The organism is Noviherbaspirillum malthae (assembly GCF_015352985.1).
Lineage (GTDB): Bacteria > Pseudomonadota > Gammaproteobacteria > Burkholderiales > Burkholderiaceae_D > Noviherbaspirillum > Noviherbaspirillum malthae.
In genome coordinates this window covers 1-55,521 of sequence record NZ_JACYXF010000006.1, presented here as the reverse complement: position 1 = coordinate 55,521, position 55,521 = coordinate 1, and the positions used below count along the sequence as shown (strand labels likewise).

The window sequence follows — 55,521 nt, the reverse complement described above, 5'->3', positions numbered from 1 at the left end:
GGCCTTATGACGGTCCGATCGGCATTCTGGAAAACGACGGCGAGCTGCAGCAGGTGCATGTGATCGAGCGCTGGGCCTATCTCGGCAGCCTGTCGGAATACCAGCCTGTGCTGCGGCTTCCGCGCAGCATCCAGCTTGATATGGATACCTTCAAGATTCTTGCGGCACGGCTTGCCGCAGGCCTTCTGACGCCTGTCGGTCTCGAGGTCACGGGGAATGCCCGCGGAAGCCGGAGCTGCACTTTCCGGTTTCATGAAGAGGCGGCCTGACGTTCAGGAATGCTTCGGTACCTTGTTTGTATTCGGCACCGAAGCCCGCTCCGCTTGCCTTTGCGATGGCTTGTTCACGTTGCGCTGAAGCTGCGCCGTCATGCGTGTTCTGGCGGCATCGGCGATGCCGTAGTGATTCAAGGGGTCGACAGCACCCCTTGAGGTTTTCATGTCCGTCGTCATTTTCTGCCTCCGCGGAACCGTATGAGCAGTCTACCCCGATTCCGCCATGAGGCGAAGTGCTGCGTTCAGGCAAGCTGCGCATTGCCCCTGACTCGATCAAGGTATTCCGTCATCCAGTAGAGGATGGCCAGCACGGGAAACGCAATGCCGGTCAACAAGGCGGCATGCCATCCAAAATCCGCATACACCCATGCGCCAAGCGCCGAGCCGAGCGCGCCGCCTGCAAAGAAGAGCGCAAAGTAAATGCCGTTGAGACGGCTGCGCACCTCGGGGCCGAGAACGAAGATGGCACGTTGTCCGAGAACGAGATTCGCTGCAACACCCATGTCGAGCACGATCGATGCAATCACCAGCGCTCCGAGTGCAATGTTGCGGGACTCCGGCACGATCAGCGGCAGCAGGAAGCCCACCACGCCAAGGCTGAGTGCGCCGGCCGTTGCCTGCAGGGTAAGTCCCTTGTCCGCCAGGCGCCCCGCAATCGGGGAAGCCACGGCGCCTGCCATGCCGACCAGCGCAAATATCGCGATGCCGGTCTGCGACAGCCTGAATGCCGGCCCGGCCAGCATCAGCGGCGCGACCGTCCAGAACAGGCTGAAGGCGCCGAACATGCCGACATGGTAGGCGCCCCGGCGGCGCAATACCGGCGTGGTCTTCCACAGCGTCCACAGCGACGCAATGAGCTTGCCGTAGGACATTGGCGATGACGGCACCCGCTGCGGCAGCAGGCGGCGCAGCACCAGCGCGAGAATTGCCATCAGGACCGCGGCGCCGCCGAACACGAAATGCCAGCTGCCATGGTCCGCAATCAGGCTCGCAGCGGGACGGGCAAGCATGATGCCGAGCAACAGGCCGCTGACGACCTTGCCGACCGTCTGCCCGCGTGTGGCCTCATTCGACAGGTGTGCGGCGAATGGCACAAGTATCTGCGCCGCAACTGATCCGAGACCGATGGCGAAAGCCGCCGGAAGGAACATCCAGGCATGCGTGCTCATTGCGGCAGCCGCCAGGGCGGCGGCGGTCGACAGCAGCGAAATGACGATCAGGCGGCGATTCTCCATCAGGTCGCCCAGCGGCACGACGAAAAGCAGGCCGATGGTGTAACCCGCCTGGGTCAGGGTGACGATCAGCCCGGCGGCCTGCGCCGACAAGCCTGTCGCTTCGCTGATCGGCCCCACGAGCGTCTGCGCATAATAGAGATTGGCGACGATCAATCCCGCGGCGACGGCCAGCAGCGCGACCATGCCCGCCGTGATGTCGGCGGATGCTTTCACATTATTGTTCATGATAGATTTCCAATCGTTTCAGAAAAGGTATGCGGCCTAGTGTAGAGAAAGGAAGGCAAAAGATAATCAGCCTGAAAGCGCGCTACACTTTTCGTTTTTCATGAACAATCGAAGGGAAGGCCATGGATAAATTGCGGGCGATGCAGACATTTGTGCGCATCGTGGAAGCCAACAGCTTTTCCAAGGCGGCGGAAACCCTCGGCCTGCCGCGGGCCTCGCTGACGACCATCATCCAGCAGCTGGAAGACTTCCTGGGGAAGCAGCTGCTGCAGCGAACGACGCGGCGCCTGTCCCTGACTGCGGAGGGTGCGGAATACCATGAAAAATGCCTGGAGATACTGGCGGCGGTCGACGCCGCCGAATTGCCGTTTCGCGAGGCCGGCGCCGGCACGCCGCGCGGCACGCTGCGGGTGGACTTGCCGGGCGCGCTGGGAAGAAACGTCGTCGTGCCCCGATTGGCGGATTTTCGCCGGCGCTACCCCGATATCAAGCTGGTGCTGAGCTTTTCGGACCGCCTGGTCGATATTACGCAGGAAGGCGTCGATTGCGTGCTGCGCGTGGGGCAGCTGCAGAATTCGTCCATGATCGGACGTGAAATCGGCAGCATGCGCTTCCTTACCTGTGCAGCGCCGTCCTACCTGGAGCGTCACGGCATGCCGCAGGACTTGGCTGATCTGAAAAGCCATCGCGGCATCATCCACTTTTCGGGGCGTACCGGACGTCCTTTCGAATGGGACTTCCTGAAGGATGGCGCCAATACCCGGATTCAGATCGACGGCGACGTCGCGGTCAATGATGCCGACGCCTATGTGTCCTGCGCCCTGCAAGGCCTGGGTCTGGTCCAGGCTGCGCGCTATCAGGTGGAGCAGTACATCGAACACGGACAGCTAGTTCCGGTATTGCCGGAGTATTCTCCGGCACCCATGCCGATTTCACTGGTGTATCCAAAAGGCAGACTGGCAACGCCGAAGCTTGGTGTGTTCGCCGGCTGGATAAGAACGCTCTTCGACGGCATTCCCAGCCTGAGCCGATGACACGGCGGCCTATCAGGCCGCGGCAAGCCTCAGTAGGCGTGCGGCCTGCGGAATTCCCGAACCGCATCCGGATCATGGCTCAGTCCCAGGCCCGGTCCGTCGGACAAGCTGACGATACCTTCAACCGGATTCAGGGACGGAGGCAGCAGCAGTTCGCGCAAGAGATTGGGATTCGAGTCGACCTCGACATAATCGCCTTCTCCGAAGGCGGCGCGCAGATGCATCGATGCCACCAGGCCCACGCCGCCTCCGAGCCAGTGCGGACAAAACATCTTTCCGGCGTCGATTGCCCGCCGCCCCACTTCCAGGCATCCGGTGAACCCGCCCCATTTTCCGAGATCGGGCTGGATGACAGACAGCGCACCGGATGCAATGGCATCCGAGAACACCTCGGTGCCGCGCAGATTCTCGCCGGCCGCCAGCGGCAGGGAAATTGACTTTGCCAATTGCCGCCACACCGGCAGCGGATAGTCGGCGGCGATCGGTTCTTCCAGCCAGGCCGGTTTGAACTCGGCGAGCCGGGCACTCATCGACTGCGCCTCTTCCGGCGTCCATGCCTGGTTGGCATCGATCATCAACGTCGTGCCGTCGCCGAAGTGTTCGCGCAAGGCACGCAGGTTGCGCAGGTCGCGCTCCGCGCCGAAGCCGACCTTCAGCTTGAACGCCCGGTATCCTTCCTCATGCTTGGCGGCGGCCAGCGTTTCGGGACCGGTCGGGCTGAGTCCCGAGGCATAGGTGCGGACCCGAGGTCCGCCTCCGAACAGGCGCCAGAGCGGCTGCCCGATACGTTTGCCGGCCAGGTCCCACAAGGCGATATCGGTACCGGCGATGGCCTGCGCAAGCGGACCCGGCTCGCCGCACTGGATGGCGAGAATGCGCAATCGCCGGCTCAGCTCTTCGAATGCCTCGGCAGGATGGGCCCACTCCCGCTGCTGCAGGATGGGGGCGACGCATGACTCCAGCAGGCGCGCCCGGTGCTCGGCGCCGACGCTCGGAAAATTGCACCAGATCTCGCCCCAGCCTTCCACGCCGTCCGAATCGATGATGCGCACCAGCACCGCAGGGCGGTCGTGCATGATGCCGAACGAGGTTTGCACCGGCTCGTCGATGGGAACCCGCAGCACGATGGCTTCGACCTTCGCCACGCGGAGCGGTGGAAGTTCGGAAAGTGTATGCATCTCAGTAGTGTTCCCGTTCTTTATGCTATGTATGTTCGGCCGGCATCGGTCTGCCAAGGGTTTGCCTGATTCCGGATTTCTGCGCCTGCAGAACAATGTCGGCGCCCTTCTCGCCGATCATGATCGACGCGGCATTGGTATTGGCCGAAATCATTTCAGGCATGACGGAGGCGTCGATGACTCTTAATCGCTCGATGCCGCGGACACGCAGCGAGGGGTCGACCACCGCCCGCGCGTCGCTGCCCATGCGGCAGGTGCCGACCGGATGGAAAACCGTGCCGCCTGCAGTGCGCGCGAATTCCATGAGGCCTTCCCGGCTGGTCCGCTTTGCGCCGGGCAGCATCTCTTCCGCCACGAGGCCGCGGAACGCCGGCTGGCTGTAGATGTCGCGCAGCATCTGGATGCCGGCGGCAAGCGTATTGCGGTCGAGTTCATCCTGCAGGTAATTCGTCTCGATGCGCGGCGGCGCCAGCGGGTCGGCGGAACGGATCTGCAAGCGCCCTCTGGACAGCGGCCGGCACTGGCATGCCGAGGCAGTGAACCCCGGGTAGTCGTGCAATGGCGTTCCCGGCTTGTCCACCGACAGCGGCATCACGTTGAACTGCATGTCGGCACGGCCGTCCCGCGCGAACTCGGTCCTGACGAATCCGCCGACCTGCCCGGCTCCCACGGTCAGCGGTCCGGATTGCCTGAACAGCCATTCCATGCCCATCGATGCCAGGCGAAACGGATTCCTCACATCGTTATTGAGTGACATCTTTTTCCTCAGCCTGACGATGGTGCGCGCCTGATAATGGTCCTTCAGGTTTTCTCCGACATCCGGCGCATCGACCACGACATCGATGCCATGCTGGCGCAGCAACGTGGCCGGGCCGATTCCGGAAAGCTGGAGTAACTGCGGCGACTGTATGGCGCCCGCACTGAGGATGACTTCCTGCGCCGCAGTGCGGCGTATCGTTCCCTTGTGGGACCATTCGACGCCGGTCGCAACGGTCCCTTCGAACAGCACCCGCAGCGTGTGCGCCTCGGTGATCACCGTGAGGTTCGGGCGCTGCCGTACCGGCTTGAGGAAAGCGGCCGCCGAACTGGAGCGCCAGCCGTTCTTCAAGGTCAGCTGGTAAGCCCCCACGCCGAACTCGGTCGCGCCGTTGAAGTCGAGATTGAACGGCAGGCCGGTCTGCTGCGCGGCTTCCAGCCAGGCTCGGCAATAGGGATGGTCGTTGCGCAGGTCGGACACCCCCAGCTCGCCGCCGCCGCCGTGGTATTCGCTTTCGCCGCCGGCATAGCCTTCCGAGCGCTTGAAGAAGGGAAGCACCGAGCGGTAATCCCATCCGGCGGCGCCCAGGCGGGCCCAATCGTCATAGTCCTGGTGCTGGCCGCGGATATAGATCAGGCCATTGATCGAACTCGATCCGCCGATGATCCGTCCGCGTGGCCAGATGATGTTGCGATTGCCGCTGCCCTCGCACGGCTCGGTATCGAAGAGCCGCGAGAACCGTTCATCGTAGATGGTCCGGAAATAGCCGACAGGCAGGTGCAGCCAGAAATTGGTGTTTTCCTTTCCGGCTTCCAGCAGCAGCACCCTCACGTTCGGATCCGCGGACAAACGGTTGGCGAGCACGCAACCGGCGGAGCCCGCTCCGACGATGATGTAGTCGTAGGAGCGCTCTTTTCCGGCTGAGGCGGTGTTCATGATTTGACGACGTCGAGATACACCTTGGGATCGAAATACTGCGATGCCGGCATGGCATTGGGGATCTTGGCGAAATCGGTGAAGAAGTCAGTGACCTGCTGCAGCCACTTCGTGACGGTGCCGTCGGTGTACATCTTCGACCATTCCGCGGAGGTGAACATTTTCTGGGCGCGCAGCTGTTCCTTCAGATCGTCCAGCGGCACTTCCTTGTAGTAGTTCTTCTGCAGGGTGTCGATGGCCTGGTCTGGATTCTTGATCATCGCATCGTTGGCTTGCGCCCACACCCGCACGATCTTGGCGAGGACGTCCTTGTTCTTGTCGTAGTAGTCGTTGCGCGCCGCCCATCCGCCAACGATCGCGGTCTTCGGATAATAGGCCGAGGCATCGGTCAGCATCTTGGCCGTCGGCACCCGGTTGCGCACCTGGATGTTGAACGGCACCCACAGCGCGACCGCCGGCACGGCTTTGGAAATGAAGGCCGTCACCGCATCCGGCATGCGCTGGTTGACCATTTCCACGGCCTTGGGATCGACGCCGTTGGCCCGCAGCGCATTGTCGAGAAACACATGCGCGGTAGTGCCGGTGGTCGTTGAAATCTTCTTGCCCGACAGGTCGGATATCTTGTTGATGCCCATGTCGGGATGCACCCACAGCTGCGCCGTCGCGAACTCGATATCGTTGATCAGGAAGACCTTGCCCTGCCCGCGCGCCGGAAAGTTGGAGAGCACGGCGCCCGTCGACAGCACGTCGATGCTGCCGCCGCTCATTGCCTGGAACAGTTCCAGGCCGGTCTGGAAGCGGATGAACTCAGGCTCCAGTCCTTCCTTCTTCCACAGTCCCATCGACTCGGCGAGCCAGATCTGGCCGTCCACGGCCAGGGTATGCAGATAGCCGATCTTGATCTTGGTGGTTTGGGCGTGCGCCAGCTGCGGCTGGACTGCGGTCAGCGCGGCGGCGGATGCGAGTTGCAGAAAGGTGCGGCGTTCCATGGTCTTCTCCTGTTGTCGAGGTGGTCAGGCTGCTTTGGCCTGGGCTTGCTGTGCTTCGTATTCACGCATGACCGACTCATGGATGCGCGCACGAATATGGTTGAATTCCGGCGTCTCCTGAAGCGAACGGTGACGCGGATAAGGAAAGGGAATGTCGACAACCTCCCGGATGCGCGACGGGCGTGCCGAAATCACCAGCACCTTGTTGGACAGGTAGACGGCCTCCTCGACCGAATGCGTGATCAGCAGCACCGTCTTGCCTTCGGCATGCAGCACCTCCAGCAGCAGGTCGTGCATGGCGCTGCGGGTCTGCGCATCGAGCGCGCCGAAAGGCTCGTCCATCAGCACGAACTCGGGATGCACCGCATAGGTCCTGGCCAGCGCCAGGCGCTGGCGCATGCCGCCGGACAGGGTTTTCGGATGGGCATGCCGAAAATCGGCAAGGCCCATCAGCTTCAAATAACGCTCGACGGTGTCGCGCTTTTCGCCGGCGCTCAGTTTGCTGTTGCGGCTCAGGTTCAGGCCGAATGCGATGTTCTGTTCCACCGTCAGCCATGGAAAGACGCCATATTCCTGGAACATCACTCCCCGGTCCGGCCCCGGACCTGTGATCGGCTGGCCGTCGAGGGTAACGCGGCCGGAGGTCGGCTCGATGAAGCCGGCCGCCATGTTCAGCAACGTGGTCTTGCCGCAGCCGGAAGGACCGACCAGCGAAATGAAGTCACCCTGATTGATGCTGAAGGACATGTCGTGCACCACGTCCAGGGTACCGTCCGAAGTCGGGTACTGCATCGAGACGTTGGCAAAGCGGATTCGTTCCTGTTTCTGTTCCATTCGGGAGCCCTTGTTATCCACGACAAGCAATCATGTCAAAGTGATTCGACCGTGGCCGACCTGCTCCCTCCCCTTCAAGGGGAGGGCTGGGGTGGGGATGGGTTTATACATGCTGCACAAAACCCATCCTCTACCTAGTTCTCCACCTTGTCCTGCCAGGACACGAGCCGCTTCGACAGCTTGCGCAGGATCAGGTCCATCGCCAGCGCGAGCGTGCCGATGCAGATGATGCCGAGGTAGATCGTTCCCAGGTCGAAGAACGACGAGGCGTTCTGTATCATCGCTCCCAGCCCCTGCTGCGCCGCCACCAGTTCCGAGGCAACCAGCGTTGCCCAAGCCACGCCCAGCGCCACCCGCAACGCAGTCAGCATGTGGGGCACGGTCATCGGCAGCATCACCTTCAGGAAAATTTCCATGTCGGTCGCCCCGAGCGTCTTGGCGACCCGGATATAGACCGGGCTGATCTGGGTCATGCCCTCGTACATGACAATGACCGCAGCGAAGAACGACGCGTAGAACAGGATGGCGATCTTCGCCACCTCGCCGATTCCCAGGTAGACGATCACCAGCGGAATCAATGCGATCGGCGGCAGCGCGCGGAAGAAATTGATCAGCGGGTCGACGAAGCGCCGTACCGGCTTGTACCAGCCGATCAGGAAGCCGACCGGGACCGCCAGCAGCATGCCGAGCAGCAGACCGAACACCACTCGCTTGACGGAGGCGTAAATATTGACCAGCAGGTCGCCCTCGGTGACCGAGCGCCAGAACACTTCAAAGACGGCTCCCGGCGACGGCAGCAACGTCGGATTGATCAGTCCGGTGGCGCGTATCATGAACCAGAATCCGATCAGGCAGACGAAGGGCACCGCGGCCCAACTGAGATCAGTGAAATAGCTCCTGCGATTGCTTCCCTTTGCCATGCTTGTCTCCGAAATTTGAACGCTTAGTCCCGGCTGCGAGTTTTCTTCCGCACTGTTTTTTTCTGCGGAAACAGGTCGGTCTCGATTTCGATCATCTGCGCCGGATACTGGATGCGTGCGTAATAGATCAGCATCCCGTCCTGGTCCAGCAACCCCCTGCAGACATCGGCGACCGGATCGCCGATGCCGATGTTGAGGTGGCCCGCCGTTTCCTCGTCTGAAATCGTCACCCGCATGATCTGCTTGCCTGCGGTGATCTCGACGTCTTCCATTGATGCAAGCGCAGGAATCACCGTCGCGCTGCTGAAACCTTCCGGGTCTCGCTTGTAAATGCTTTTCTCAAGATAGATATCAATCAGGCAATAGGGCACGTCCTTGTGGTAGTGCACGCGTCGCATCCGGTGATAGGACTTGGCCAGCTTTCCGAATTCGAATGCCGGGCCGATCACATGCTCTTCCGGGTCCAGATGCAGGAGCCGGATCTTGAGATCCGCCACGGTGGACACCAGCTCCTCGAAGTTGTTGGGCAGCTTGAACCAGCGCTCTTCCGACAAATCCTTGACCACAAAGGTACCCAAGCCTCGCGTGCGGCGAATGATGCCCTGCTCCTCCAGCCGGTCCAGCGACGCCCTCAGGGTGATGCGCGATACCTTGTACTCCTCCTCCAGCTCATCCAGCGTGGGAATCTGTTCCCCTACCCGCCACTGCTGGTTCTGGATCTTCTTCCGCATGAGGGCTGCGACCTGCAGGTATAGCGGCATGCGGCTGTTGCCAAAAACTGACTGTATTTTATGCATAAAGTCATATTAATAAGCACTTTGGAGAAAGACAAGGCAATCCTGTAATTTCCGATATTCAATTCCGTCGTTTGAGCAGGCAGTGTAGTGAGCTTGAAGGAGCGCGGCTACGAAGTTATTTGCATAAAGTTATAACAAGCCAACGGCATGCAACGACATTAAAACGAAACGCATGCCGACATACCAGTAAAAGCGCAGCGGCAGGCATTGCATAAATCGCAATACCCCCGTGCAGGACCTAATGCCTTGCCGTGTAGGAGCTCTGCCGCCGAGCAGGGCAATTTCCTTCAATACCTGACGTTCGGCTCTCACTATCATCTGCCGCATATCGCCTCCGACAGGAAAGAAAGGAAAAGCAGATGAACATGATCCTCTCCATGGCGGCTTTTGCCCTGGCCGCATCGATTTCACCCGGGCCCGTCAACATTGTGGCGCTCGGCAGCGGCGCCCGCTACGGCTTCGCCGCCAGCATGCGCCATGTCACCGGAGCGACCTGCGGGTTTTCCCTGCTGCTGCTGCTGATCGGACTTGGCCTGCATGAACTGCTCGTACATTCGCCATGGCTGACAGACGCGCTGCGGTGGGCCGGCGCCGCTTTCCTGCTGTACATGGCATGGCGCCTCGCTTCGGATTCCGGCCAACTGGACTCAGGGCCAGCCTCGAAAATGCCTTCGCTCTCGCAAGGCGCCGTCATGCAATGGCTCAACCCCAAGGCGTGGCTTGCAGCCGTGGCAGGAATGGGCACCTATGCGGCTGACGGAGGTTTCGGAGCGGTATGGCTGTTCACCGGCGTGTACTTCATCATCTGCTATCTCTCCATTGCAAGCTGGGCGTGGGCGGGCAGCTTTCTGCAGCATTATCTGCAAGCACCCCATCGGATCCGGTGGCTCAACCGAGCAATGGCCGCGATGATCGTCGCAAGCGTCGTCTACCTGGCCGCAGCTTAGAGCCGAGAGCTAAGGCCGGCTCTGGTATTGCCCAGGCGTTGCGGCGGTCAGGCGCTTGAAGATGCGCTGGAAATGCGCCTGATCCGCAAAGCCGGCTTCGAGCGCGGCTTGCGCAATGGGCACGCCTTCCCTGAGCCTGGCCTTGCCGAACTGAATGCGGCGGTTCGTCTGGTATTCATGCGGCGCGACACCGTAACGCTTCTTGAAGGCGCGGATGAGATAGGACGCCGACAGATCGGCCACGGCACATAATTCTTCCAGCCTCAGCGATTGCGAAAAATGCGCGTCGATATGCCTGGCTGCGCGCTCCGCCTTTGAAACGGATTCCATGCCGGCCGGCGCGCACGGCGTCAGTTCGCCATCCAGCAATCCGGCGAACTCGATGATGCCGACTTCCCGTATCAGCCGGTCGCTGTCGGCATCGGTCAGCTGCGAGAACAGCGACACGCCGGCATCGGCGAGATGAGGCGCATGCAGCGCCGCCCTCGCGTACGGGCGAAACGCGACGTCATCGCTGCCGCGCAGGTCGGCCTGTACGCGTCCCATCCATTCGGCATCGATATAGAACATGATGAAGGACCAGCCGGCATCATCGAGCGGATTGCAGACGTGGACGTCGCCCGGATTCATGACGACGAGCATTCCCTGTCCGACCTCTTCGCTGTGCGCGCCATTGACATAGCTGCTTCGTCCGCCCGTGATGATGCCGACGGAGAACGTGTCATGCCAGTGCCGCGCATAGCTCGCTTCCGCCCCATCGCGCATCATGCGCGCCTCGATGAAGGGCATGTCCGGGTCGCGCCAGAAAATCTGCCGCGGACCATGCTTGCTATTCTTGTCTTGCCGGGTCATGGCGCTGATTTTACTCCGTGGCCGAACGGCACGGTAGCGGACTGAATAGTCAGGGCAGCCGCCGGCCGTTCCTTCTCCCTGCGACGGCAGTCTCATTGGTTGCGGAAGCGGCATGGCGGCCGCGTACTCATTGACGACCGGTCGAGGAAGCCGCTTCGCTTTCGTACAGCCCGCGCAAATAGGCCCAGGGAAAAATGCCGCGCCTGTGGCCGTCACTGAACACCAGCTGCACCGCATAGGTGCCTACCGGATGAATTTCGGTGACACGCAGGTCGGCGGGAACGGGGTCTTGCTCATTTCCGTGCCTGCCTCGCAGACTCTTGCACTGAGCGCACTCGCAATGCGCACGCAAAAAGGCGTTGCTGAAGCGGCGCAGCAGACCGTCGGGCCAGCGGATGCGCATCTCGCCGCCCTCGTTGACGATGCTTTCGGGCAGAAGCTCAGTGCTCATGCTCGGCGTTCACGAAGTTTGTTCCGCAATCCGGATCTGCTCGATCGCGATGCGAGCCGCCTTGCGCACTTCCGGATCGGAGTCGTGCTGCGATCTTTCCAGCGCCGGCAATGCATCCACGGAGCGGATCTCGCCAAGCGCCAGCGCACTTTCCTTGCGCAGGTTGCCGATTTCATGGTCGAGCAGCGTCACCAGCGCTGGCACCGCTTCGACACTGCGCAGGCGGCCCAAGCTTCGGGCAGCGCGCAGGCGTACCTGCCAGTAAGCATCATCAAGCACCGCGATCAAGCGCTCGCCCGCCTGCTCCAGCTTGAGCTTGCCCAGCGTGGTCGCCGCTTCCTCCCTGACCTGCCAGGCCTGGTCCGCCAGCGCGCCGAGCAATGCCGGCAGCACCGCATCGTCGAGGGCCAGGCCGAGCGCGCCGACCGCCGCGCGACGCACCTCGGCATCGGCATCTGCGGTCGCGAGCTTGACCAGCGCCGGCAAGGCGGCCGGATTCTTCAGGTATCCGAGCACTGCGATCGCCTCGCGCCGCACCAGCGCTTCCTCATGACCAATCGCCGCCAGCGCCGGCACGAAGCTTTGCGCCACGCGCAGTTCACGCAGCGCGCGCAGCACGGCCACGCGCACGAAGGCATCGGGATGCTCGGCGGCCGGCAGCAGAAGGCGAGCCGATGCGCTGTTCTTGAGTTGACTCAGGCTGTGGGCCGCCGCTTCCCGCACCGCCGCGTCCTCGTCGCCCAGCAGTTCCACGAGTCCTGCCACACTCTCATCGCTTTCGAAGCCTTCCAGTGCGCGCGCCGCTTCCACGCGCACCGCAGCGGCTTCATCATGCAGGGCCGCGATGAACAGCGGCGCATGCTCGTCGCCGGCGAAGTCGTTGAGCTCCATGACGGCGATGCGCCGCACTTCGGCATCATCGGATTGCAGGCGCTGCCGGATGTCCTGCAGTTCCGGATCGTCGTTGTCTATCAGGTTCACGGATTTTCCTTATATGGCGAATTGAAGGCTGTGTGCGGGTTGTGCGATGGGCTTTCCGAGCGGAGTCAGGCGCTCCAGGGGTATGACATTGCCATGCGGGTGCAGGAGCGCCAGGCAGTGCCGCTTGAGCCGGGTGAACTCATCCGAGGTCACCAGGGCGGCGTCGCGCGGCCGCGGAAAATCGAGCTTCAGTTCCTCGATGATGCGGCCCGGACGCGGGCTCATCACCAGGATGCGGTCGGCGAGAAACAGTGCCTCGTCGATGTCATGGGTGATGAACAGGATACTGGTGCGGATGCGGCTCCAGACATCGAGCAGCAGTTCCTGCATCTTCAGGCGGGTCTGCGCATCCAGTGCGCTGAAGGGTTCGTCCATCAGCATCACGCGCGGTCGGTTGATCAGCACCCGGGCGATTTCCACTCGCTGCTGCATGCCTCCCGACAGCTGCGCCGGATAGCTTTGCTCGAAGCCCTCCAGACCTACCAGCTTGAGCAACTCGTGCGCCTGTTCACGGCGCTGCGCCTTGCCGATGCCCTTCATCTTTAGACCGAAGGCGACGTTGTCGATCACCCGCTTCCAGGGGAACAGCGTGTGCTGCTGGAAGACCAGCCCGCGATCGGGGTCGGGACCGGCAATCGGCTGTCCGTCGATGCTGATCTTCCCTTCGCTCGGCTGCAGATGACCGGCCAGCGCGCCGAGCAGCGTCGATTTCCCGCAGCCGGAAGGCCCGAGTATGCAAACGAATTCGCCTGGCGCCATCGAGATGGAAACATCCTGCAGCGCTTCGAAGGCTTGCGCACCCTTGCCAAGCCGGATATGAAGATGCTCGATGTCGATGCGGCCCGGCAAAACCGGACTGGCCTGCTCAGGCAAGCACAGATTGAAAGCGGCGGTAGCGCTAGCGCTCATCTCATTTCCTTTCAGGCAGATACCAGGGCATCAGCGCATCACCCGCCTTCTTGAGCAGAGCGCTGCTGCCCATGCCGAAGACACCGATGAACAGCATGCCGACCACGATGTCCGGGTAGTTCTGTATGGTGTAGGACGCCCAGGTGTAATAGCCAATGCCGAACTGGCCGGAAATCATTTCCGCGGTGACCAGGCAGAACCAGGCGGTGCCCATGCCGATGGCAAGGCCGGTGACGATGCCGGGCGCGGCTGCAGGCAGGATCACCTCGGTGAACACCGCGCGGCGTCCGCCGCCGAGGCTGCGGGCCGACGCGATCAGCCGCCGGTCCACCGCTTCGACGCCATGAATGGTGTTGAGCAGGATAGGGAACAGCGCGCCGATGAAGGTGATGTAGATCATCGACATTTCCGACGAGGGAAACATCAGGATCGCCAGCGGTATCCAGGCAACGGCGGGAATGGGACGCAGCATCTCCAGCGGAGGCAGCAGCATGTCCGCGCACCAGCGCGAGCGTCCGATCGCAAGACCCAGGGCGATGCCGACCAGCGCCGCGGCGAAGAAGCCTGCGAACACGCGGGTCAGGCTGGCCGCCAGATGAGAGGCGAGCTTCGGCGATTCGATCAGCAAGCGCGCCGCCTCCACGACATCAGTAGGCGAAGGCAAGTTGCGAAAGGTGATCACACCGAGGTCGACATGCGCCGACGACACCCATTGCCAGAGCGCGATGCAGGCGGCAAGCGATGCGGCACGCAGCAGCAGGCGGCTGCCCGCTTGCCAAGGAAGCTGAAACTTCTGTCCGAGCGTAATGCTGTTCATGGGCATGGCTCCATCAATTCCGGAATGTCAGCTCGCAACGCTGGCCTTGGCGCCGTTGAAGTCGAGCACCTTGCCGCCGTTCTTTTTTGCCCAGGCTTCGGCGCTGTCCTTGAGCAGGAAAACGCTGAACTCGCCCTTGCCGTGGCTGACGAACCAGGCATCGTCGGCAAACAATTTCAGCCCGCTCTCGCGGTCGTGGCCGTAGATGACTCGAATCTTCCTGCCCGCCTTCTCCAGCTTCACGAGATCGGCCAACGCCGATTCCGGCGTGGCGTAATGGCGCACCAGCGGCTCGCCCTGCACCCAGATCTGGGCCACGCGCTTCGCGTCTGTGATCGGTTTCCCGCTGACCGCATCCTTGGCGGTGACCGGCAGCTTCGCATAGTTCTTCAGGTGCGCTTCATAGTCGAGCCCTGCCTGCTTGTAGGCGCCGCGGATGTACTGGTCGTTGATGAAGGCATTGACGTCGATATCGCTGTCGGTGCGCTTGAGCAGGCGCAGGGTCTCGATCGAAGTCTTCACCGCCTGCCGGTACTCGGGCTTCCAGGTGAAGTCGCGCGTCTGCAGGCCGAGGGGACCGTGGAACAGATAATTGACTTCCGCTTCGATGCCCGTGACCTTGGCGATCAGCTCGCTGTATTTCTCAGGTTCGGCGGCAATCAGGCGGTCGGCCTCGATGGCGGCACGCAGAAAGGCGGTGACGATTTCAGGATACTTCTTCGCGTAGTCGGCGTCGACCAGGCTGCCGTGCATGGTGGGCGCATTGGCCTGCGAGCCGTCAAAGATCTTGCGCGCGAAGCCGCGGTGCGGGAACAGTTCGGCGAAGGGAACGAAGTCCGCATGCGCGTCAATCTTTCCGCTCTGCAGCGCCGAGCCGGCGACTTCGGGCGACTGGGTCGTGATGTTGACATCCTTCTCCGGGTCCCAGCCCTGCGCCTTCACCGCGCGCAGCAGCATGCCGTGCGCGGTCGATGCGAACGGCACCGAAATGGTCTTGCCCTTGAGTTCCGCCAGCGACTGCACGGCCGATGACTTGGGTACCACGATGCCGTTGCCGCTGCCGACGGTGCTGCCGGAGAGCACCGTAATGAACTGGCTCTGCCTGCCGGCTTTCTGGAAAGCCGCGCCGTTGAAGGAACCGGGAAAATCCGCCATCGAACCGATGTCGAGCTTGCCGGCCACCATTTCATTGGTCAGCGGCGCGCCGGATGTGAAGTTCTTCCACTGGATGTCGTATTGCGCATCCTTGTACTTGCCGTCGCGCGGCAGGTATTTCTCCAGCAGTTTCAGTTCGCGAATGAGCAGGCCGCCGGTGGCGCAGTTGATGGTGGTGTCCTGCGTGCCGATGGCGATGCGGATGGTTTCCGCCGACGCACTTGCGGACAGGGAAGAGAGGGAGGCCAGAGCGACGGTGAGGCTCAGGCGTGTCAGGCTATTGTTCAGGGTCATGATGGGCTCGCAGTGGGTTGGGCGAATCTCGTTATTGATGTCCGAATACGGTGTACGGATGCTCAGCGCAGCAGATAGGGAATGTCGACATGCACGGCGCCGGTCGGACAGTCCTTCTCGCAAGGCATGCAGTACCAGCATTCGTCGAACTTCATGTAGGCCTTGCCCTTGATCATGTCGATGGCGAGCACGTCGAGCGGGCAGACATCGACGCAGACGGTGCAGCCCTTGTGGGCGATGCATTTGTCTTCGTCGACGGTGACGGGGACGTTGGTGATGTGAGTGGTGACCGGCATGCTGGCTCCTTATGCTTCGGTTGCTTCGATGGTGGTAGCTGTTGGGTTCTCGGCAGGGCTTGCACCCTGCCTGTCCTTGCTGATGCGCAGTTTCTGGTAGGCGGATTTTTCCTCTTCGCCGAGACTGACGATGTACGGCTCCACCGGCCGCTTGAAGCAGCGCATCCCGTCCTGCTCCTTCTTCAGCTGCACATGCACGAACCAGTCGCGGTCGTTGCGCTCGGGATGATCGACGCGGTAGTGGTACAGGCCCCAGCGGCTCTCGGTGCGGTAGAGCGATGCCCTCGCCGCCATCTCGGCGCAGTCGCGGATCGCATGCACTTCCATGGCGCGCATCAGTTCATGCGGATTGCGTGCCGACAGGCGGTTCAGGTCTTCGGCTATGGCCTCGAAGCGGCTCAGGCCGATTTCCATCTTGCGCGTGACCTTGGGCGGCTGCAGGTAATCGTTGACCATGCGGCGCAGCTTGTATTCCACCTGATTCGGCGGCAGGCCGTCCTCGTTCGCCAGCGGCGCCCAGACGCGCGAGCGTTCGCGTTCGACCTGGTGCTCGTCGACGTCGGCCAGCAGCTGTTCCGCGCAGTAGCGGGCGGCGCTCTCGCCGGCCAGCCTGCCGTAGACGAAGGCGCCGAGCATGTAGTTGTGCGGCACGCAGGCCAGGTCACCGGCCGCATACAGGCCCGCCACCGTGGTTTCCGCATGTTCGTTGACCCAGACGCCGGACGCGGAATGGCCGCTGCACAGGCCGATCTCGGAGATGTGCATTTCCACCATCTGCTTGCGATAGTCGGTGCCGCGTCCCGCATGGAACCGGCCGCGGCTGGGTCTTTCATTGGTGTGCAGGATGGTCTCGATGGTGCTGATGGTTTCCTCGGCGAGATGATCGAGCTTGAGGAACACCGGCCCGTCGCCGCTCTGCAGTTCGCGGTAGAACTCCATCATCATCTGCCCGCTCCAGTAGTCGCATTCGATGAAGCGCTCGCCCTTGTTGTTGGTGGTGTAGCCGCCAAAGGGTCCGGTCACGTAGGCGCAGGCCGGGCCGTTGTAATCCTTGATCAGCGGATTGATCTGGAAGCATTCGATGCCCGAAAGCTCCGCGCCGGCGTGATAGGCCATGCTGTAGCCGTCGCCGGCATTGGTCGGGTTTTCGTAGGTGCCGAACAGGTAGCCCGACGCAGGCAGGCCGAGGCGGCCGGCAGCGCCGGTGGACAGGATCACCGTCTTGGCCCGCACCACGTGGAAGTCGCCGCTGCGGCAGTCGAAGGCCATCGCGCCGGCGATGCGGCCGTCGTCGGCAGTCAGCAGCCGGGTCGCCACCAGGCGGTTGGTGATCTCGACGCGCAGGCGCTTCAGGCGACGGTACAGGACCTTCTTGATGTCATGGCCTTCAGGCATCGGCAGCACGTAGGTGCCCATGTGATGCACCTTGCGCATCGCATAGTCGCCGGTTTCGTCCTTTTCGAACTTCACGCCCCAGCGGTCGAGTTCCTCGATCATCGCATAGCTGTTCTGCGCGTAGGCCATCACGGTCTTCTGGTTGACGATGCCGTCGTTGGCCGTGGTGATTTCCTTCACATACTGCTCCGGCGTCGCAAAGCCCGGCACGATCGCGTTGTTGAGGCCGTCCATGCCCATGGAGATGGCGCCGCTGCGCTTGACGTTGGCCTTTTCCAGCAGCAGCACGCGCAGCTGCGGATTCGCCTCCTTGGCCTTGGCTGCGGCCATCGGTCCTGCGGTGCCGCCGCCGATCACGAGCACGTCAACGGTTTGGATATGCGTTTGCATGGGCTGTCCTCAATCCTGATAAAGAGATTCTCTGAATGTGTTCAATCGGTGCGGCCGCGCGCCACCCGCAGCTGGTACTGGAAGGCATCGCCCCGGAAGTAGAGGAATTCGAAATCCAGCGGCTTGCCCTCGGCGGTGTGCGTCAGCCGCTGCAGCTTGAGCAGGGCGGTGCCTTCCATCACCTGGAGCGCCAGCGCCAGCACTTCGTCGGCAACGAGCGCGCCGATCTGCAGGTCGGCATGGCCGAGAGGAATGGCGTAGTCATGCTCGAGGATGAGAAAGATGTCGCGGTTGGCAAGATCTTCGCCGGCCAGCCGGGTACCGAGCTCCTCAGGCAGATAGGTGATTTCCAGCGAGACCGGCTCGCGGTCGAGATAACGGATGCGCTTGATCTCGATCACCGGGGCGTTTTCGGCCAGGCCGAGCTGCTGCGCCACCAGTGCCGATGCCGGAATCGGCTTGAAGCTGATGACTTTGTTGCGAATGGTGTAGCCCTGCCGCGACATGGCCTCGGAGAAGCCCTCCAGCCTTGCCAGCGGCTGCGAGGCCTTGGGCCGGGAAACGAAGCTGCCCTTGCCTGCCACCTTGATGATCAGGCCTTCCTTCTGCAGATCCGAGAGTGCCTGCCGCACGGTGATGCGGCTGACGCCGAACTGCGCGCTCAGTTCGCTCTCGGCAGGCAGCTGCGCATCGGGAAGATAGGTGCCGTCGCGCATGCGTTCGCGCAAGGTTTCGCGTACCTGCGAATAAAGGGAGGGCGACGGGTCCCTGACAAGGGGTGCTTTCATCGTGCTGGTTTCGTTCCGACCTGTCATGACAGGTCATGATCAGTAACGAAACCGAGTGTAATGATGCGGTCCTGCCGCAGGAACGAATCAATTCATGCTTGCATATTCGGGGAGCGTGAATACTTTTATAAGCATTCTGAATATGAGGCGTATCCGGAAGCAGCAAGTCTCCTGCCATTCCGTACGCCGAAAGACACAGCCGGACTGCAGGCGCATCCCACGCCGCCGATTGTGCTCGGTTCGTGAACAGTGAATCCAGAAAATGACGGTTTATCTATATCCGGTCACTGGCTATAGTTCACTCACCGCGTCACTTGCAAAACGAAAGTAACAAGCCGGATCCTCCGGCCGACCTGCAAGCCGCGCTTCACTTAACGTTTCAGGAGAATGAACATGAATGCCAAATCGCTGATCACCGCCCTGCTTCTCACCGTTTCCGCCACAGGCGCCTTCGCACAGGAATTCGTGCAGCCGGATGCCGGATTCGTTTCCACGAAGACCCGTGCCGAAGTCCTGCAGGAACTGGCCGAGGCCAATGCCGCCGGTACATCCTCGGTTGCCATGAAGGACAGCGACTACCCGGTAACCGCGGCAAGCCCTGCGGCAACCGCACAGGCCAAGACCCGCGCAGAAGTTCTTGCCGAGCTCAAGGAGTACAACCGCGAAAATCCGCGCGGCTACCTGTACAGCTATTATTTCGGCCATTAATCGCGGCCGTTGACCGGAATGCGCGAGCATAAGCCGCCGCCGCGGGTGCCAGACATGGCAAGCCCTGCTGCGGCGCCTCGGTCCCATCCCGCTTCGCTTTTACCGCATCCATTCCACTGCCTCTTCGCAGGCAATATCGCCGCCTCCCATTGCGCAAGCCGTACAGCCGGAACAAGAAGCGCCCTTTCGGTGTCTGCATAGAGTTGCCGATTGCGCAACAGGTTCAAGGTGCAGACCCGGTCAGGATTCCACGTCGTTCGGTAAGGAAATGACAAGACCGGTAAAATGCCGGCCTGTAGATATATCAGAGACAGATGACGATCGCCATAACTTGCGTAGCTTGTTCTGCAGCCGCCTCCAATAAGGGAAGTGCGCTACCTGCACCTTTGCAGGAAGTCGCGCTTCATGCGGAGGGCAAGGCCGAGGCGAGCGGTCGCCGGTTCTGTGGAAAACGCCCGTGTTTATGAAGCATATTCTTGTTGTTGACGATGCCGAGGCAATCGCCTATCTTTTTTCCAAGTATTTCCAGCGGCACAGGTTCCGGGTCAGCGTTGCGGGCGACGGACATGCCGCCGTCCGCATTAGTGAAACCGACCGCATCGACGGCATCGTGACCGACTTTCGCATGGCCGGCATGGACGGGCGCGAACTGGTGGAACGTCTGCGGCAGCATCAGCCCGACCTGCCGGCCATTATCGTTTCAGCCTTTGCCACCGACGTGCCGGATGAGAATCGCAATACGAAGATCTTCAACAAGCCCGTCGATCCGATGATCCTGGTGCACAGGATGAGCGACATGCTCATCGATGTCGAAACGGCGAGAAACATGAAAGCAGATTCCGGTCCGGGTCATTGAACTTCCCTCCTGCCGCAGTTGCCGGTCGCCGGCGGGCACGGCTGGACTCACCCGGCAGCGGCAAACACGGTATCCGCATCCACCGGCTTGGTGAGATGCAGGTCGAAGCCGGCCTGCGCGGCGCGCTCCTTGTCCCCTTCCTGCCCGTAACCTGTCAGCGCGATCAGCTTGCCTTGCCAGCCCGGCAGCCGTGAACGCATCATGCCGGCCAGGGCGAAGCCGTCGATGTCAGGCAGGCCGATGTCGAGAAAGGCGATGTCCGGCAGGAATTCGCCAACCAATGCCAACGCCGAGCGCGCATCGTGCGCGATGCTGACTTCATGTCCCTGCAGCTTGAGCAGGCTTGCGAGCATTTCGGCGGCGTCGGTGTTGTCGTCCACCACCAGGATGCGGCGCGGTCTTACCGCGCCGGAGGGCTGGTCATCGACGGGTTCCTCCCGCGGCGCGTCGATCGACGGCAGCGTCACCCTGAATTCGCTGCCCTGGCCCGGGCCCTCGCTGACGGCGGCCACCTGGCCGCCATGCAGTTCGACAATGCTGCGCACGATGGCCAGCCCCAGGCCCAGGCCGCCGGAAGAACGAGCGAGCGATTGCGGCGCCTGGTAGAAAGGCTCGAAGACCTGGGAGACGGTTTCCGGCAGCATGCCCGCGCCTTCATCACGAATGATGATGTTCGTCTCGTGCTTGCTCTCGTCCTGCACGACGCCGATGCTGATTTCGCCATCGGGATCGAAATGCAGGGCGTTGTTGAGCAGGTTGGTCACCACCTGTACCAGCCGGGCCTCGTCGCCCGTAACCCACGCCGCCTCGGGCAAGGCAACATCTATGCCGCGGCCGCGCCTGGCCACCGCATGCTGCAGCGATTCGACCGCCTGTTCGATCACCGGCACCAAGTCCACAGGCGCATGGCGTATCTCCAGCTTGCCGCGGGTAATGCGGGAAACATCAAGCAGGTCGTCGACGAGACGCTTCATGTGTTCCACCTGCCGGCGCATGATCTGCCGCTCGCGCAGGTTCGCGGGTTCGTGCCTGACATCCATCAGGTCGAGGGCGGCCACCATCGGCGCCAGCGGATTGCGCAATTCATGGCCCAGCACGGCAAGGAAGTTGTCCTTGGCATGGCCGGCTTCCTCGGCATTGCCCAGTGCCTTGTTCAGTGAAGCGAGCAGCCGTTCGCGCTCCTGTTCGAATGTCCTGCGTTCGTTCGAGGCGGATTCCAGTACGGTGCTGACTTCATTGACTTCCTCGATGAAACTCGGCCTGGCCTGCACCGGCTCGCTGTGCACCAGCTGGAGCGCCTGGCTTTGCAAGCCGCCGATGGCGCCGACGATCCGGCGGGCAATGAAAAAGGCGAAGGCGAGACAGGCCGCGAACGAGACCGCGATAACGGCGGCGTAAAGCGCCAGATTGCCGATCAGGGCCTGCTTGAAATAGGCGTCCGGCGCACCCACGACGACAGTCCACCCATGCCTCGTGGTGCGGGCGAATGCCGTCAGGACATCCACGCCGTCAAGCGTTCGGGTGACGCCGCTCCCCTCGTTGCGTCCCTTGGCGAGAAGCGCGGCGAGCGTCGGAGACAGGCCGGTGCCGACCGTCTGTTCATGATCCTTCGACCTGGCCACGCGCAGGTTCGCCGCATCATGGATCGACACCACCCAGTCGGGCGGCATCTGCTGGCGCTGCAGGAATTCGAGGATGCGGGTCGGCTTGATCGCCGCGCTGAGCACATAGGTCAGCCTGCCGTTTTCGATGACGGGAACGCGTACCGGAAAGGCAATCTCGCCGCGCGGCCCCTTCACGGTCTTCCCGACCAGCGGCTCGCGGTCGCTGATCACGCGCATCAGGCTCTCCGGGTCGTTGACGCGCGTGTCCACCGCGCCGAAATGATGCGAGGTCTTGAAGATGAGATTGCCGTTGCCGTCGGTGAGAACCACCGAGACCCATTCCGGCTTGGAACGTGCCGTCTCGGCAGCAACCTTGTAGAAACTCTCGAGTTCTCCGTAGACCAGCGCCTGGTTGTACGACAGCGTCTGCAGCGTGTCGACCGCGGACTCCAGCTCGGCATCCACCGCGCTGGCGAGCGCGCGCGAAAGATTGAGCATGGAAACCTCGAACTGCTGCTGCTGCTGATCGATCGCGGCGCGAATCCCCCATGCGCCGATCAGCGCAATGGGCAGAAGGCCCAGTGCCGTCAGCAGTGCGAGGAGGCTGCGTAGCCGCACGGTTTTTTTGGTCAGCATGAACTCATAGGGCGCGTGATACCGGATTGCCCGCCAAATGCCTGGTTGCGCAGGTTTCGCGCAATACAAGTTTAAGGTTGCGGCCGGTTGAAGCGAGAACGAGGATGACGGCGGGATCCGCAGGATCCGGCGACACGGCATACCCTTACCGGCACCCTGGCAGTAAAAGCCGACATTATTTCACAGACTGCGAATTCACTCCTCAAAGCCGAATACAAGCGCAGGGAGCAGAAGCAATATTGCCTGAAACCAAGCTAATTGTGTCGGTGACTTATGACTGGATGGTAAAGCGGTCGAAATTCAACACATCAAGGCGTCATCGACAGTACGGAAGGATGAGCAATTGAACTGCCTGGAGGGAAAGCATTGCATCGGGAAGTCGCTTCCTCCGCGCGAGCGAATTGTGTAGCGGCCAGGTGAATGGGTGCACGGTCATGCTATGCCTGCGCTTGAAACCGCAGTTACTCCCGAAGCGGGAGCAGCTGCCCGGTATCTGCCAACACCGTACAAAACCCGCCGGGCATTGCACCCGGCGGCATGCATCAGTCGACCTTGATATTGCCTTTTTTCACGACAGTGGCCCATTTCGCGACTTCCTCGCGCTGGAACTTGCTGAACTGCTCGATTGACATCTTGGGATTGTTCAGGCCCATCTTCGAAAGACGTTCTTCCATGTCGGGAGCCGACAGCGCCTTCATGATTTCATTGTGCAGCCGCTCGACGATAGGCTTGGGCGTGCCGGCCGGAGCAAAGACTGCCTGCCAGGACTGCACGTCGTATCCCGGGGCGCCGGATTCCGCGATCGTGGGCACGTTCGGCATGGTCGGCACGCGCGCGGCCGAAGTCGCCGCCAGTGCACGCAGCTTGCCCTGCTGGATGTGCGGGCCGCCGACGATGGTGGTTTCGATCATCATGTCGATCTGGCCGCCGAGCAGATCCTGCAGCGCCGGACCGCCGCCCTTGTAGGGCACGTGGGTGATGTCGATGCCCAGGCTCTGCTTCATCAGTTCCAGCGCCATGTGCGGCGACGTGCCGCTGCCCGGCGAACCGGAAGTGATCTGCTTCTTCGCCTTGGCCGCGGCGATCAGGTCCTGGATGGTCTTGTACGGCGAATCGGCGCGCACCAGGATCAGGTTCGGAATCATGCCCAGCATTGCGACCGGCTCAAAGCTCTTGACCGAGTCGTAGCCGATATTGGGATACAGGCTCTGGTTGATCGCATGCGAGCTGATGGTGCCGCCCAGCAGCGTATAGCCGTCGGCCGGCTGGCGCGAGACGTAGGCCGAACCGACGCTGCCGCCGGCGCCGGCGCGATTTTCGACAATGACCTGCTGGCCCAAGGCTGCACCGACCTTGGGCGCAATCAGGCGCGCCAGCGTATCGGTATTGCCGCCGGGCGGGAAAGCGGCGACATAGGTGATGGTCTTGGACGGCCATTTGTCCTGCGCGATCCCGGGCAGGGATGCGGAAAGCAGGGAAAGGCCGATGGCGGCGAGTACGCTTCTGCGAGTGGTGTTCATGATGTCTCCTTGATTGGATGTTTGTCTTGCGAGCAGCAGCCGACAATTTCTACCGGCTGCAGCGCGATCCTTCAACGCCCGGTCTTCGCCCGCCAGGCTTCGAAATCGACCTTCGACTGCTCGTCGGTGGGCGGATACAGGCCGAGAATCGACCTGCCCTTCAGCACTTCCTCGGTGACGAAGTCCTCGAAGGCCGTCATCTCCGTCGCCTCCTTCGCGATCTCATCGGCCAAGTGCGCCGGGATCACGATCACGCCTTCGCCGTCGCCGACGATCACGTCGCCTGGGAACACGGCCACGTCGCCGCAGCCGATCGGCACATTGATGTCGAGCGCCTGGTGCAGCGTGAGATTGGTGGGGGCCGAGGGGCGGTTATGGTAGGCGGGAATTTCCAGCCTGGCGATCTCGGGCGAATCGCGGAAGCCGCCGTCGGTAACCACGCCGGCCACGCCGCGCACCATCAGGCGCGATACCAGGATCGAGCCGGCCGATGCGGCGCGCGCATCCTTGCGGCTGTCGATCACCATCACCGCGCCGGGCGGGCACTCCTCGACGGCCTTGCGCTGCGGATGGGCACGGTCCTGGAACACGCTGATCGGGTTGAGATCTTCGCGCGCCGGGATGTAGCGCAGCGTGAAGGCTTCGCCCACCATGTTGCCCTTGTTCGGGTCGAGCGGCCGTACATCCTGGATGAACTGGTTGCGCAAGCCGCGCTTGAACAAGGCGGTGCACAGCGTCGCCGTGCTGACCTTCTGCAATTGTTCCTTGGTTTGCTGATTGAGTGCCATGCGAGTCCTGTCGTGGTCGGTGTAGTTGTCGTTGTCAGTAGATGTCGGGTTCGCCGACGGGGGCGCCGAAGCCGGTTTCGAGGAAGTCGAAATCGCAGCCTTCGTTGGCCTGCTTGATGTGCTGGGAGAACATCCAGCCGTAACCGCGCTCGAAGCGCTTGGGCGGCTGTTTCCATTCCGCCTTGCGGCGCTCAAGTTCCTCGTCGGAGACTTCCATGTTGATGCTGCGCGCCGGAATGTCGATGGTAATGATGTCGCCGGTGCGCACCAATGCCAGCGGTCCGCCGACGTAGGACTCGGGCGCCACGTGGAGGATGCAGGCGCCGTAGCTGGTGCCGCTCATGCGGGCATCCGACATGCGCAGCATGTCGCGCACGCCCTGCTGCACCAGCTTCTTCGGAATCGGCAGCATGCCCCACTCCGGCATGCCGGGGCCGCCGAGCGGGCCGGCATTGCGCAGGATGAGGAAATCATCTGCAGTGACATCGAGATCGTCGCGCTCGACGGCTTCCTTCATCGACGGATAGTCGTCGAACACCAGCGCGCGGCCGGAATGCTTGAAGAAACGCTTTTCGCAGGCGCTGGGCTTGATCACGCAGCCGTCCGGCGCGATGTTGCCCTTGAGGACGGCCAGCGCGCCTTCTTCATACAGCGGGTTGTCCATGGGACGGATCACGTCGTCGTTGTAGACTTCGGCGCCCTCGATGTTCTCGCCCACGGTGCGGCCGGTCACCGTCAGTTCGTCCAGATGCAGCTTGTCCCTGAGGCGGTTCATCAATGCGCGCATGCCGCCCGCATAGTAGAAGTCTTCCATCAGGTAGGTCTCGCCGCTCGGCCGGATGTTGGCGATGACGGGAACATGGCGGCTGGCCTTGTCGAAGTCTTCCAGGCCGATGTCGCAGCCGGCGCGGCGCGCCATGGAAATCACATGGATGATGGCATTGGTCGAACAGCCCATGGCCATGGCTAGGATGATGCCGTTCTCGAACGAGCGGCGCGTCAGCAGGCGCGCCGGCGTCAGGTCTTCCCACACCATCTCGACGATGCGGCGTCCGGCATCGGCGGACATGCGGATGTGATTGGCGTCGGCCGCGGGGATGGAGGACGCGCCCGGCAGCGTCATGCCGATCGCTTCGGCGATGCCGGTCATGGTGCTCGCCGTACCCATGGTCATGCAGGTACCGTGGCTGCGGGCGATGCCGCCCTCGATGCCAACCCATTCTTCCTTGGTGATCTTGCCGGCACGGCGCTCGTCCCAGAATTTCCAGGCGTCCGAACCGGAACCGAGCACATGGCCTTGCCAGTTTCCGCGCAACATGGGGCCGGCGGGCACGAAAATGGCCGGAACGCCGGCGCTGGTGGCGCCCATCAACAGGCCGGGCGTGGTCTTGTCGCAGCCGCCCATGAGCACCACGCCATCCACCGGATGCGAGCGGATCAGTTCTTCCGCTTCGATGGCCAGCAAGTTGCGGTACAGCATGGTGGTCGGCTTGACGGCGCTCTCCGACAGGGAGATGGCCGGCAATTCCACCGGGAAGCCGCCCGCCTGCAGCACGCCGCGCTTGACATCCTCGACGCGCTGCTTGAAGTGCGAGTGGCAGGAATTCATGTCCGACCAGGTATTGAGAATGGCGATGACGGGCCGGCCGACGAATTCTTCGGGCGAATAGCCCATTTGCATGACGCGCGAACGGTGGCCGAAGGAACGCAGATCGTCCTTCGCGAACCAGCGCGCGCTTCTCAATGTTTCGATGCTCTTTTTACGGATGCTCATGCAGGCTCACATAGTCATGTTGGCAACAAGGAAAGCGGCCTTGGCAAATCATGCGCAAGGCGAACGATAAAGCTGCAGCAGCTCCATCAGTTTGATCGGGATTACAACACTAATATATTAGTATGTCAAACTGACCGTAAAGATTTATCATGTTGGTATTCCCCTTATGCCGACATGCAATCGATCCTTATCCGTACCGACACCGAATGGATGCCCTGACCGCCCTGAATGAAACGCCCCTCGCCCAGTTCAATCTGGACCGGACCCGCCACGCCGCTCCGCAGATTTTCGAGCATCTGCGCGAGCTCATCATCTCAATGTCGCTGACGCCGGGCAGCGTGCTGTCGCGCACCGATCTGGCGGCGCAGTACAACATCAGCCAGACCCCGGTGCGCGACGCGCTGATCCGGCTGAGCGAGGAAGGTTTGGTCGACGTGTATCCCCAGCATGCGACCGTGGTCAGCCGCATCGATGTGAACCTGGCGCAGGAAGCGCATTTCCTGCGCCTGTCGGTCGAGATGGAAATCGCCCGCACGCTTGCAGCCTCGGCGGACGCATCGCTGATCGAACGCCTGCGCAAGTTCGTGTCGCGGCAGAAAGCCGCCCTTGAGGAAAAGGACTTGTCCGGATTTACCCTTGCGGACCAGGCTTTCCACCGGCAAATGTATGAAGCGGCGAAAGTGCCGCATCTCTATGCGCTGGTGCGCCGCCACAGCGGGCACCTCGACCGCCTTCGCAGCCTGCACCTGCCGGCACCGGGCAAGGCTGCGGCAGTGCTGGCGGACCATGATGCGATCGTGGACGCGATCAGCAGAGGCGACACCGCGCTTGCCGAACAGAGCGTGCGCAAGCATTTGTCGGGCACGCTGGCCAATGTCGAGGAGATCCGGTCGCGGCACAAGGATTACCTGAAAAATTGACCAGGGTTTTCCATATCCGCCGAGCCGCCGAGTCGGCTGCGCATGATTCTCGGTAAACCTGGCAATCGTTCCGGGCATGTCATAAATTTAATGACAGGAAGCTTGCGGCATGTTGTCTCATCAGCTTCGTCAAGCACACATTTCCAGAATTTGCTGCCCGTTATTGAAGCAGGCAAACCAACTTGGCGGAACGATCATGAACGATCCCGGCGTCCGCGCCACATTCGCAGGCAACATTCCGCAGCTCTATGAGGAGTATCTTGTACCGCTCATCTTTGAGCCTTACGCCACTGATCTCGGCTCGCGCGTTGCATCCTGCCAGCCGTCCCGGGTACTCGAGATCGCTGCGGGAACCGGCGTGGTGACACGCCAGCTTGCAAAGAATCTGCCGGCCGGCGTTTCCATCGTAGCAACGGATTTGAGTCAAGCCATGCTGGACCAGGCGGCAGCAGTCGGCGTCGCTCGCGCCGTCGAATGGCGGCAGGCCGATGCACTGCAAATGCCTTTTCCCGACGAGGCATTTGACGCGGTTGTCTGCCAGTTCGGCGTCATGTTCTTTCCGGACAAGGCAAGGGCCTTTTCCGAAGCGAGACGCGTGCTTCGTCCCGGCGGCCGCTTCATGTTCAACGTGTGGGATAGCATCGATAAGAACGAGTTCGCCGATGCCGTGACCAGCGCACTGGAAGTACTTTTTCCGAACGATCCGCCGCGATTTCTGGCTCGGATCCCCCATGGCTACCACGACCCTGCAGTCATTGAACGAGACCTTGCGCAGGGCGGATTCACCAAGCCGCCCAACGTCGTCACAATGACTGCGCGCAGTCGAGCGAGCACTGCGCGCGTTCCGGCGGTCGCGTACTGTCAAGGCACTCCGCTTCGAAGCGAGATCGAAGCCCTCGGCGCATCGCGGCTTGCCGAGGCAACCGATAAGGCTGCAGATGCCATGGCGAGGCAATTCGGCCCAGGGCCTGTCGACGGCAAGATACAGGCGCTGGTCATTGCCGCTGAGCGTCAATAGTTGAAATAATTCAAGCCGAGCGCTGACTTTACCTCCGACACTGTCTGGCCGGCGACCTGCCTTGCCTTTTCAGTGCCGCGACGCAGAACGTTCATGACTTCGCCGCGATCTCCTGCGAAATGCTGCCGCCGCGCTCGAATGGGCTCGAGGAGCGCCTGCAGATGCTCGTTCAGCCGGCGTTTCAGTACGCTGTCTGCAAGCCCGCCGTGCCGGTATTGCGCCTTCAGCTCTTCGAGAGCATTCCTGTCCGGCTCGAATGCATCAAGGAAGGCAAAGACCACATTCCCTTCCACTTGCCCGGGATCCTCCACCCGCAGATGATTGGGATCGGTGTACATGCGGTTGACCGCCTTCTTGATGTCGTCGGCGCTGGCCCCGAGAGATATCGAGTTGTTGAGGGACTTGCTCATTTTGGCCTTGCCATCGACACCCGGCAATCGTGTGACCGAGGACAATACGGCTTCGCATTCGACCAGGACCTGACGATCCACCGTGCTGTTGAATTTGCGGACCAGTTCGTTCGTCTGTTCAATCATTGGAAGCTGATCGTCACCGACCGGAACCAGTGTTGCCTTGAACGCAGTGATGTCCGCAGCCTGACTCACCGGGTACGTAAGGAAACCGGCCGGGATATCGCGTTCGAATCCGCGCAGCCGGATTTCCTCCTTGATGGTTGGATTGCGTTCCAGGCGCGAGACGGTTACCAGATTGAGCAGATACTGCGTCAGCTCGGCCAGCTCGGGAACCTGCGACTGGATGAAGATCGTCGACAGTTCCGGATCAATGCCGGCGGCAAGGTAGTCGAGCGCGACTTCGATGACGTTATTCGTGACTTTCTGGTGCTGGCCCACGTTATCCGTCATTGCCTGCGTGTCGGCCAGCAACAGGTATTGCTGCGCCTTGTGCTGCAGTTCGACTCGGGAGCGAAGCGAGCCGACGTAATGACCGAGGTGAAGCGGGCCGGTAGTGCGGTCGCCGGTCAGAATGATTGGTTTTGCGGATGACACTGGAATCTCCCTATTGAGATCCACCGGTCAAAACAGCAAGCGCAGAAACAACAATGCCGCTTCAACCGGCGGCATTGTTTGTCAGGATGAACAGAAACTCGCCGCCAGAATCAGGCGGCCCACCAATATTGACGGATTGACGTATTCGTATTCATGCCGGCAGTATATCACGCAGCATGGTCGGCTTCGTTCCAGGATGGGAAAAGGTCAGAATTGCACTTGCATCACGATCCCGAATGCTCCCGGAGCAAGCGTCGGCATGATGGCAAGCCTGGAGTTGGCGTTCGTACGAAGAGCAGTGTTATAGGCGGCAACGGTGCTCCCGACGTAAGTTCCGACCAAGGCGCCGACCGCCACATCGGAGGCGAAGTGCGCGCCGTGGTATACGCGCGCTGCGCCGGTCATGGTTGCCAGTCCATAAGCCAGTCCCTTGATCCATGGCTGATCGTAGTGGCTGGCAATTGTCGAGGCCAGCACAAACACCTGGGTCGTATGGCCGGATGGAAAGGAGGAATTCTTGTCGCTGAAAGGTTTGAGATTCAGCGATCCTTCATTCTCCCGCGGACGCCTCCGGCCGACGATGAGCTTCAATGCCGGGGTTATCACGGCAGAGGCAATGAGGGAGGATGCCAATCCGTCCTGTGCCACATACATGCTTTCGGTATTGCCCAAACTCCCTGCGACATAGAAGCCGCCCAGTATCGCCAGCACGGCCCCGTTGGTGCCGAGACGCTCGATATTCTTGGCCCGCTGCTCATGTTCGCGTTCACGCAGCTTGACCGATCGCTCATAGGCCTTTCGGTCAAGAATCGAGCCGACGACAAGTACGCCGGCCGCAGCAATGCCTGCGTTGCGCCAATCTTCGTCCGACCATTGCGCAGGAGACCGAACGACGTAGACGAGGTCATCCAGCAAAAGCTTTCCATAGCTGACTGAAAGGACCCCTGCCGGAAAGTCGGACTGCGGCCGCGTCGGATCGGTTTGCCCGGTCGCCGCTATCATGTTCGCCGACGCTTCAGGAACGTCCGATTCATCCGGCAGTTCCATGCCTGCGGCGGAGACGGCGACCGCCAGCCAGATGACGGCGACTGCAGTTTTGAGTGTCTGGCGCAATGCCATCAGATCCTCCCTCCAGGCCTGAGGTGCATGTCATTCAGCTCGACGGTCAATGACATTTGCCGGACGATGGTTCGCTGTCCGTGCCAATGATCGGCCCGCCAATCATCCAATGCAGCATCAGCGGCAATCCGGATATTGCATACCGCCTGCTGCAGCAAACTGAATGGGAGTTTCATTGATGAATTCCGCAAGCGCTCTCTTCCATCAAAATGCGTAGCTCACGCCGACTGAAGCGTGAAGCGTCCTGAGTCTGCTTTCTGCCTGGCCGTCGGCGATGTCGACATTGGCTTTGGCACGATTGAACTTCGCTTCGGCGAAGGCATATACCTGCGGCGTGATCTTGTAGGACGCACCTGCGAGCACCTGAAAGCCATGGCCCGACGATTGATAGCCGGTCTCGTGAAAGACACCATCGACCATGTTCTCCGAATGCATCCAATAGCGAGTCAGTCCGGCGCCGGCATACGGTTGAAGTCGTCCACTGAGGAGCGTCATATCGAGCCATCGATAAATGCCGTTGATGCTCAACATGTTGACCCCATGGGAAATCTCGAACTGTTGAACATAGTCGACCAGCGGCGCCGCGCCATTCACCGCCAGGCCATTCCACACGCCCTGGACCTGTACCGTCGTGCCCGTCTTTGCATAGACCTTGTAATGGGTATAGTCGACGGCAACCGCCCATGCCGGCAAGGCGGAAAAGAAGTGGGTATAGCGCAGCCCGTAGTAGGGTGCCGCGTCCAGCGGGCGTGCACTCCAGTCGACATCCCGGAACGTGATGTCGTTGCCGGATGCGCCTCGCGCGATATGCAAGTCGCTCGGCCTCGTGAAGGATGAACCTGTATATGCCGAGACAAGGTCTTCTGCCTGTACCGCACCGACCCATGCCGGCAACTGGACGGCGATCACGAATGAAAGTCTCTGAAACGTCAATCTGGCAGAAGCTGGCATGTTGACTTGATCCATAGGGAAAGCATGCTTGTCGACCTTCGGAACAGGAGTCGAACCTATTGCGATCCTATCGCGAATTTATCGACCCGACGGTTACAGATCATCTTATCCACCCGGGTAAAAACTCTCCAAGCAATCAGCATGGGAATTGATGTATCTCTGTGGCGCCAGGCGTATGGCGAGCAGCCGTTGTTGGAAGGCCTCAACTTGAACGGCGGAAGCGCTTTCCCCGCAGTAGCCTGCGAAAGGCTTGACATTGCCTTGTTTGCGTCGATTCTTATATTGGAATCCTTTTGAATTGCACAGCCTCGGACAGCTGTATCGGTCCCCGAAACAAAGCCGCATCTACAGCGCAGCCTGCCGGAATGCCAGAGCCATGAATGCAAATACGATATTCAAGATCCTTGCACTCGCCAATGCACTGATCGCCGTTCATTCGCCTGCGCGCGCGGTTGATTCCGGCTCGCTTGAACTTGCTTCGGGCAACAAGACACATATAGTTCGGTTCGGAGCGCAATGGAAGTGGGACAGACAATGGCTTCGATTCAATGATGCTCATCTTGGCGGCTATTGGGACCTTACTTTGTCAAAATGGAGAGGCGACCGGTTTCGTAACGTCGATGACAGCACGCAGCGCATTATCGACATTGGGCTTACGCCCGTATTTCGCTTTCAACGGGACGATCTGCAGGGGCCGTACGTGGAAGCCGGCATAGGTGCACACTATCTGTCCCGGCATTACGATAACAACGGCAAGCGACTTTCCACCAATTTCCAGTTCGGCGATCACCTGGGCATCGGCTACGTCTTCCCGAACAAGCTTGATGTCGGCCTCAAGGTCCAGCACTTTTCGAACGGCGGCATCAAGGAACCCAATAACGGCGTCAACCTTGCTGTGGTTCGCGTCAGCTACGCCTTCTAGGTTCTTATGTATCGGTCAGCACGCGGCGGCAGCCAGGGTGTCTCACCGACGGCGGTGGCGCAGGCTGGCACGTCTGCCTCGGTTGTCGCCGGCTACCGATGTTAAGAACGCGTTAAGATGAATCTCAACGGGTATCGGCTCTTCAACTTCGCCGGTCTGTAGGACTGCAATTCATTAAGGTTTGCAGTTTTCTCTACCTGACAGGAACAGGAATCTTTTATCTGTTTTGCTTGCCCCAGATCAGGCTTGGCAAACTCTGCTTGCAGGCTTCCAGTCACCAAAAGCAGGTCGGGATGCATGTCTGCTGATGTAATGACCAGCCCAGACCGGCACAAGCTGCCGGTGGAAGGTAGCCTGTTTGAATCCGTCATACGGACCAGAAGGGCTGATGTCATATTGGCTTGTCCCTTCCTCATCCTGCATGCACAGTTGCAACGACCTCCTCGTTGCCCTTACCGACGTTTCCGAAGCAGCAAGGGGCTGATGCCCTGAATGTGCCTCACCCCGGCAATCAACTATCGGCTCGGGGCATTTTGCACTCTACCGATGCATTGAAAGCTGACTGAAAGTCCCTGCATTTATAGTAACGGCCGGGTTGGTCCGACCCCGCATGCAGCGCGTGCACCTATCACCCGACCAGCCTGCCCGGTAGCGTCGTGTCATGCATGCCAAGCCAACCGAGAACCCGATTTATCCAAAAGCAGCTGCAAGGAGACCTTTCCGTGCTGACGGTACTAGCCTATTCAATGGTCGTCGTGTTCATGTTCCTCATCATGACAAAACGGCTCCCTGCCTTGACGGCACTTATCCTGGTTCCCATTGCTTTCGCCCTGCTGGGCGGCTTTGGCAAGGAACTTGGTCCCATGATGCTTACAGGCATCAAGAATCTCGCGCCGACCGGCATCATGCTGATGTTTGCGATTCTGTATTTTGGCGTGATGATCGATGCGGGGCTGTTTGATCCTGTCGTGCGCAAGATACTTCAGCTTGTCCATGGCGACCCGATGAAAATCGTCGTGGGAACTGCGGTTCTGGCAATGGTGGTGTCGCTTGACGGCGATGGATCGACGACCTACATGATTACCGTTTCTGCAATGCTGCCTCTCTACATGAGACTCGGCATCAGCCGTCTGGTACTCGCCTGCGTCATCATGCTCGCAGGCGGCGTGTTCAACATCCTGCCTTGGGGCGGCCCGACCGCACGTGCCGCCAGCGCACTGGGAGTGGATGTCGGCAGCATATTCGTGCCCATGATTCCCGCCATGGTCGTCAGTGCAATTTGGGTGCTGTTCGTTGCCTATATGCTGGGCAAGAACGAGCGCAAGCGGCTGGGCGTGCTTACAGCGGCAAACATGCATGATCACGCATCGGATCATGCCGCCGACCGCACCCGCGCCGAGCTTCGCGAGGGCGACGCTCCTGTCATTGCACTGAGCGATTCGCACACCGCACGTCCGCATCTTTTATGGGTGAACGCGGCCCTTACGGTAACCCTGCTCGGCCTGCTGATCTGGGGCGTCCTTCCCCTGCCAGTACTGTTCATGGCCGCATTCGCGATCGCCATCATGATCAATTATCCGAACGCCGAAGACCAGAAAGAGCGGATCGCCACGCATGCTGCGAACGCGCTTCCCGTTGTAGCTTTGATCTTTGCGGCCGGGGTATTTGTCGGAATTCTTTCGGGGACGAAGATGGTCGACGCGATCGCCCATAGCGTGATCGCTGCGATTCCTCCTGAGCTGGGGCCCTACATGGCTGCCGTGACCGGAGCTCTGAGCATCCCGTTCACCTTCTTTATCTCGAACGATGCCTTCTATTTCGGCGTCGTGCCGATTCTCGCCAAGGCCGCTGCCGTCTATGGCATCAGTCCGGCTGAAATCGGACGGGCGTCGATCGTGGGACAACCCGTTCACCTTTTGAGCCCGCTCGTTGCATCAACCTATCTGCTCGTCGGGATGGCCAAGGTCGAGTTCGGCGATCATCAGCGCTATACCCTGATGTGGTCTCTGTCGGCATCGGTCGTAATGTTTGCAGCGGCAACCCTATTCGGCGTTATTCCGCTGTTCATGCACTGAACGAAGTATGCCGAATCAATGATGTCTGCCATGCCCTGCCTTGAGACCTGAGCCGGCAAGGCACCCGGAACGCCGTCCCGGCCAGTACGGCGTCACTTCGAGGAAGCGTTGCCTTGCCCGGCGGGTTTATTGGCAACGCTTCCGTCTGTAGAGGGCGTATTGCCGGAAACTCCGGTATTTGCATCCTGAGCCTGTTGCTCGGCTTTTTCCTTCTTCGACGCCTTGTGATGGCCGATGGCGCAGCCTGCGGCGGCGCCAACTGCTCCATGGTGGCCTGCCACATGTCCGGCAACACCGCCGACTGCCGCACCTTTAAGGCACCCTTTTGCTGCAGCATCCTGCACAACTACCGCAAAAGACATGACCATGGAAATCGCAATAACCAGCTTTTTCATGTCACCTCCGAACGAGCATATAACTACGTAGGCATCCATTCGACTGGAAGAGTTCAGGGCGCTTTGTATCAATTCTTATGGCAACCGCATGTGCCGGCAAAAAATTGATTGACGCCTGCATACCGTGTTCGACGTCTCGAAGAGCCAGGTACCTGGCACGCCGCCATTGCATTCCATCCGTATGCCGCCTGGACTTGCGCCGTATGGCTCTTCCCCCAAGCCGGCCTCCATCGATGTTGGTACTGCGCCGCTGCATGTTAAATGCAGCTCCCAATGAGACGTCCGGGCGCTTTCCGGAGGCTACCTCGCGGAACGCTTTGCATGGTAAAAATTCTCTCTTCTGCTTAGTATCAAGTCTCCAGAATGCGCGGAACAAGATAGAGCCGGCCACTCTGGTCATTTATCGGAAGAGGCGAACTTGTTATGTCCCTCAAGGCTGGATGTTGAAGCCACGGCCGCATGGCGTGCGCCAAAGTCGGTTTCCAACACGTCGCCTTCATCTTCCCTCGATTGGCCCCATGTCAATCGCCGGCCATGGTTCATAACGGCTGTCCGGCCTGTTCGGCGTTCATTAATTCTCCATTTGCCCTGATTCAGGATTGGTCAAGCCAATTTGTGCGTTTGCGCAGATGCTGTGATTTTCCTGTGGATGAAAATCAAACATTACAACTGTCTCGGCACGACAACGCGTTGGCTCAAGTACCGCTGCCCCGCAGTCGCTCGGCCTCGCCGGCTGACTGGCGGAATCGTGACGAGAATAACGATCATATGGAGAAGACAGCCATGATTTGGCAACAGATATACAATCCTTTTGGAAACATGGTCATATCGACCCTGCTGGCGGCGATACCTGTCGCTGTCATGCTCATCGCCTTGGGCTTCCTGCATATCAAGGCACATGTTGCGGCTGGATTGGGATTGGCCGCCGCAGTCGCGGTCGCAGTTCTCGCCTATGGCATGCCGGCCGGCATGGCGGGCAAGGCGGCCATGCTGGGCGGCTTTACCGGTCTGCTGCCGATCGGCTGGATCGTGCTGAACATCATCTTCCTGCAGCAGCTGTCCGAGCAGAACGGAAGCTTCAAGATTTTGCAGGCTTCCCTTTCGGGCATCACCAATGACCGACGCCTGCAGCTGCTGCTCATCGCCTTCTGTTTCGGCGCCTTCTTCGAAGGGGCCGCCGGATTCGGCACTCCCGTGGCAGTGACTGCCGGCATCCTGATCGGCCTCGGTTTTTCACCGCTGGCCGCCTCGGGTCTCAGCCTCATCGCCAATACTGCCCCGGTCGCTTTCGGCGCACTCGGCACGCCGGTGATCACGCTTGCCAAAGTGCATGGCTACGACCTGATGGAAGTCACGGCAATGATCGGACGCCAGCTGCCCTTTTTCTCCTTGCTGGTGCCGTTCTGGTTGATCTGGGCTTTTGCGGGACGCAAGGCCATGATGGAAATCTGGCCTGCCATTCTGGTTACCGGTGTCTCATTCGCCGTGCCGCAATACCTGGTCTCCAATTTCATCGGCCCGGAACTCGTGGACATCATTGCCGCGATCGTATCCATGGCATCATTGATTCTGTTCCTGCGTGTCTGGCAGCCCAGGAATGTATGGACATCGCCGAGCCTCAAGGGGCATGAGAATGGAGGCAGCGCTTCTCCGGCACCTCAAGCCGAACTGCAAAAATACACACGCGCCGAACTGATCCGCGCATGGATGCCCTGGTTTATCCTCACCGTATTCGTGTTCCTCTGGGGCTTGCAACCCGTAAAGGCTTTCCTGAATGACCTGTTCTCGCCCAAATTCGTCATCGAGGGCTTGAACAATCTCATCATGAAGATGCCGCCGGTGGTCACCAAGCCCACTCCCGAGAGTGCCGTCTATACGCTTAACCTGCTGTCGGCTACCGGTACGGCGATCCTTGTCGCAGGCATCGTCGGCGGATTCGCAATGAGATACTCTCCGGTCGAGATCGTGCGCACTTTTTTCCGCAGCTTGTGGCTGGTACGTTTTTCACTTCTCACCATCGTACTGATGCTCGCACTGGGCACGCTGACTCGCTACTCCGGTACCGACACCACCCTGGGGCTTGCCTTTGCCAATAGCGGTGTGCTCTATCCTTTCTTCGGCACGCTCATGGGTTGGATCGGCGTGGCGATGACCGGATCCGACACTGCCTCCAATGTGCTCTTTGGCGGAATGCAGCGCGTGGCCGCCGAACAACTGGGTCTTTCAGCCAACCTCATGGGCGCAGCCAACAGTTCAGGAGGCGTGATGGGCAAGATGATCGATGCTCAATCCATCGTCGTAGCTTCTACGGCAACCCGCTGGTTCAACCACGAGGGTGACATCCTGCGCTTCGTTTTCTTCCATTCGATCGCGCTGGCGTCGCTGGTCGGCTTGCTGGTCACACTGCAGGCCTACGTCTGGCCGTTCACTGCGATGGTGAATTGACAGCGCCGCTCTCGGTTGGCAAGCATGCCGGTCCCTGATCATCCGAACGTGTTCAGGGACGACTCAAGCAGTACCGCCACTGGAACCGGATGGAAGAGAACATCGAGTTAAGAACGCTACTCCGTTGCGGGTGTGCAAATAGATCGTTACACTGGAATGCCAAGGGATAAGAGGAGAAAAAATGTTCAGTCACATAATGATCGGTTCGAACGACATCGAGCGCTCAAGGCGTTTTTATAACGCGGTGCTTGGAGTACTCGGAGCAGGAGAACCCTTTCGCCACAAGGCCGACTCCGGGCATACCCGGCTCTTCTACCGGCATGACGGTGGCACCTTCTGCATCACCGAACCAATCAATGGTGAAGAGGCGACCTTTGCAAACGGCGGCACCATCGGCTTCAAGTGCATCTCGGCGGAGCAAGTCTGCGAGTTTCATGACATCGCGGTTGCGAATGGGGGCAAGTCCATTGAAAACCCGCCCGGCCTGCGTGACGGAAGCATGGGTGCAATGCACCTGGCGTATGTGCGTGATCCCGACGGCAACAAGCTCTGTGCGATCTACCGCCCCAAGTAGCTGATCAGGGTTGCCCCAAGTGCCGGGTTGGTCACGGACCGTCAGGTAATGTCCGGCGGATCAACCCGGCCCCGAAGCAGATGCGCCGGGCGGATGGCAACACTGTCTTACTCGGCGGTGATCCCCTGACGAAGTCTCAACTGGTGCGAGCGTCCGGTTCGCGTCGCATCCGGCTGCCGGCACTGGCCTCCTGCGGTCAGAACCGTACATACATCCGAAGCTGCAGCAAGCCGAATTAATCAGGGGCGAAATTACGCCGTGCGGCTTACGAACCATTCGCTAAGGATTTGTCACCAGCAAACTTCCACCTCGCCTGCTGGGCAGTGGATTTACACATATAAAATTCACGGCTGTTCCGGAATGCAAAAGGCCGGCATTTTCATCCGAAAGCACATCATTGCTTGCCATCTTCCTGAACGGTGAATCAGTGTATTACGAGAACTTTCCATTCGTCATGCAGAGCAAACGCAAGGCAGCTATATCGAAGTTGCACTAAAATGCATGGGCGGTACAGGCCCATTTCAGAATGAAAGGAAAGTAATGCCATGAAAGGCAGCTTTGTGGTTGAGCTAGCCGGAGACATGGCTATTGTCCGATTTCGCGGCGAGGCAACAGAAGCCCTGCTTCTGGAATGCCATGAACATCTGCTTGATGTGGTAAAGAAGGCAGGGCGCCGGAAGATTCTTTACGATGCTCGTGAGATGACAACGCCGGACTTGGATTTGGTGTTCCTGCAGCGGCAATTGGTGGACGCAGGGTATCTTGGCGATTCTCTGCGGCGGGCAATTGTAGTGTCGAATACAAAGCTGGCTTACCTGGCCCGCCTTGCTTTCGGCGATGGTGAGTACGAAGTTTTCTACAACGATGTGAACTCGGCAATTCAATGGCTTGAGGGCGCACCATCAAAATAGTCGCTCCCGCCGACAATGAGCACGGCGTTGAGCCCCCCGCGTCAGACTCTTCCTGCAGCGGCTTAAATAGACATGGAAGCTTCGAGGGTTCAGTACGAGCCCGAGTATTGGAAGGACCTTCGGTTTGACTGTCGCCTGGTCCGGTCAAACCGAAAGCGCTCTGGCGCGTGCGCCTGGTGACGGCAGCGTGCAGCGGTTGAAAAACCTGCAGAACCGCTGCACCATGCAGATCAATGATGATGGCCGTGCGCACCATGCACGTGGCCGTGCGAAATTTCTTCCGACGTGGCGGCACGAACGTCCGTCACGTTCAGATCGAACCGCAGCGACATGCCTGCCAGAGGATGGTTTCCATCCAGCGTCACCTGTTCGTCATTGAATTCGGTGAGGGTGAAGATGACGCGCTGGGGGCTGCCCTCGCCTTCCACCATGCCTTCGAATTGCATGCCCACTTCGAGCTGTTCCGGCAGACGGTTGCGCGGCTCGACCTTGACCAGTTGGTCATCGTAGTACCCGAAAGCATCGTCTGGTTCGACGTCGATTGTGGTCGTATAGCCTGTGTCCTGGCCGTCCAGCGCTGCTTCGATCTTGGGCAGCGTGTTGCCGTATCCGCCATGAAGATACACCATCGGCTGCTTGCTCTTGTCGATCTGATTGCCCTCCGCATCCGACAAGGTGTAGTGGAGCGAGACCACGGTATCTTTCGCTATCTTCATATGACGCCCTTTCTTTGAGAAGTACGTATTGTACCTCCGTCCGCAGCCGCGGCAGGATCACGCGGACTGACCGCTTGTTCTGCGGAATCAGCGGACCGCGAAGCTCTGGAGTTGCTGCCTCAGCAATGCAAGCATCCCTTCCGCCGCAGGAGACAGAGAACCCTCCTTTCGCATGACAAGACCGATGGACCTTCGGATGACGGGGCTGACCAGCGGACGGCGCATGATGTTTTTTCCGCTGATGACATCGGCCGCCATGGACGGCAAGGCAGCCACGCCCAATTGCTCGCTCACCATTGCACCGATGGTCGCCAGATGATCCACCTCGTACGCCGGATGAAACGCGAAACCGTTCTGCAGCGCCGCGGCTTCCATGTACTGGCGCACGCTGGTGTGGCGCGACATCGAGATGTGCGGCGCAGACAGCGTATCGGTCAATGCGATCTCCGTGCGTTTCCGGCCCAGCGGATGGCCGCGTGCCGCCAGGAGAACGAAACTGTCCGTCGTGAGCGGAACATAGTCGAGGTCGGTGTAGGCAGGATTGGCTGCCGTCAGCGCGAAGTCGACGCGCCCTTCCCTCACAAGCTCGAACGCCGGTTCGGACAAGGTGTCGATCAGGGACAGCTTGATGTCGGGATATGTCTCGCCGAAGACGCGGAACAGGGGCGGAATGACATGCGCCGCCAGAGACGGCAAGGCTGCGAGCGCCACGCGCCCCCGGCGCACCATGGTGACATCCCGCACCGCAGTCACCGTGCGTTCCATGTCCGACAGCAGCTGTTCGGCCTGCGACGCAAGCACCTCTCCCGCCGCGGTCAGCGCCACCGTGCGCGTCGTACGGTCGAACAGGCGGGAACCGAAAGCTTCCTCCAGCCGCAGGATCAGGGTCGACAGTGCGGACTGCGAAAGGTGCACCTGCTGCGCCGCCTGGCTGAAACTCAAGCTGTTGGCCACGGCAAGAAAGGCGCGCAGGTCGCGGCTCGAAATATTTATCTCCATGATAGATAAGTTTATAGAAAATATGCGATTTACAGATAAAAAGTCTCGTAGCAAACTGAATTTTTCTTTTGCTAACCGGCACACATGGATACTTTGAACCCATCGTCGTCATCGCCTGCGGATCAACCAGCCGCTTTGCCCAAGCCTTCCCGGGCATGCGCACTCGTCATAGGAGGCGGCACGATGGGCGCCGATGTCGCCCTGGTGCTGGCGCGCGGAGGCTGCCGCACCATCGTTCTGGAACGCGGAGAAGCGCGGCGGCAGGCGCTTGATACCTATTTCACGAACGGCTTGCGCGGCCTCGATGCGGAGCACAAGCGAAGCGGCCTTGGCACCTGCGCGTCGCTGGACGAGGTCGATTGGGCGGCGGTCGACCTGGTCATCGAATGCATTCCCGAAAAGCTGGCGCTCAAGCAGGAGCTGTTCGCGGAACTGGTACAGCGTGCGCGTGCAGATACCGTGTTGTGCAGCAACAGTTCCAGCTTCCCGATTTCGGCTATCGGCGAAGGACTGCAAACCGCGCAGCGGATGCTCGGCCTGCATTTCTTCATGCCGGCGCACCTGGTCCCGCTGGTGGAGGTTGTGCTTGGCGAGCTGTCTTCCGTAGCACTTGGCGAATCCCTGGCTGCCTTCATGCGCGGCTGCGGCATGGTGCCGGTGCTGGTGCGCAAGGACTTGCCGGGATTTCTCGCCAACCGTCTTCAGCATGCACTGGCGCGCGAAGCCTTTGCACTCATCGATGCAGGCGTCGCGACGCCCGAGGATGTCGATGCGGCGGTGCGCTTCGGATTCGGCTTCCGCTTTCTCGCCGCCGGCCCGGTGCTGCAGCGCGACCATGCCGGCATCGACGTGCATTGCCCGGCCGCGGCCACCATGTATCCGTCGCTTGCAGCCAATACCGAGCCGTCCAGAGCACTGTCGGAACGCTACGCAACCGGAAGATTCGGCATGAAGACAGGCGAAGGTTTTTTCAAATGGACGCCCGAGAGCATTGCTGCCGAACGCAAGCGGTATGACGACCTGCTGAAGGCGGGCTTGCGCCTGCTGGCAGCCGAACTCCCGAAGATTGAAGACGATAGATAAACGGCCTGCAATGCGGCAATGAACGACATCGCAAGCTCACCTCATATTCGAACAAAGACCGACCATGCCACGCCTTGCACTTATTCACGCGCTAAGCCATTCGGTAGCGCCGATCAACGAAGCCATCGCGCACGAATGGCCCGAAGCGACACGCATGAACCTGCTGGACGACTCGCTGTCGGCGGACCTGGTTCATTCCGGTCAAGGCCTGGATGCCCGCATGCACCAGCGCTTCCAGGACTTGGCTGACTATGCAGTCGGAACCGGTGTTGATGCGATTCTCTTCACCTGCTCGGCCTTCGGATCCTGCATCGAAGCCGTTGCGCGCCGCCATGCCGATCTGCCGGTACTCAAGCCGAATGAAGCGATGATCGCCGATGCGCAAAAAGCGGATGGCTCGATAGGACTGATCGCGACATTCGGACCGACGCTGGAGTCGATGCCGCCGGAGTTCCCCGAGTCCGTCGACATCCGCTGCGCGCTCGCCGAAGGTGCGCTGGACGCCCTGAATCGCGGCGATGTTAATGAACACGATGCCTTGATCGCCGAACAGGCAAGACGTTTGTCGAACGCAGGCTGCGCCACGATTGCGCTCGCTCAGTTCAGCATGGCGCGCGCGCGCAGCGCATGCGAACAGGCCACGGGAAAGCCCGTGCTCACCACCGTTCACAGTGCGGTAATGGAATTGAAGCGGCGCCTGTCGGTGCAGGCTGCACAGACGCTGCAAAGAGGTGAATCAAGGAAGTGAAATTCCGCAGTTCAGGTAATCAAAAAACGAGGAGACAAATCATGCTTAAGAAATTGATGCTCGCATCGATGCTTTTTGCCCAGGCGCTCGGCGCCGCGGCCGGTGACGCCTATCCATCGAAGCCGATCAAGTTCGTTGTGCCCTATCCGCCCGGCGGTCCTACGGATGCCATGGCACGGCTCATCCAGGGGCCCTTGCAGGCGAAATTGAATACGCCGGTCATCATCGACAATCGCGGCGGCGCGGGCGGCAATATCGGCTCCGATTTCGTCGCCAAGTCGCCGGCCGACGGCTACACGATTCTCCTGGCGGCAAGCGGTCCGATGTCGGTCAGCAAAACCCTGTACAAATCGCTTCCCTTCGACCCGGACAAGGACTTTGCGCCGATCATCCAGATCTCCGCCTTTCCTCTGGTGCTGGAAGTACATCCGTCGGTGCCCGTGTCGAATCTGAAGCAGTTCCTCGCGCTGGCCAAGGATAGGCCGGGCGAACTCAGCTTCGCGTCTGCGGGCAACGGCACGCCGCAGCACCTGGCGGGCGAACTGTTCAACAGCACGACCAAGCTGAAACTGCAGCACATTCCCTACAAGGGCGCAGGCCCGGCGCTGAACGACGTGGTGGGCGGCCATGTGAAGGTCATGTACGACATCCTCGGCAGCTCGGTTCAGCACATCAAGACCGGCAAGCTCCGTCCGATTGCGGTCACCACTGCGACACGCAGCCCTGCACTGCCCGACGTTCCTACCCTGGCCGAAGCAGGCCTGCCGGGGTACGAGTTCTCGGCCTGGCATGGCATTGCCGCACCGGCCGCGACGCCCAAGCCTATTGTCGGCAAGCTGAACCAGGCGCTCAATGAGATCTTCGCCGACCCCGCCTTCAAGAAACGCTGGGAAGAACTCGGCACGCCGATCGTCGGCGGTACGCCGGAAAGCTTTGGCGCATTGATGCGCTCGGAATCGTCGAAGCTGGGCAAGCTGGTCAAGGACACCGGCGTCACGCTCGACTAGAGCGGTTTCGTGTTGACCGGCTTAGTCGAGGCCGAGGCGGATTGTCTCCGGGACAAGGCGTGGCGACGCGACATGGCGGTGCCATGGCAAGGAGCCACAACGCAGTACCAGAGGCAATCGGTCCGGGATCGACAAGCAGGTCACACGAAACCGCTCTAAAGGCTCAAATTCGCTTGTAATTTTAAAAGACGGCGCAAATGTCTTTCCGACCATGACCGGTACGGAAAGACATCATGCATTGATGCGGCAGCTGCCGCCGTCACACTCGCCCTTGCGAGGCGCCTCATCCGTTGCACCGTCCTTGCCCGTTGCTTCTTCCTTCGCGGTCTCGGCAAGCAAGGTTCCGATTTCGGCTCCTATTCGAAGATCCTCCACCTGCCCCAAATGCTGGTGCCTGATCCTACCGCTCTTGTCGAGCAATACCAGGCTGGGCGTGCCTCGCAGCTGCATCAAACGCATCGTGCGCGGCACGGAACCCTGATCGGCGGGCCGGTCGATGCCGATAGGCATGCCCAGCCGGTACTCGCTCGCGAATGCACGCAGCGCCGCCGGCGTCATGACGTCATGGTGTTCGAATACCGTGTGCAGGCCCAGCACGACCACGTCCCTTGCCGGGAAAGCGCGCGCGATGCGTTCCGCTTGGGGGATGCCGTACGTCACGCAGCCCGGGCACAGCATCTGGAAGGCATGCAGCACCACCACGCGGCCGCGCAGGTCGGCCAGGCGTATCGGCTGCGGCGTGTTGATCCACTCGATTACATCGAGTTCGAGATACAGGGAAGGATGCTGCATGTATTCCTCCAATCGATTGCACTCTTGAAAGCTTGAAATGTCGAGTTTGGCGGCGAACCGGCCGCCGCCTTCATCACTGCCTGTTATTGCCTTCAGCTGCTCAATGCGACGGCCGGGAAATCGACCGGTACGTTAAAGGCGACATTGACATAGTTGGTGAACAGGTTCAGCGCCACATGGGCCATGATCTCGACGACGTGCTCGTCGGTGAACCCTGCCGCACGCAATGCCGCGACGTCATCGGCCGACACCTGCGCGCGCTCGTTGACGACCTTGAGCGCGAAGGCGAGTGCCGTCGCCGTTTTGGGATCCGCCGCGCGGCCTACCTGTGCAGAAGCCATTTCCTCGGCACTGGCGCCGGCCTTCTTGCCGAGTACGGTATGCGCGGCCAGGCAGTATTCGCAGCGGTTGCGGTCAGCGATCGCCACGGCGATCTGCTCGCCGAGCTTCGCGCCGATGGTACCGCCGGCGAGCGCGCCGAACGAGCCCCACATGCTCTTCAGTGCAGCGGGAGAATTGGCCACCACCCTGAACATGTTGGGCGTTGCGCCGAATGCCGCGTGAATCTGCTTCAGGGTCTGCTGGCTGGTTTCGGAGACGAGTTCGGTATTCATGTTGACGCGGGACATGCTGGTTCCTTTCAAAGGAAAGACTTGATCACATGGGAAAGTTCCGGAGCGTCAGGATGTTCCTGTTCAGCCGCCCCAGTGATGTGCAGTATCCGATCCGGCAGCGTATGATTGGAACCATTTCATTCGATAGTCATACCTTTTCGTTCAAATGAATTCAGAAGCCCCTGTCGACCGCTTGTCAGCGCTGTTGAAGCGCTCCCCTGTACGGGCTGCCCTTTTTCATTCGGGTCCCTTGTGCGGCCTGCAGAAGTACGATGCCGGCAGCGGACATGGATTCCTGCATGTACTCAGGCGCGGCCGGATGGAGGTGACGCATCACGGCGTCGCGGGCATTCCGGAAAAACTGGTTCTGGATGAGCCCAGCCTGCTGTTCTATCCGCGGCCGCTGACGCATCATTTCCATAATCCGCCAAGGGAAGGGTCGGATTTCACCTGCGCGGTGCTGGAATTCGAAGGCGGTGCAGATCATCCGCTTGCGCGCAGCCTGCCCCCTTTCCTCCATCTGCGCCTGGCCGCCGTGGAAGGACTGGAACCCGCGCTCGCGCTGCTGTTTGCAGAGACGGACAGGGTACGCTGCGGCCAGCGCCTGCTGGCAGACCGGTTGTTCGAGGTGGTGCTGATCCAGCTGCTGCGCTGGCTGCTGGATCACCCGGAAGAAGCCGGCATGCAGCCTGGACTGATTGCCGGGCTCTCGCACGCGCGCATTGCACGCGCACTGGTGGCGCTCCACGAAATGCCCGGCGGCGCCTGGACTCTGGAACGCCTGGCGGAATGCGCAGGCATGTCGCGCACGAGCTTTGCAACGGTGTTCAAGCAGGTGGTGGGGCAGACCCCGGCGGATTATGTGACGAGCTGCCGTATCGCGCTGGCGCAGGCCGGACTGCGCGAAGGACGGCCGGTCAAATGGCTGGCCGAGCAGCTGGGTTATGCAAATCCGCCGGCGCTGTCGCGCGCGTTTGCGGCAAAGGTGGGACTTTCACCGAGGGAGTGGCTGAACCGGGACCGGGGCGACGCCGGTGGGCAAGCCGGCTGAGCCCGGTAGCTTGCGGCTTCAGCCAGCCAGACCGGCGAACGAACGCCGGCCGCGATCCCGGTGCCGGCCGTTCGGATCGAGGAACGCAGGTCCAGATTACTGTTCTGCGAAGGCGCGCTCGATCACGAAGTCGCCCGGAGTCGAAGTATTGCCTTCCTTGAAGCCACCTTCTTCCAGCATGCGCTTGAGGTCGCGCAGCATGGCCGGGCTGCCGCAGATCATCACGCGGTCTTCCTTTGCGTTCAGCGGTGGGGTACCGAGATCGGTGCACAGCTTCCCGCTGCTGATGAGGTCGGTGATACGGCCCATGTTCTTGTACTGCTCGCGCGTCACGGTCGGGTAGTAGCGCAGCTTGCTCGTCACCAGTTCGCCGAGGAATTCATGGTTGGGCAGGTGCTCCATCAGCACGTCGTGGTAGGCCAGTTCGTCCACCTGGCGTACGCCATGCACCAGCACCACCTGTTCGAATTTCTCGTAGGTTTCCGGATCGCGGATGATGCTCATGAACGGTGCCAGGCCGGTGCCGGTCGACAGCAGGTAAAGGCGGCGGCCGGGCAGAAGGTAATCGATCAGCAGCGTACCCGTCGGCTTGCGGCCGACGATGATGGTGTCGCCGACCTTGATATGCTGCAGGCGTGATGTCAGCGGACCTTCCGGCACCTTGATGCTCAGGAATTCGAGGTGATCCTCGTAGTTGGCGCTGACGATGCTGTAGGCGCGCAGCAGGGGCTTGCCCTCGACGCGCAGGCCGATCATCGTGAAATGGCCGTTGGAAAAGCGCAGCGCCGGGTCGCGCGTGGTGGTGAAGGTGAAAAGACGATCCGTCCAGTGATGGACACTCAGGACGCGTTCTTCGTGCAGGGCACTCATTTGTTTCCGTTCCTCTTAGACCAGCAAAAAGGCGACATTTTACCGCTCCGGAGCGCAGGCAGCTTGCAAGTTTCGCTTTTCCGCTGCCGCTGGCCGCTTCTGTTACGGTGGATTGCAACGGGAAAAGTTGCATTTCTTTCATTTCACCGATGATCCGGAGACGGTTTGCGAAGCAACAGACCGATCATGAAAGTTTAGACATCATACAAGCACTCCCACATGTATAATGTTTAGCGTGTACGAGCGTCCCGGCCCGTTAGCCGCGCTTGGACGCGCCATTCGCCCATTCCCGTCAGGCACGCGGCAAGCCTGTTGCCTATAGAAGATCTGGAGACCGTATGAAAAAGCTCATTTCCCTTGCGTTGGCCGCATGTTTCGGCGCCGCGCTTACCGCGCCGGCCGCTGCCCAGAGCGCCGCGGACTATCCGAAGAAAAGCATCAAGATCGTCGTGCCCTTCCCTGCAGGCGGTACTTCCGACGTGCTGGCGCGCCTGGTCGGCCAGAAGCTGACCGCAGCCTGGGGCCAGCCGGTGGTGATCGACAACCGGAGCGGCGCCAACGGCAACATCGGCGCCGATTCGGTGGCCAAATCCGATCCGGACGGCTACACCCTGCTGCTGATGGACATGGGCAACCTCACGCTCAGCCCCACGCTCTATCCGAAGCTGCCGTTCAACCCGGTCAAGGATCTCGTGCCGGTCACCATGCTGGCCTATTCGCCGCACCTGCTGGTGACCAGCAATTCGCTGCCGGTCAAGACGCAGACCGAACTGGTCAATTACAGCAAGACCCACAAGGGCAAGCTGAATTTCGCCGCCGCGGCAGGAACCGGCAGCGCCACGCATCTGGCCGGCGTGCTGTTCGCGCAGAAAACCGGTACCGACTGGGGCTACGTCCCCTATCGCGGCGGCGCCCAGGCGCTCAACGACCTGATCGGCGGCCAGATCGACGTGACCATGAACGGCATGGTCGCCACCTATCCGCACGTCAAGGCCGGCAAGATCAAGCTCCTCGCGGTATCGAGCGCCAAGCGGCTGCCGCAGCTGCCCGACGTACCCACGGTCAGTGAAATCATCCCGGGCTTCGTCACCGGCAGCTGGCAGGGCGTGATGGCGCCGGCAGGCACGCCGAAGCCCATCATCGACAAGCTCAACAAGGAAATGGCCGCCATCGTCAGGATGTCGGACGTGCGTGAAAAGATGACGGCGCTGGGCGCCGAAGCACAGACCAACAGCCCCGAAGAATTCGGCGCATGGATGAAGACCGAGATCGCAAACTGGGCTAAAGTTATCTCGGATGCCAATATCAAGTTAGACTAGAGTGTTTTCAGCGTAAACGGCAACGCTCCGGCTTGCCGGCTAGGCTGAAGGCGCTTTATATCGGTGTCTGATGGCTGGGACAGCTATCAGACCGCTTCCCAATGTCAACGGTCCCACCAAGAAAGAGAGACACTCTATGAAAAATATCAAACTACTCGCTCTCGTATTGTCCGCCGCAGTGCTCGCAGGCTGTGCCGGCATGAACAAATCGGGTGCAGGTTCAAGTGCCTCGCAGCAAACCAGCGCCGCCACTGACGACGCTGCCATCGTCAGCAAGATCAAGAGCTCGCTGGCGGCTGATGCCGATCTGAAGGATGCCAAGATCGATGTCACCAGCGCTCAGGGCGCCGTGCGCCTGAAGGGTGAAATCAAGTCGCTGGCACTGCGCCGCAAGGTCGATGCCATCGTCAAGGATGTTGCCGGCGTCAAGTCGGTCGACAACCAGCTGATCGTCACTGGCTAAGCCCGACGACAGCTTCATGCGAAGCCGGCATGCAAGCCGGCTTCATGTGAGCAACCCGTAGCAAGAACGCCCCTGCAACAAGGGGCGTTTTCGTTTGCGGAGCGAGGTTAACTCGCTCTTTCAGGCAACGAGATAGCCGCCGTCGACCGGCAGGATCGCACCGGTGATGAAACGCGCCGCATCGCTGGCCAGGAACAGTACCGGCGCCGCCACATCGGCCGGCGTGCCCCAGCGCCGCAGCGGCGTGCGGTCGAGTATCTGCCTGCTGCGGCCTTCATCATCCTGCAGCGCCTGCGTCAGCGGCGTGGCGATCCATCCCGGGGCCACCGCATTGACGCGGATGCCGTCTTCCGCATAAGCGATCGCCAGCGACTTGGTCAGCTGCATGACGCCGCCCTTGCTGGCGCTGTAGCCGGGCACCAGGCCGCCGCCGAAATACGACAGCATCGACGCGGTATTGACGATGCAGCCCTTCGATTGCCTGAGCAGGGAACGCGCCGCTGCGCAGACCCGCATGCTGCCGTTGAGATTGATGTCGACCACTTCGGCGAACGCGTCAGGATCATGCTCGGCATTGCGCCGGATGATGCCGGCGCAGTTGACCACGACATCCAGCCTGTCGAAACCGGCAATCAGCTGCTCCACCGCGCCGCCGTCACGCACGTCGAGCAGACGCACATCCATGCTGCCACTAGCGGCAGCCTCCACTTCACGTTCGGTGGCGCCGGTGGCCTTCACCTGCGCGCCCTGCCCGGCGAATGCCGCAGCGATGCCGGCGCCGATGCCGCTGGTACCGCCGACAACCAGTACCGATTTTCCAGCCAGTCCGAAATCAATTTCCGCCATGAGTCTCTCTCGCCGCATGAAAAATCAAGGAGAGGATGCGGGGCAGGCACTCTCCGCCCCGCACGATGCCATGCCATGCCTGACTGATGATCAGTTGTCGATCAGTTCCGGATTCCAGGCATGCACGGTCTGATGCTGTTCGCCGAGTCCGGCGACGCCGAGCCGCATCACGTCGCCGGCCTTCAGGTAGACCGGCGCAGGCTTCTGCCCCATGCCCACGCCGGGCGGCGTTCCGGTGCTGATCACATCGCCCGGATACAGGGTCATGAAACGGCTGATATAGCTGACCAGATGCGCGACCTTGTAGACCATGGTGCGCGTGCTGCCGTTCTGGAAGCGCTTGCCGTTGACCTCGAGCCACATGTCGAGGTTCTGCGGATCGGGAACTTCATCTTTCGTCACCAGCCACGGCCCGATGGGCCCGAAGGTGTCGCAGCCCTTGCCCTTGTCCCACTGGCCCGCGCGTTCGATCTGGTATTCGCGCTCGGAGATGTCGTTGATTACGCAATAGCCAGCCACGTAGTCGAGCGCATTCTCTTCATTCACATAACGCGCCTTGGTGCCGATTACCACGCCCAGTTCCACTTCCCAGTCGGTCTTCACCGATCCCTGCGGCAGCACGACGGGATCGTTGCAGCCGATGACGGCGCTGCTGGCCTTCATGAACAGCACCGGCTCCGGCGGCACCGGCAGGTTGGATTCGGCCGCATGGTCGGCGTAATTGAGGCCGACGCAGATGAACTTGCCGATGCCGGAATAAGGAGGCGCGATGCGGCCGGGATTGTCGATCACAGGCAGGTTGCCCGGATCGATGGCCGCCAGCTTCGCAATCGACTCGGGAGCCAGGACGTCTGCCGTGATGTCAGGCACGACGGAAGACAGGTCCCTCACCTTGCCGCCGGCATCGACGATTGCCGGCTTCTCGCTTCCTTTTGCGCCATATCGCATCAGCTTCATGTGTTTTCCTTGACTGTTTAAGGTTGTATTCAGTGATTCAATTATTCAATTCGACCAGCCGCCGTCGATGAGCTGCGCGGTGCCGGTGGTGAATGAGGACTCGTCGGAGGCCAGGTAGACCGCCAGCGCCGCAATCTCGCTTGCGCGGCCTACACGCCCCATCGGCTGCCGCGCGACGAACGCGGCCTCCACTGCGGCAATGCTCTGGCCGCTGCCGAGGGCCTGGCTTTCGATACGCTGCCTCAACGAGGGTGATTCTACGGTGCCCGGGCAAATCGCGTTGCATCGTATGCCCTTTGTGACGAAATCGGCGGCGACCGATTTCGTCATGCCGATGACCGCCGCCTTGGACGCGCCGTACACGAAGCGGTTGGGCACGCCCTTGATGCTGGATGCGGCGGAGGACATGTTGATGATGGAACCGCCGCCGCCTTCGATCATCGCCGGCAGGAAGGCGCGCATCATGCGGTACATCGCACGCACGTTGAGATCGAAGGAAAAATCCCACGCCTTCTCGTCGCATTCGAGAATGGTGCCGTGATCGACGAAGCCGGCGCAGTTGAACAGCACGTCGATGCGGCCGACTTCGCGCGCCAGCGCTTCGACTGCGGCTGCATCGGTGACGTCGAGCCTGCGCGCCGTGCAGCCCGGCAGTTCCGCGAGTTCCGGCAGCAGGTCTTCATTGATATCGGTAGCGATCACGCGCGCGCCTTCGCGCACGAAGGCTTCGACGGTGGCGCGGCCGATACCCTGGCCGGCGGCGGTGACAAGGGCGATCTTGCTGGAAAGGCGTGGCATGCGGGTCTCCATGGTTGGCCTCCCCTCGGCGATAACGCCCTGCCGTGCAGGCAGGCGCATCGAAAAGGCGAGGATGATTATTCGTGTTGAATGCCAATGGACCGTATGATAAATTGGTAAGGCCACTTTATCAATTCCTCCTCAAGGATTTTTACGCCCGACATGACGCAATCGTTATCGCTGAGCACCTTGGCCCGCCTGCCATCGTCAATCCGGCCGCATTACGACCCCGCCGCATTGCGTGCCGGAATCGTGCACATCGGCACCGGCGCCTTCCATCGCGCCCATCAGGCCGTCTATACGGAAGAAGCGCTGGCCGCCGAATACGGCGATTGGGGCATCATCGGCGCAAGCCTGCGCCAGCCGGGTGTGAGCGAGATGCTGCGCGCGCAGGACGGCTTGTACGGCGTACTGACCAAAAGTGCGGCAGGCAGCAGCGTGCGCGTGGTCGGCTGCGTCCGCGATGTCATCCATGCGCCATCCGACCCGCAGCGACTGCCTGCCCTCATCGCTTCGCCGCAGATCAGACTGGTGTCGCTTACGGTCACCGAAAAGGGTTACGGTCTCGATCCGGCGACGCATTCACTGGACTTTTCCCGGCCGAATATCGCGCAGGATCTGCGTGCGCCGCATTTGCCCGCCAGCACCATCGGCACGCTGTTCGCCGGCCTGCATGGGCGCCGGCTTGCGCACGGCCGGCCGCTGACAGTGCTCTGCTGCGACAACCTGCAGCACAACGGCAAGCTGCTCAAGCGCCTCGTGCTGGCCTATGCCGAGCAGGTCGATGCCGCGACCGCACGCTGGATCCAGGCGCATGTGGCCTTTCCCGATACCATGGTGGACCGCATCGTTCCCGCCACCACGCCGGCGACGCTGGACGAGGTCGAGGAGCGCCTCGGCCTGCGCGATGATGCCGCAGTCTGGGGCGAACCGTTCATGCAATGGGTGATCGAGGACGCATTCGCCGCCGAACGGCCGCGCTGGGAAGCCGGCGGCGCGCAACTGGTCGCCGATGTGAAGCCTTATGAAGACATGAAGCTGCGGCTGCTCAACAGCAGCAATTCCCTGCTCGCCTACCTCGGCTATCTCGGCGGCTGCGATTACGTGTACCAGGCGATCGCCCTGCCCCGCTTTGCCCGGCTGGTGCGGCGCTTCATGCAGGAAGAAGCCGCGCCCACGCTGTCGATGCCGCCGGACCAGGACCTTGCCGCGTATCAGGAGCGGCTGATCGAACGCTTCGGCAATACCGCCCTGCCCCACCGCTGCCACCAGATCGCAATGGACGGTTCGCAGAAACTGCCGCCGCGCTTTCTTGCGATCGTTCGTGACAACCTTGCAGCCGGCAGGCCGGTGCGGCTGTCCGCGCTGGCGGTTGCCGCCTGGATGCGTTATGTCGGCGGCACCGATGAAAATGGCCAAGCCATTCAAGTACAAGACCCGCTGGCACGGCAGCTGCAGGCAGCGGCACAGGGAAATGCGTCCGATATTGTCGACCGGCTGCTGAGCATGCGTTCGATCTTCGGCGAGGACTTGCCGCGCAGCGAACGCTTGCGCAGCGAACTGGTCGCGGCGCTTGAGCGGCTGCAGCAGGCCGGCAGCCGAGCCACCGTACTGGAATACGCCGCCGCTTGAGCGACGATACCGCCATCAAGGAGACCGCATGAAAATCATCGATGCCAAAGTCATCGTCTGTTCGCCCGGCCGCAATTTCGTCACGCTCAAGATCACTACCGACGGCGGCATCAGCGGTCTCGGCGATGCGACCCTGAACGGTCGCGAGCTGTCGGTAGCCTCCTACCTGACTGATCATGTGCTTCCCTGCCTGATCGGACGCGATGCGCATCAGATCGAGGATATCTGGCAATACCTGTACCGCGGCGCTTACTGGCGGCGTGGGCCGGTGACGATGACGGCCATCGCCGCGGTCGATACGGCGCTGTGGGACATCAAGGCGAAGGCGGCCGGCATGCCGCTGTATCAGCTGCTCGGCGGCAGAAGCCGCACCGGCGTCATGGTGTACGGCCATGCGAACGGCGCCGACATCGACGAGACGGTGGAGCAGGTGCTGCATTACAAGAGCCTGGGCTACAAGGCCATCCGCGCGCAGTCGGGCGTGCCCGGCCTGAACAAGGTGTACGGCGTGGGACGCGGCACGCTGTTTTACGAACCTGCCGACAGCAGCCTGCCGTCGGAGCATGACTGGAGCACCGAACGCTACCTGCTGCACACGCCCAAGCTGTTTGCCGCCGTGCGCGAAGCCGTCGGCCCGGAAGTGCATCTGCTGCACGACGTGCATCACCGGCTCACGCCGATCGAAGCCGCCCGCCTGGGAAAGGCGCTGGAGCCCTATCACCTGTTCTGGATGGAAGACGCGACGCCGGCCGAGAACCAGGAAAGTTTCCGCCTGATCCGGCAGCACACCACGACGCCGCTGGCGGTCGGCGAGATCTTCAATTCCATCTGGGATTGCAAGGACCTGATCCAGCAGCAGCTGATCGACTACATCCGCACTACCGTCGTACATGCGGGCGGCATCACGCAGCTGCGCCGCATTGCCGATTTCGCCGCCATGTACCAGGTGCGGACCGGTTCGCACGGCGCGACCGACCTGTCGCCGGTCTGCATGGGCGCGGCGCTGCATTTCGATTTGTGGGTGCCCAATTTCGGCATCCAGGAATACATGCGCCATACCGATGAAACCGATGCGGTCTTCCCGCATGCCTATACCTTCGAGGACGGCTTCCTGCATCCCGGCGATGTGCCGGGGCACGGCGTCGACATCGACGAAGAACTGGCGGCGCGCTATCCGTACAAACCCGCCTATCTGCCGGTGAACCGCCTGGCGCACGACGGCACGCTGTGGCACTGGTAAGTGACCAGCGAAGTTGAATCGCGCGGCCCTACTCGGCCAGCGTCGGTGCGTATTGAAAAGGCCGCGAGTCGATCGGCATGTCGATGGTGAAGGTGGTGCCCCGCTGCGCGGTGCTGTCGACCGTGACGCTGCCGCCATGGCTTTCCGCCACGCCGCGCACGTAAGGCAGGCCGATGCCCCAGCCGCGGCTGCCTTCTTCTCTGGCCGAGACTGCGCGCTGGAATACCTGGAACACCGATTCCATCCGCTCCGGCAGGATCGGAGGCCCTTCATTGTGAACCGATACCGCGACCCGCTCATGCAATGCCGCAACGCTCAAGCGCACCGGCCTTCCCTTGGCTCCATGCTTGACCGCATTGCCGGCCAGGTTTTCAATGCAGCGCCGCAGCGCATCGCGGTCCCAGTAGCCGGCGACCGTACTGCCCTGCACCTCGAACAGCGCGCCGTGCACGGATGCGAACTGTTCGGCCACCTCGCGTACCAGCTCCAGCATGTCGAAAGCCTCGATGGACAGGCTCAGACGCTCGCCGGTGTGAAACACCATCGCATCGAGCAGATTCTGGATCATGCCGTCCATGCGGTCGAGGTTGTTCATGATGCGGTCGGCCAGCGGCCTCATCTGCTCGGGATCGGTGGAGTGCTTGATCAGATCTGCTGCCGCCATCGCGGTTGCCAGCGGATTGCGCAGATCATGCGTCAGCGCGGCGACGAAGCGCTCGCGCAATGCCAGCTGCGCCAGTGCAAAGGCATTAATCGCATCGCGGATGGCGTTGTCGATCGACGCATTGATGCTTGAGAACTCCTCTCCGCCCAGCTGCACGCCGTGTTCCTTCAGGACGTCGAAGATAGTCCAGCGCAGCAGCTGATATTCCGAGACCACGGCCTGGGCGTTGTAATTGGTCAGGCGAGCCCGCTCGCCGCCATGCTCAGCGGCGACCGTATTGGTGTCGGTCTCGGCGCCGCGAGCGCGTCCGGGTGAAATGGCTTCCGCGATACGGTCGTACAGGCAGGGAAAGGTGTTGATGAGGATGGGATGCGAAAGATTCTCGGCTTCCTTGACCGTTGCGCGCAGCCGCAGGCTCCATGCCTGCAGCACGGCTTCGCGAAGTTCGAGCATTCGCTTCGCGTTGGCTGACAGTTCGCCGCCGTTCGGATTCTCGTTGCTGGTCAGGGTCACGGTATTACCTTCAGTTAACGAACATGCAATGCATCGTTCAGATTGTAACAACCGCTCGGCCAGCCTGATCGGCGGAACTTTGGCGGAATGACAACGATGCCGATTTGCTCAAGTTTCGGGCAGCTGCGAAGCTGCCTGCGGACCATCAGGATACTGAAGGGCAAGAAAAAAACCCGCATGCCGGGAGGCCGGCATGCGGGTTAAACCTTTGGCGACCGTTCACAAGTCATTAGCCGAACTCTATTCCGGTGCGGCCGCCACTACTGTGACGGCCGTCACAAATGCTTGCATTCCTCTGCTTGCTTTTCGTGTGGATTTATCATTGCAACATGGCTATGTTGCGCATGAAGCATTATGCAGCAGGTGACCAGACCTTCAAGAATCGACGGATTAGCTGCCATTCGACTAGCGGTACTTTGTTGAAAGTAGATTATTGAGGGTCTATGCTGGTAGCAGGAGGTCTGCTGCCATGACTGCTCGTCGCCCCTGCCCAGCTGCACCTGGCCCACTAGAGGACTATGCGGTGCAGTT

General features: G+C 60.9%; 54 protein-coding genes and 1 pseudogene (1 of these 55 only partly in view). 20 read left to right on the top strand and 35 right to left on the bottom strand.

Translation table 11 applies throughout. From position 1 onward, the window contains the following. On the top strand, positions 1-269 hold the final stretch of the coding sequence (locus tag IGW03_RS11210; protein ID WP_194722646.1) for an endonuclease. Its footprint begins 664 nt before the window's first position; 269 of the gene's 933 nt are visible here — the last part of the coding sequence; its start codon lies beyond the left edge, outside the window; it ends in the stop codon at positions 267-269. A gap of 3 nt (positions 270-272) precedes the next feature. On the opposite strand, the gene IGW03_RS11205 is transcribed toward IGW03_RS11210, so the two are convergent. Both IGW03_RS11205 and IGW03_RS11200 read right to left on the bottom strand, forming a co-directional pair. After that, a complete protein-coding gene (locus IGW03_RS11205) occupies positions 273-440 on the bottom strand; it encodes a hypothetical protein (protein WP_194722645.1) in 168 nt (55 codons plus the stop codon). Positions 441-517: 77 nt separating this feature from the next. Then, positions 518-1,735 carry an MFS transporter gene (locus IGW03_RS11200; protein WP_228535353.1) on the bottom strand — a complete coding sequence of 406 codons (1,218 nt, stop codon included), beginning with the start codon at positions 1,733-1,735 and terminating at the stop codon, positions 518-520. 122 nt (positions 1,736-1,857) lie between these two features. Between IGW03_RS11200 and IGW03_RS11195 the strand changes: the two genes are divergently transcribed. After that, a complete protein-coding gene (locus tag IGW03_RS11195; RefSeq protein WP_194722644.1) occupies positions 1,858-2,769 on the top strand; it encodes a LysR family transcriptional regulator in 912 nt (303 codons plus the stop codon). A 29-nt stretch (positions 2,770-2,798) separates the two neighbouring features. On the opposite strand, the gene IGW03_RS11190 is transcribed toward IGW03_RS11195, so the two are convergent. The 6 genes from IGW03_RS11190 to IGW03_RS11165 all read right to left on the bottom strand — a co-directional run bounded on the left by IGW03_RS11190 (position 2,799) and on the right by IGW03_RS11165 (position 9,144). After that, complete coding sequence (locus IGW03_RS11190; RefSeq protein ID WP_194722643.1) at positions 2,799-3,947, bottom strand: mandelate racemase/muconate lactonizing enzyme family protein; 1,149 nt, start codon at positions 3,945-3,947, stop codon at positions 2,799-2,801. Positions 3,948-3,972: 25 nt separating this feature from the next. Next, positions 3,973-5,640 (bottom strand): GMC family oxidoreductase, encoded by a 1,668-nt coding sequence (locus IGW03_RS11185; protein ID WP_194722642.1) that lies wholly within the window; start codon positions 5,638-5,640, stop codon positions 3,973-3,975. Then, positions 5,637-6,629 carry an ABC transporter substrate-binding protein gene (locus tag IGW03_RS11180; protein WP_194722641.1) on the bottom strand — a complete coding sequence of 331 codons (993 nt, stop codon included), beginning with the start codon at positions 6,627-6,629 and terminating at the stop codon, positions 5,637-5,639. Before IGW03_RS11180 ends, IGW03_RS11185 begins: the two co-directional genes overlap by 4 nt. A 24-nt stretch (positions 6,630-6,653) precedes the next feature. Continuing rightward, on the bottom strand, positions 6,654-7,463 hold the full coding sequence (locus tag IGW03_RS11175; RefSeq protein WP_194722640.1) for an ABC transporter ATP-binding protein: 810 nt from the start codon (positions 7,461-7,463) through the stop codon (positions 6,654-6,656). A 134-nt stretch (positions 7,464-7,597) separates the two neighbouring features. Continuing rightward, entirely contained in the window at positions 7,598-8,383 is a 786-nt protein-coding gene (locus tag IGW03_RS11170) for an ABC transporter permease (protein WP_194722639.1), read from the bottom strand. A 23-nt stretch (positions 8,384-8,406) separates the two neighbouring features. Next, the gene (locus IGW03_RS11165) at positions 8,407-9,144 is read right to left on the bottom strand and encodes a GntR family transcriptional regulator (RefSeq protein WP_228535351.1); all 738 of its coding nucleotides are present in this window, start codon (positions 9,142-9,144) and stop codon (positions 8,407-8,409) included. 395 nt (positions 9,145-9,539) lie between these two features. On the opposite strand from IGW03_RS11165, the gene IGW03_RS11160 reads away from it, so the two are divergent. After that, entirely contained in the window at positions 9,540-10,127 is a 588-nt protein-coding gene (locus IGW03_RS11160) for a LysE family translocator (protein ID WP_194722637.1), read from the top strand. A gap of 9 nt (positions 10,128-10,136) precedes the next feature. Here the strand turns inward: IGW03_RS11160 and IGW03_RS11155 are convergent, their stop codons facing one another. From IGW03_RS11155 to IGW03_RS11115, 9 genes are all read right to left on the bottom strand, one after another. After that, positions 10,137-10,979 carry an AraC family transcriptional regulator gene (locus IGW03_RS11155; RefSeq protein WP_194722636.1) on the bottom strand — a complete coding sequence of 281 codons (843 nt, stop codon included), beginning with the start codon at positions 10,977-10,979 and terminating at the stop codon, positions 10,137-10,139. A 127-nt stretch (positions 10,980-11,106) separates the two neighbouring features. Next, positions 11,107-11,430 carry a DUF971 domain-containing protein gene (locus IGW03_RS11150; protein ID WP_194722635.1) on the bottom strand — a complete coding sequence of 108 codons (324 nt, stop codon included), beginning with the start codon at positions 11,428-11,430 and terminating at the stop codon, positions 11,107-11,109. A gap of 9 nt (positions 11,431-11,439) precedes the next feature. Further along, a complete protein-coding gene (locus IGW03_RS11145; RefSeq protein WP_194722634.1) occupies positions 11,440-12,411 on the bottom strand; it encodes a HEAT repeat domain-containing protein in 972 nt (323 codons plus the stop codon). Between the two features lie 9 nt (positions 12,412-12,420). Beyond that, positions 12,421-13,320 (bottom strand): ABC transporter ATP-binding protein, encoded by a 900-nt coding sequence (locus tag IGW03_RS11140; RefSeq protein ID WP_194722633.1) that lies wholly within the window; start codon positions 13,318-13,320, stop codon positions 12,421-12,423. A 1-nt stretch (position 13,321) separates the two neighbouring features. Beyond that, positions 13,322-14,137, bottom strand: coding sequence for an ABC transporter permease (locus tag IGW03_RS11135; RefSeq protein ID WP_194722632.1), 816 nt, complete (start codon positions 14,135-14,137; stop codon positions 13,322-13,324). Between the two features lie 27 nt (positions 14,138-14,164). After that, on the bottom strand, positions 14,165-15,586 hold the full coding sequence (locus IGW03_RS11130) for an ABC transporter substrate-binding protein (RefSeq protein ID WP_194722631.1): 1,422 nt from the start codon (positions 15,584-15,586) through the stop codon (positions 14,165-14,167). A gap of 62 nt (positions 15,587-15,648) precedes the next feature. Continuing rightward, positions 15,649-15,882, bottom strand: coding sequence for a 4Fe-4S dicluster domain-containing protein (locus IGW03_RS11125; protein WP_194722630.1), 234 nt, complete (start codon positions 15,880-15,882; stop codon positions 15,649-15,651). A gap of 9 nt (positions 15,883-15,891) precedes the next feature. Further along, the gene (locus IGW03_RS11120) at positions 15,892-17,667 is read right to left on the bottom strand and encodes a fumarate reductase/succinate dehydrogenase flavoprotein subunit (RefSeq protein ID WP_194722629.1); all 1,776 of its coding nucleotides are present in this window, start codon (positions 17,665-17,667) and stop codon (positions 15,892-15,894) included. A gap of 41 nt (positions 17,668-17,708) precedes the next feature. Beyond that, complete coding sequence (locus tag IGW03_RS11115) at positions 17,709-18,455, bottom strand: GntR family transcriptional regulator (RefSeq protein ID WP_194722628.1); 747 nt, start codon at positions 18,453-18,455, stop codon at positions 17,709-17,711. A gap of 393 nt (positions 18,456-18,848) precedes the next feature. Here IGW03_RS11115 and IGW03_RS11110 point away from each other — a divergent pair, with 393 nt between their 5' ends. Beyond that, positions 18,849-19,163, top strand: coding sequence for a DUF4148 domain-containing protein (locus IGW03_RS11110; protein WP_194722627.1), 315 nt, complete (start codon positions 18,849-18,851; stop codon positions 19,161-19,163). Positions 19,164-19,626: 463 nt separating this feature from the next. After that, complete coding sequence (locus IGW03_RS11105) at positions 19,627-20,019, top strand: response regulator (RefSeq protein WP_228535349.1); 393 nt, start codon at positions 19,627-19,629, stop codon at positions 20,017-20,019. A gap of 47 nt (positions 20,020-20,066) precedes the next feature. On the opposite strand, the gene IGW03_RS11100 is transcribed toward IGW03_RS11105, so the two are convergent. From IGW03_RS11100 to araD, 4 genes are all read right to left on the bottom strand, one after another. Continuing rightward, on the bottom strand, positions 20,067-22,259 hold the full coding sequence (locus IGW03_RS11100; protein WP_194722625.1) for a hybrid sensor histidine kinase/response regulator: 2,193 nt from the start codon (positions 22,257-22,259) through the stop codon (positions 20,067-20,069). A 542-nt stretch (positions 22,260-22,801) separates the two neighbouring features. Continuing rightward, positions 22,802-23,779 (bottom strand): Bug family tripartite tricarboxylate transporter substrate binding protein, encoded by a 978-nt coding sequence (locus IGW03_RS11095; protein ID WP_194722624.1) that lies wholly within the window; start codon positions 23,777-23,779, stop codon positions 22,802-22,804. Positions 23,780-23,850: 71 nt separating this feature from the next. Next, complete coding sequence (locus IGW03_RS11090; protein ID WP_194722623.1) at positions 23,851-24,567, bottom strand: ribonuclease activity regulator RraA; 717 nt, start codon at positions 24,565-24,567, stop codon at positions 23,851-23,853. 34 nt (positions 24,568-24,601) lie between these two features. Continuing rightward, positions 24,602-26,341: an L-arabinonate dehydratase gene (gene araD, locus IGW03_RS11085; protein WP_194722622.1), complete on the bottom strand. Its 1,740-nt coding sequence runs from the start codon at positions 26,339-26,341 to the stop codon at positions 24,602-24,604. Positions 26,342-26,547: 206 nt separating this feature from the next. Here araD and IGW03_RS11080 point away from each other — a divergent pair, with 206 nt between their 5' ends. Together IGW03_RS11080 and IGW03_RS11075 are read left to right on the top strand one after the other, a co-directional pair. Continuing rightward, complete coding sequence (locus IGW03_RS11080) at positions 26,548-27,261, top strand: GntR family transcriptional regulator (RefSeq protein WP_194722621.1); 714 nt, start codon at positions 26,548-26,550, stop codon at positions 27,259-27,261. Positions 27,262-27,457: 196 nt separating this feature from the next. After that, on the top strand, positions 27,458-28,279 hold the full coding sequence (locus IGW03_RS11075) for a class I SAM-dependent methyltransferase (protein ID WP_194722620.1): 822 nt from the start codon (positions 27,458-27,460) through the stop codon (positions 28,277-28,279). Here IGW03_RS11075 and trpS read toward each other — a convergent pair. The 4 genes from trpS to IGW03_RS11055 all read right to left on the bottom strand — a co-directional run bounded on the left by trpS (position 28,273) and on the right by IGW03_RS11055 (position 31,218). Beyond that, positions 28,273-29,286: a tryptophan--tRNA ligase gene (trpS, locus tag IGW03_RS11070; protein ID WP_194722619.1), complete on the bottom strand. Its 1,014-nt coding sequence runs from the start codon at positions 29,284-29,286 to the stop codon at positions 28,273-28,275. The genes IGW03_RS11075 and trpS overlap by 7 nt on opposite strands. Before the next feature lie 207 nt (positions 29,287-29,493). Continuing rightward, positions 29,494-30,333 (bottom strand): phosphatase PAP2 family protein, encoded by an 840-nt coding sequence (locus IGW03_RS11065; RefSeq protein WP_194722618.1) that lies wholly within the window; start codon positions 30,331-30,333, stop codon positions 29,494-29,496. Between the two features lie 71 nt (positions 30,334-30,404). Then, positions 30,405-30,581, bottom strand: coding sequence for a hypothetical protein (locus IGW03_RS11060; RefSeq protein WP_194722617.1), 177 nt, complete (start codon positions 30,579-30,581; stop codon positions 30,405-30,407). 28 nt (positions 30,582-30,609) lie between these two features. Continuing rightward, the gene (locus IGW03_RS11055) at positions 30,610-31,218 is read right to left on the bottom strand and encodes an opacity family porin (protein ID WP_194722616.1); all 609 of its coding nucleotides are present in this window, start codon (positions 31,216-31,218) and stop codon (positions 30,610-30,612) included. A 514-nt stretch (positions 31,219-31,732) separates the two neighbouring features. Between IGW03_RS11055 and IGW03_RS11050 the strand changes: the two genes are divergently transcribed. Together IGW03_RS11050 and IGW03_RS11045 are read left to right on the top strand one after the other, a co-directional pair. Further along, complete coding sequence (locus IGW03_RS11050; RefSeq protein ID WP_194722615.1) at positions 31,733-32,278, top strand: acyloxyacyl hydrolase; 546 nt, start codon at positions 31,733-31,735, stop codon at positions 32,276-32,278. Between the two features lie 722 nt (positions 32,279-33,000). Continuing rightward, on the top strand, positions 33,001-34,353 hold the full coding sequence (locus IGW03_RS11045; RefSeq protein ID WP_194722614.1) for a CitMHS family transporter: 1,353 nt from the start codon (positions 33,001-33,003) through the stop codon (positions 34,351-34,353). A gap of 188 nt (positions 34,354-34,541) precedes the next feature. Here the strand turns inward: IGW03_RS11045 and IGW03_RS37980 are convergent. Next, a pseudogene (locus tag IGW03_RS37980) lies at positions 34,542-34,748 on the bottom strand (hypothetical protein); the annotation flags it as partial. A 783-nt stretch (positions 34,749-35,531) separates the two neighbouring features. Here IGW03_RS37980 and IGW03_RS11035 point away from each other — a divergent pair. The 3 genes from IGW03_RS11035 (at position 35,532) to IGW03_RS11025 (ending at position 38,678) form a co-directional block, all read left to right on the top strand. Beyond that, entirely contained in the window at positions 35,532-37,193 is a 1,662-nt protein-coding gene (locus IGW03_RS11035) for an L-lactate permease (RefSeq protein ID WP_194722782.1), read from the top strand. Between the two features lie 181 nt (positions 37,194-37,374). Then, positions 37,375-37,767 (top strand): VOC family protein, encoded by a 393-nt coding sequence (locus IGW03_RS11030; protein WP_194722613.1) that lies wholly within the window; start codon positions 37,375-37,377, stop codon positions 37,765-37,767. 545 nt (positions 37,768-38,312) lie between these two features. Further along, positions 38,313-38,678, top strand: a complete 366-nt coding sequence (locus IGW03_RS11025) for an STAS/SEC14 domain-containing protein (protein ID WP_194722612.1) — start codon at positions 38,313-38,315, stop codon at positions 38,676-38,678. A 230-nt stretch (positions 38,679-38,908) separates the two neighbouring features. Here the strand turns inward: IGW03_RS11025 and IGW03_RS11020 are convergent, their stop codons facing one another. After that, positions 38,909-39,394 (bottom strand): FKBP-type peptidyl-prolyl cis-trans isomerase, encoded by a 486-nt coding sequence (locus tag IGW03_RS11020; RefSeq protein ID WP_194722611.1) that lies wholly within the window; start codon positions 39,392-39,394, stop codon positions 38,909-38,911. Between the two features lie 87 nt (positions 39,395-39,481). Further along, a complete protein-coding gene (locus tag IGW03_RS11015) occupies positions 39,482-40,393 on the bottom strand; it encodes a LysR family transcriptional regulator (protein WP_194722610.1) in 912 nt (303 codons plus the stop codon). A 183-nt stretch (positions 40,394-40,576) separates the two neighbouring features. On the opposite strand from IGW03_RS11015, the gene IGW03_RS11010 reads away from it, so the two are divergent. The 3 genes from IGW03_RS11010 to IGW03_RS11000 all read left to right on the top strand — a co-directional run bounded on the left by IGW03_RS11010 (position 40,577) and on the right by IGW03_RS11000 (position 43,231). Further along, positions 40,577-41,476, top strand: coding sequence for a 3-hydroxyacyl-CoA dehydrogenase family protein (locus tag IGW03_RS11010; protein WP_438943636.1), 900 nt, complete (start codon positions 40,577-40,579; stop codon positions 41,474-41,476). A gap of 64 nt (positions 41,477-41,540) precedes the next feature. Next, positions 41,541-42,224, top strand: a complete 684-nt coding sequence (locus tag IGW03_RS11005) for an aspartate/glutamate racemase family protein (RefSeq protein WP_194722608.1) — start codon at positions 41,541-41,543, stop codon at positions 42,222-42,224. A gap of 41 nt (positions 42,225-42,265) precedes the next feature. After that, positions 42,266-43,231, top strand: coding sequence for a Bug family tripartite tricarboxylate transporter substrate binding protein (locus tag IGW03_RS11000; RefSeq protein WP_194722607.1), 966 nt, complete (start codon positions 42,266-42,268; stop codon positions 43,229-43,231). A 231-nt stretch (positions 43,232-43,462) separates the two neighbouring features. Here the strand turns inward: IGW03_RS11000 and IGW03_RS10995 are convergent, their stop codons facing one another. Beyond that, on the bottom strand, positions 43,463-44,023 hold the full coding sequence (locus tag IGW03_RS10995; RefSeq protein ID WP_194722606.1) for a peroxiredoxin family protein: 561 nt from the start codon (positions 44,021-44,023) through the stop codon (positions 43,463-43,465). Between the two features lie 92 nt (positions 44,024-44,115). After that, a complete protein-coding gene (locus IGW03_RS10990) occupies positions 44,116-44,652 on the bottom strand; it encodes a carboxymuconolactone decarboxylase family protein (RefSeq protein ID WP_194722605.1) in 537 nt (178 codons plus the stop codon). A gap of 151 nt (positions 44,653-44,803) precedes the next feature. Between IGW03_RS10990 and IGW03_RS10985 the strand changes: the two genes are divergently transcribed. Beyond that, positions 44,804-45,688 (top strand): AraC family transcriptional regulator, encoded by an 885-nt coding sequence (locus tag IGW03_RS10985; protein ID WP_194722604.1) that lies wholly within the window; start codon positions 44,804-44,806, stop codon positions 45,686-45,688. A gap of 96 nt (positions 45,689-45,784) precedes the next feature. On the opposite strand, the gene IGW03_RS10980 is transcribed toward IGW03_RS10985, so the two are convergent. Then, positions 45,785-46,558 (bottom strand): ferredoxin--NADP reductase, encoded by a 774-nt coding sequence (locus IGW03_RS10980; RefSeq protein ID WP_194722603.1) that lies wholly within the window; start codon positions 46,556-46,558, stop codon positions 45,785-45,787. 338 nt (positions 46,559-46,896) lie between these two features. Here IGW03_RS10980 and IGW03_RS10975 point away from each other — a divergent pair, with 338 nt between their 5' ends. Together IGW03_RS10975 and IGW03_RS10970 are read left to right on the top strand one after the other, a co-directional pair. After that, positions 46,897-47,877, top strand: a complete 981-nt coding sequence (locus IGW03_RS10975; protein WP_194722602.1) for a Bug family tripartite tricarboxylate transporter substrate binding protein — start codon at positions 46,897-46,899, stop codon at positions 47,875-47,877. Positions 47,878-48,013: 136 nt separating this feature from the next. Continuing rightward, positions 48,014-48,340 (top strand): BON domain-containing protein, encoded by a 327-nt coding sequence (locus IGW03_RS10970; protein ID WP_194722601.1) that lies wholly within the window; start codon positions 48,014-48,016, stop codon positions 48,338-48,340. 120 nt (positions 48,341-48,460) lie between these two features. Here IGW03_RS10970 and IGW03_RS10965 read toward each other — a convergent pair whose 3' ends face one another. The 3 genes from IGW03_RS10965 to IGW03_RS10955 form a co-directional block, all read right to left on the bottom strand. Further along, positions 48,461-49,186: an SDR family NAD(P)-dependent oxidoreductase gene (locus tag IGW03_RS10965; protein WP_194722600.1), complete on the bottom strand. Its 726-nt coding sequence runs from the start codon at positions 49,184-49,186 to the stop codon at positions 48,461-48,463. Positions 49,187-49,276: 90 nt separating this feature from the next. Further along, positions 49,277-50,143, bottom strand: a complete 867-nt coding sequence (locus IGW03_RS10960) for a fumarylacetoacetate hydrolase family protein (RefSeq protein WP_194722599.1) — start codon at positions 50,141-50,143, stop codon at positions 49,277-49,279. Between the two features lie 45 nt (positions 50,144-50,188). After that, positions 50,189-50,941, bottom strand: a complete 753-nt coding sequence (locus IGW03_RS10955) for an SDR family oxidoreductase (protein ID WP_194722598.1) — start codon at positions 50,939-50,941, stop codon at positions 50,189-50,191. Positions 50,942-51,103: 162 nt separating this feature from the next. On the opposite strand from IGW03_RS10955, the gene IGW03_RS10950 reads away from it, so the two are divergent. Together IGW03_RS10950 and manD are read left to right on the top strand one after the other, a co-directional pair. Further along, positions 51,104-52,573, top strand: coding sequence for a mannitol dehydrogenase family protein (locus tag IGW03_RS10950; protein WP_194722597.1), 1,470 nt, complete (start codon positions 51,104-51,106; stop codon positions 52,571-52,573). Between the two features lie 28 nt (positions 52,574-52,601). Further along, positions 52,602-53,813, top strand: coding sequence for a D-mannonate dehydratase ManD (gene manD / locus IGW03_RS10945; protein WP_194722596.1), 1,212 nt, complete (start codon positions 52,602-52,604; stop codon positions 53,811-53,813). 28 nt (positions 53,814-53,841) lie between these two features. On the opposite strand, the gene IGW03_RS10940 is transcribed toward manD, so the two are convergent. Then, the gene (locus tag IGW03_RS10940; RefSeq protein ID WP_194722595.1) at positions 53,842-54,990 is read right to left on the bottom strand and encodes an ATP-binding protein; all 1,149 of its coding nucleotides are present in this window, start codon (positions 54,988-54,990) and stop codon (positions 53,842-53,844) included. Positions 54,991-55,521 lie beyond the last annotated feature (531 nt).

What these genes read in the sequence shown, in the direction of transcription:
- IGW03_RS11075 (WP_194722620.1), top strand. Translation starts at nt 27,458, where the DNA reads ATGAACGATCCCGGCGTCCGCGCCACATTCGCAGGCAACATTCCGCAG.
- IGW03_RS11165 (WP_228535351.1), bottom strand. Translation starts at nt 9,144, where the DNA reads ATGCCGCTATACCTGCAGGTCGCAGCCCTCATGCGGAAGAAGATCCAG.
- IGW03_RS10985 (WP_194722604.1), top strand. Translation starts at nt 44,804, where the DNA reads ATGAATTCAGAAGCCCCTGTCGACCGCTTGTCAGCGCTGTTGAAGCGC.
- IGW03_RS11025 (WP_194722612.1), top strand. Translation starts at nt 38,313, where the DNA reads ATGAAAGGCAGCTTTGTGGTTGAGCTAGCCGGAGACATGGCTATTGTC.
- IGW03_RS11205 (WP_194722645.1), bottom strand. Translation starts at nt 440, where the DNA reads ATGAAAACCTCAAGGGGTGCTGTCGACCCCTTGAATCACTACGGCATC.
- IGW03_RS11125 (WP_194722630.1), bottom strand. Translation starts at nt 15,882, where the DNA reads ATGCCGGTCACCACTCACATCACCAACGTCCCCGTCACCGTCGACGAA.
- IGW03_RS11050 (WP_194722615.1), top strand. Translation starts at nt 31,733, where the DNA reads ATGAATGCAAATACGATATTCAAGATCCTTGCACTCGCCAATGCACTG.
- IGW03_RS10980 (WP_194722603.1), bottom strand. Translation starts at nt 46,558, where the DNA reads ATGAGTGCCCTGCACGAAGAACGCGTCCTGAGTGTCCATCACTGGACG.
- IGW03_RS10995 (WP_194722606.1), bottom strand. Translation starts at nt 44,023, where the DNA reads ATGCAGCATCCTTCCCTGTATCTCGAACTCGATGTAATCGAGTGGATC.
- IGW03_RS11000 (WP_194722607.1), top strand. Translation starts at nt 42,266, where the DNA reads ATGCTTAAGAAATTGATGCTCGCATCGATGCTTTTTGCCCAGGCGCTC.
- manD (WP_194722596.1), top strand. Translation starts at nt 52,602, where the DNA reads ATGAAAATCATCGATGCCAAAGTCATCGTCTGTTCGCCCGGCCGCAAT.
- IGW03_RS11030 (WP_194722613.1), top strand. Translation starts at nt 37,375, where the DNA reads ATGTTCAGTCACATAATGATCGGTTCGAACGACATCGAGCGCTCAAGG.
- IGW03_RS11020 (WP_194722611.1), bottom strand. Translation starts at nt 39,394, where the DNA reads ATGAAGATAGCGAAAGATACCGTGGTCTCGCTCCACTACACCTTGTCG.
- IGW03_RS11170 (WP_194722639.1), bottom strand. Translation starts at nt 8,383, where the DNA reads ATGGCAAAGGGAAGCAATCGCAGGAGCTATTTCACTGATCTCAGTTGG.
- IGW03_RS11185 (WP_194722642.1), bottom strand. Translation starts at nt 5,640, where the DNA reads ATGAACACCGCCTCAGCCGGAAAAGAGCGCTCCTACGACTACATCATC.
- IGW03_RS11110 (WP_194722627.1), top strand. Translation starts at nt 18,849, where the DNA reads ATGAATGCCAAATCGCTGATCACCGCCCTGCTTCTCACCGTTTCCGCC.
- IGW03_RS11080 (WP_194722621.1), top strand. Translation starts at nt 26,548, where the DNA reads ATGGATGCCCTGACCGCCCTGAATGAAACGCCCCTCGCCCAGTTCAAT.
- IGW03_RS10950 (WP_194722597.1), top strand. Translation starts at nt 51,104, where the DNA reads ATGACGCAATCGTTATCGCTGAGCACCTTGGCCCGCCTGCCATCGTCA.
- IGW03_RS10970 (WP_194722601.1), top strand. Translation starts at nt 48,014, where the DNA reads ATGAAAAATATCAAACTACTCGCTCTCGTATTGTCCGCCGCAGTGCTC.
- IGW03_RS10960 (WP_194722599.1), bottom strand. Translation starts at nt 50,143, where the DNA reads ATGAAGCTGATGCGATATGGCGCAAAAGGAAGCGAGAAGCCGGCAATC.
- araD (WP_194722622.1), bottom strand. Translation starts at nt 26,341, where the DNA reads ATGAGCATCCGTAAAAAGAGCATCGAAACATTGAGAAGCGCGCGCTGG.
- IGW03_RS11060 (WP_194722617.1), bottom strand. Translation starts at nt 30,581, where the DNA reads ATGAAACTCCCATTCAGTTTGCTGCAGCAGGCGGTATGCAATATCCGG.
- IGW03_RS11120 (WP_194722629.1), bottom strand. Translation starts at nt 17,667, where the DNA reads ATGCAAACGCATATCCAAACCGTTGACGTGCTCGTGATCGGCGGCGGC.
- IGW03_RS11175 (WP_194722640.1), bottom strand. Translation starts at nt 7,463, where the DNA reads ATGGAACAGAAACAGGAACGAATCCGCTTTGCCAACGTCTCGATGCAG.
- IGW03_RS11100 (WP_194722625.1), bottom strand. Translation starts at nt 22,259, where the DNA reads ATGCTGACCAAAAAAACCGTGCGGCTACGCAGCCTCCTCGCACTGCTG.
- IGW03_RS11135 (WP_194722632.1), bottom strand. Translation starts at nt 14,137, where the DNA reads ATGAACAGCATTACGCTCGGACAGAAGTTTCAGCTTCCTTGGCAAGCG.
- IGW03_RS11155 (WP_194722636.1), bottom strand. Translation starts at nt 10,979, where the DNA reads ATGACCCGGCAAGACAAGAATAGCAAGCATGGTCCGCGGCAGATTTTC.
- IGW03_RS11200 (WP_228535353.1), bottom strand. Translation starts at nt 1,735, where the DNA reads ATGAACAATAATGTGAAAGCATCCGCCGACATCACGGCGGGCATGGTC.
- IGW03_RS11160 (WP_194722637.1), top strand. Translation starts at nt 9,540, where the DNA reads ATGAACATGATCCTCTCCATGGCGGCTTTTGCCCTGGCCGCATCGATT.
- IGW03_RS11150 (WP_194722635.1), bottom strand. Translation starts at nt 11,430, where the DNA reads ATGAGCACTGAGCTTCTGCCCGAAAGCATCGTCAACGAGGGCGGCGAG.
- IGW03_RS11195 (WP_194722644.1), top strand. Translation starts at nt 1,858, where the DNA reads ATGGATAAATTGCGGGCGATGCAGACATTTGTGCGCATCGTGGAAGCC.
- IGW03_RS10975 (WP_194722602.1), top strand. Translation starts at nt 46,897, where the DNA reads ATGAAAAAGCTCATTTCCCTTGCGTTGGCCGCATGTTTCGGCGCCGCG.
- IGW03_RS11065 (WP_194722618.1), bottom strand. Translation starts at nt 30,333, where the DNA reads ATGGAACTGCCGGATGAATCGGACGTTCCTGAAGCGTCGGCGAACATG.
- IGW03_RS10965 (WP_194722600.1), bottom strand. Translation starts at nt 49,186, where the DNA reads ATGGCGGAAATTGATTTCGGACTGGCTGGAAAATCGGTACTGGTTGTC.
- IGW03_RS11015 (WP_194722610.1), bottom strand. Translation starts at nt 40,393, where the DNA reads ATGGAGATAAATATTTCGAGCCGCGACCTGCGCGCCTTTCTTGCCGTG.
- IGW03_RS11035 (WP_194722782.1), top strand. Translation starts at nt 35,532, where the DNA reads ATGATTTGGCAACAGATATACAATCCTTTTGGAAACATGGTCATATCG.
- IGW03_RS11140 (WP_194722633.1), bottom strand. Translation starts at nt 13,320, where the DNA reads ATGAGCGCTAGCGCTACCGCCGCTTTCAATCTGTGCTTGCCTGAGCAG.
- IGW03_RS11180 (WP_194722641.1), bottom strand. Translation starts at nt 6,629, where the DNA reads ATGGAACGCCGCACCTTTCTGCAACTCGCATCCGCCGCCGCGCTGACC.
- IGW03_RS11090 (WP_194722623.1), bottom strand. Translation starts at nt 24,567, where the DNA reads ATGGCACTCAATCAGCAAACCAAGGAACAATTGCAGAAGGTCAGCACG.
- IGW03_RS11005 (WP_194722608.1), top strand. Translation starts at nt 41,541, where the DNA reads ATGCCACGCCTTGCACTTATTCACGCGCTAAGCCATTCGGTAGCGCCG.
- IGW03_RS10990 (WP_194722605.1), bottom strand. Translation starts at nt 44,652, where the DNA reads ATGTCCCGCGTCAACATGAATACCGAACTCGTCTCCGAAACCAGCCAG.
- IGW03_RS11115 (WP_194722628.1), bottom strand. Translation starts at nt 18,455, where the DNA reads ATGAAAGCACCCCTTGTCAGGGACCCGTCGCCCTCCCTTTATTCGCAG.
- IGW03_RS11095 (WP_194722624.1), bottom strand. Translation starts at nt 23,779, where the DNA reads ATGAACACCACTCGCAGAAGCGTACTCGCCGCCATCGGCCTTTCCCTG.
- IGW03_RS10955 (WP_194722598.1), bottom strand. Translation starts at nt 50,941, where the DNA reads ATGCCACGCCTTTCCAGCAAGATCGCCCTTGTCACCGCCGCCGGCCAG.
- IGW03_RS11010 (WP_438943636.1), top strand. Translation starts at nt 40,577, where the DNA reads ATGGGCGCCGATGTCGCCCTGGTGCTGGCGCGCGGAGGCTGCCGCACC.
- IGW03_RS11190 (WP_194722643.1), bottom strand. Translation starts at nt 3,947, where the DNA reads ATGCATACACTTTCCGAACTTCCACCGCTCCGCGTGGCGAAGGTCGAA.
- IGW03_RS11105 (WP_228535349.1), top strand. Translation starts at nt 19,627, where the DNA reads ATGAAGCATATTCTTGTTGTTGACGATGCCGAGGCAATCGCCTATCTT.
- IGW03_RS11130 (WP_194722631.1), bottom strand. Translation starts at nt 15,586, where the DNA reads ATGACCCTGAACAATAGCCTGACACGCCTGAGCCTCACCGTCGCTCTG.